Source organism: Streptomyces sp. NBC_00572 (genome assembly GCF_026341815.1).
GTDB lineage: Bacteria > Actinomycetota > Actinomycetes > Streptomycetales > Streptomycetaceae > Streptomyces.
Window position 1 is genome coordinate 6,835,518 of the sequence record NZ_JAPENX010000001.1, and the last position, 55,986, is coordinate 6,891,503.

At 72.4% G+C, this 55,986-nt stretch carries 54 protein-coding genes and 1 riboswitch (1 of these 55 cut by a window edge); of the genes, 27 read left to right on the forward strand and 27 right to left on the reverse strand.

All coding sequences use genetic code 11. The features are described 5' to 3' along the window. Nucleotides 1-354 precede the first annotated feature (354 nt). Complete coding sequence (locus OG514_RS30795; protein WP_266900299.1) at nucleotides 355-603, reverse strand: AI-2E family transporter; 249 nt, start codon at nucleotides 601-603, stop codon at nucleotides 355-357. Between the two features lie 97 nt (nucleotides 604-700). Further along, nucleotides 701-1,438, reverse strand: a complete 738-nt coding sequence (locus OG514_RS30800; protein ID WP_266900301.1) for an AI-2E family transporter — start codon at nucleotides 1,436-1,438, stop codon at nucleotides 701-703. A gap of 365 nt (nucleotides 1,439-1,803) precedes the next feature. Between OG514_RS30800 and OG514_RS30805 the strand changes: the two genes are divergently transcribed. The 3 genes from OG514_RS30805 to OG514_RS30815 all read left to right on the forward strand — a co-directional run bounded on the left by OG514_RS30805 (nucleotide 1,804) and on the right by OG514_RS30815 (nucleotide 5,062). Next, nucleotides 1,804-2,232 carry a hypothetical protein gene (locus OG514_RS30805; RefSeq protein WP_266900303.1) on the forward strand — a complete coding sequence of 143 codons (429 nt, stop codon included), beginning with the start codon at nucleotides 1,804-1,806 and terminating at the stop codon, nucleotides 2,230-2,232. Nucleotides 2,233-2,437: 205 nt separating this feature from the next. Next, entirely contained in the window at nucleotides 2,438-3,985 is a 1,548-nt protein-coding gene (locus OG514_RS30810; protein WP_266900305.1) for a DUF1254 domain-containing protein, read from the forward strand. A gap of 123 nt (nucleotides 3,986-4,108) precedes the next feature. Then, on the forward strand, nucleotides 4,109-5,062 hold the full coding sequence (locus OG514_RS30815) for a hypothetical protein (RefSeq protein ID WP_266900307.1): 954 nt from the start codon (nucleotides 4,109-4,111) through the stop codon (nucleotides 5,060-5,062). A 323-nt stretch (nucleotides 5,063-5,385) separates the two neighbouring features. Here the strand turns inward: OG514_RS30815 and OG514_RS30820 are convergent, their stop codons facing one another. Continuing rightward, entirely contained in the window at nucleotides 5,386-5,628 is a 243-nt protein-coding gene (locus tag OG514_RS30820) for a hypothetical protein (protein ID WP_266900309.1), read from the reverse strand. Between the two features lie 173 nt (nucleotides 5,629-5,801). On the opposite strand from OG514_RS30820, the gene OG514_RS30825 reads away from it, so the two are divergent. From OG514_RS30825 to OG514_RS30835, 3 genes are all read left to right on the forward strand, one after another. Further along, nucleotides 5,802-6,374, forward strand: a complete 573-nt coding sequence (locus OG514_RS30825; RefSeq protein ID WP_266900311.1) for a hypothetical protein — start codon at nucleotides 5,802-5,804, stop codon at nucleotides 6,372-6,374. 198 nt (nucleotides 6,375-6,572) lie between these two features. Next, nucleotides 6,573-7,334, forward strand: a complete 762-nt coding sequence (locus tag OG514_RS30830) for a hypothetical protein (RefSeq protein WP_266900313.1) — start codon at nucleotides 6,573-6,575, stop codon at nucleotides 7,332-7,334. Nucleotides 7,335-7,339: 5 nt separating this feature from the next. Next, nucleotides 7,340-7,582 carry an integrase gene (locus tag OG514_RS30835; protein WP_266900315.1) on the forward strand — a complete coding sequence of 81 codons (243 nt, stop codon included), beginning with the start codon at nucleotides 7,340-7,342 and terminating at the stop codon, nucleotides 7,580-7,582. 162 nt (nucleotides 7,583-7,744) lie between these two features. Here OG514_RS30835 and OG514_RS30840 read toward each other — a convergent pair whose 3' ends face one another. Together OG514_RS30840 and OG514_RS30845 are read right to left on the reverse strand one after the other, a co-directional pair. Next, entirely contained in the window at nucleotides 7,745-9,268 is a 1,524-nt protein-coding gene (locus OG514_RS30840) for an aldehyde dehydrogenase family protein (RefSeq protein ID WP_266900317.1), read from the reverse strand. 44 nt (nucleotides 9,269-9,312) lie between these two features. Continuing rightward, nucleotides 9,313-10,734, reverse strand: a complete 1,422-nt coding sequence (locus OG514_RS30845) for a GAF domain-containing protein (RefSeq protein ID WP_266901020.1) — start codon at nucleotides 10,732-10,734, stop codon at nucleotides 9,313-9,315. A 92-nt stretch (nucleotides 10,735-10,826) separates the two neighbouring features. After that, nucleotides 10,827-10,935: riboswitch (ZMP/ZTP riboswitch) on the forward strand. A gap of 28 nt (nucleotides 10,936-10,963) precedes the next feature. On the opposite strand from OG514_RS30845, the gene OG514_RS30850 reads away from it, so the two are divergent. Beyond that, entirely contained in the window at nucleotides 10,964-11,818 is an 855-nt protein-coding gene (locus tag OG514_RS30850) for a bifunctional 5,10-methylenetetrahydrofolate dehydrogenase/5,10-methenyltetrahydrofolate cyclohydrolase (protein WP_266900320.1), read from the forward strand. Nucleotides 11,819-11,953: 135 nt separating this feature from the next. Continuing rightward, on the forward strand, nucleotides 11,954-12,880 hold the full coding sequence (locus tag OG514_RS30855) for a hypothetical protein (protein ID WP_266900322.1): 927 nt from the start codon (nucleotides 11,954-11,956) through the stop codon (nucleotides 12,878-12,880). Here the strand turns inward: OG514_RS30855 and OG514_RS30860 are convergent. After that, nucleotides 12,861-14,276 (reverse strand): SWF or SNF family helicase, encoded by a 1,416-nt coding sequence (locus OG514_RS30860; protein WP_266900324.1) that lies wholly within the window; start codon nucleotides 14,274-14,276, stop codon nucleotides 12,861-12,863. The genes OG514_RS30855 and OG514_RS30860 overlap by 20 nt on opposite strands. Continuing rightward, a complete protein-coding gene (locus OG514_RS30865) occupies nucleotides 14,273-17,269 on the reverse strand; it encodes a DEAD/DEAH box helicase (RefSeq protein WP_266900326.1) in 2,997 nt (998 codons plus the stop codon). Before OG514_RS30865 ends, OG514_RS30860 begins: the two co-directional genes overlap by 4 nt. Before the next feature lie 302 nt (nucleotides 17,270-17,571). Between OG514_RS30865 and OG514_RS30870 the strand changes: the two genes are divergently transcribed. Beyond that, the gene (locus OG514_RS30870; protein WP_266900327.1) at nucleotides 17,572-18,663 is read left to right on the forward strand and encodes an acyl-CoA desaturase; all 1,092 of its coding nucleotides are present in this window, start codon (nucleotides 17,572-17,574) and stop codon (nucleotides 18,661-18,663) included. A gap of 87 nt (nucleotides 18,664-18,750) precedes the next feature. Continuing rightward, complete coding sequence (locus tag OG514_RS30875) at nucleotides 18,751-19,296, forward strand: MOSC domain-containing protein (protein ID WP_266900328.1); 546 nt, start codon at nucleotides 18,751-18,753, stop codon at nucleotides 19,294-19,296. 31 nt (nucleotides 19,297-19,327) lie between these two features. On the opposite strand, the gene OG514_RS30880 is transcribed toward OG514_RS30875, so the two are convergent. The 5 genes from OG514_RS30880 to OG514_RS30900 all read right to left on the reverse strand — a co-directional run bounded on the left by OG514_RS30880 (nucleotide 19,328) and on the right by OG514_RS30900 (nucleotide 25,541). Next, the gene (locus OG514_RS30880) at nucleotides 19,328-20,704 is read right to left on the reverse strand and encodes a tannase/feruloyl esterase family alpha/beta hydrolase (RefSeq protein WP_266900329.1); all 1,377 of its coding nucleotides are present in this window, start codon (nucleotides 20,702-20,704) and stop codon (nucleotides 19,328-19,330) included. A gap of 151 nt (nucleotides 20,705-20,855) precedes the next feature. Further along, nucleotides 20,856-21,992 (reverse strand): hypothetical protein, encoded by a 1,137-nt coding sequence (locus OG514_RS30885; RefSeq protein ID WP_266900331.1) that lies wholly within the window; start codon nucleotides 21,990-21,992, stop codon nucleotides 20,856-20,858. Nucleotides 21,993-22,131: 139 nt separating this feature from the next. Further along, nucleotides 22,132-22,467, reverse strand: a complete 336-nt coding sequence (locus OG514_RS30890) for a hypothetical protein (protein WP_266900333.1) — start codon at nucleotides 22,465-22,467, stop codon at nucleotides 22,132-22,134. A gap of 86 nt (nucleotides 22,468-22,553) precedes the next feature. Continuing rightward, complete coding sequence (locus tag OG514_RS30895; protein WP_266901021.1) at nucleotides 22,554-24,695, reverse strand: bifunctional serine/threonine-protein kinase/glutamate ABC transporter substrate-binding protein; 2,142 nt, start codon at nucleotides 24,693-24,695, stop codon at nucleotides 22,554-22,556. A gap of 237 nt (nucleotides 24,696-24,932) precedes the next feature. Continuing rightward, on the reverse strand, nucleotides 24,933-25,541 hold the full coding sequence (locus OG514_RS30900; RefSeq protein WP_266900335.1) for a class I SAM-dependent methyltransferase: 609 nt from the start codon (nucleotides 25,539-25,541) through the stop codon (nucleotides 24,933-24,935). 177 nt (nucleotides 25,542-25,718) lie between these two features. Between OG514_RS30900 and OG514_RS30905 the strand changes: the two genes are divergently transcribed. The 5 genes from OG514_RS30905 (at nucleotide 25,719) to OG514_RS30925 (ending at nucleotide 31,128) form a co-directional block, all read left to right on the forward strand. Beyond that, nucleotides 25,719-26,552, forward strand: coding sequence for an MHYT domain-containing protein (locus OG514_RS30905; protein ID WP_266900337.1), 834 nt, complete (start codon nucleotides 25,719-25,721; stop codon nucleotides 26,550-26,552). A gap of 72 nt (nucleotides 26,553-26,624) precedes the next feature. Continuing rightward, nucleotides 26,625-29,669, forward strand: coding sequence for a nitrate- and nitrite sensing domain-containing protein (locus OG514_RS30910; RefSeq protein WP_266900339.1), 3,045 nt, complete (start codon nucleotides 26,625-26,627; stop codon nucleotides 29,667-29,669). Further along, nucleotides 29,666-30,100: a roadblock/LC7 domain-containing protein gene (locus OG514_RS30915; protein WP_030316903.1), complete on the forward strand. Its 435-nt coding sequence runs from the start codon at nucleotides 29,666-29,668 to the stop codon at nucleotides 30,098-30,100. The genes OG514_RS30910 and OG514_RS30915 overlap by 4 nt, the downstream gene beginning before the upstream one ends. Nucleotides 30,101-30,113: 13 nt before the next feature. Further along, nucleotides 30,114-30,530, forward strand: a complete 417-nt coding sequence (locus tag OG514_RS30920) for a DUF742 domain-containing protein (RefSeq protein WP_266900343.1) — start codon at nucleotides 30,114-30,116, stop codon at nucleotides 30,528-30,530. Beyond that, entirely contained in the window at nucleotides 30,511-31,128 is a 618-nt protein-coding gene (locus tag OG514_RS30925; protein ID WP_055603501.1) for an ATP/GTP-binding protein, read from the forward strand. The genes OG514_RS30920 and OG514_RS30925 overlap by 20 nt, the downstream gene beginning before the upstream one ends. Nucleotides 31,129-31,158: 30 nt before the next feature. On the opposite strand, the gene OG514_RS30930 is transcribed toward OG514_RS30925, so the two are convergent. Continuing rightward, entirely contained in the window at nucleotides 31,159-31,584 is a 426-nt protein-coding gene (locus tag OG514_RS30930) for a PPOX class F420-dependent oxidoreductase (protein ID WP_266900347.1), read from the reverse strand. Between the two features lie 151 nt (nucleotides 31,585-31,735). Here OG514_RS30930 and OG514_RS30935 point away from each other — a divergent pair, with 151 nt between their 5' ends. The 7 genes from OG514_RS30935 (at nucleotide 31,736) to OG514_RS30965 (ending at nucleotide 38,197) form a co-directional block, all read left to right on the forward strand. Further along, complete coding sequence (locus OG514_RS30935) at nucleotides 31,736-32,149, forward strand: roadblock/LC7 domain-containing protein (RefSeq protein WP_266900349.1); 414 nt, start codon at nucleotides 31,736-31,738, stop codon at nucleotides 32,147-32,149. 202 nt (nucleotides 32,150-32,351) lie between these two features. After that, complete coding sequence (locus OG514_RS30940) at nucleotides 32,352-33,581, forward strand: DUF6397 family protein (protein WP_266900351.1); 1,230 nt, start codon at nucleotides 32,352-32,354, stop codon at nucleotides 33,579-33,581. 45 nt (nucleotides 33,582-33,626) lie between these two features. After that, the gene (locus OG514_RS30945) at nucleotides 33,627-35,174 is read left to right on the forward strand and encodes an ATP-dependent DNA ligase (protein ID WP_266900353.1); all 1,548 of its coding nucleotides are present in this window, start codon (nucleotides 33,627-33,629) and stop codon (nucleotides 35,172-35,174) included. 117 nt (nucleotides 35,175-35,291) lie between these two features. Beyond that, complete coding sequence (locus tag OG514_RS30950) at nucleotides 35,292-35,669, forward strand: hypothetical protein (protein ID WP_266900355.1); 378 nt, start codon at nucleotides 35,292-35,294, stop codon at nucleotides 35,667-35,669. Nucleotides 35,670-35,943: 274 nt separating this feature from the next. Further along, on the forward strand, nucleotides 35,944-36,729 hold the full coding sequence (locus OG514_RS30955; protein WP_266900357.1) for a polysaccharide deacetylase family protein: 786 nt from the start codon (nucleotides 35,944-35,946) through the stop codon (nucleotides 36,727-36,729). A gap of 377 nt (nucleotides 36,730-37,106) precedes the next feature. Further along, a complete protein-coding gene (locus tag OG514_RS30960) occupies nucleotides 37,107-37,829 on the forward strand; it encodes a hypothetical protein (protein ID WP_266900359.1) in 723 nt (240 codons plus the stop codon). After that, nucleotides 37,826-38,197 (forward strand): peptidase inhibitor family I36 protein, encoded by a 372-nt coding sequence (locus tag OG514_RS30965; protein WP_266900361.1) that lies wholly within the window; start codon nucleotides 37,826-37,828, stop codon nucleotides 38,195-38,197. Before OG514_RS30960 ends, OG514_RS30965 begins: the two co-directional genes overlap by 4 nt. Nucleotides 38,198-38,305: 108 nt before the next feature. Here OG514_RS30965 and OG514_RS30970 read toward each other — a convergent pair whose 3' ends face one another. The 5 genes from OG514_RS30970 to OG514_RS30990 all read right to left on the reverse strand — a co-directional run bounded on the left by OG514_RS30970 (nucleotide 38,306) and on the right by OG514_RS30990 (nucleotide 42,357). After that, nucleotides 38,306-39,070: a rod shape-determining protein gene (locus OG514_RS30970; RefSeq protein WP_266900363.1), complete on the reverse strand. Its 765-nt coding sequence runs from the start codon at nucleotides 39,068-39,070 to the stop codon at nucleotides 38,306-38,308. 121 nt (nucleotides 39,071-39,191) lie between these two features. Then, complete coding sequence (locus tag OG514_RS30975; protein ID WP_266900365.1) at nucleotides 39,192-40,379, reverse strand: globin domain-containing protein; 1,188 nt, start codon at nucleotides 40,377-40,379, stop codon at nucleotides 39,192-39,194. A 70-nt stretch (nucleotides 40,380-40,449) separates the two neighbouring features. Continuing rightward, nucleotides 40,450-40,893 carry an Rrf2 family transcriptional regulator gene (locus tag OG514_RS30980; protein ID WP_266900367.1) on the reverse strand — a complete coding sequence of 148 codons (444 nt, stop codon included), beginning with the start codon at nucleotides 40,891-40,893 and terminating at the stop codon, nucleotides 40,450-40,452. A gap of 98 nt (nucleotides 40,894-40,991) precedes the next feature. After that, complete coding sequence (locus OG514_RS30985) at nucleotides 40,992-41,918, reverse strand: hypothetical protein (RefSeq protein ID WP_266900369.1); 927 nt, start codon at nucleotides 41,916-41,918, stop codon at nucleotides 40,992-40,994. A gap of 37 nt (nucleotides 41,919-41,955) precedes the next feature. Continuing rightward, nucleotides 41,956-42,357 (reverse strand): SHOCT domain-containing protein, encoded by a 402-nt coding sequence (locus OG514_RS30990; protein ID WP_266900371.1) that lies wholly within the window; start codon nucleotides 42,355-42,357, stop codon nucleotides 41,956-41,958. Between the two features lie 512 nt (nucleotides 42,358-42,869). Here OG514_RS30990 and OG514_RS30995 point away from each other — a divergent pair. Continuing rightward, complete coding sequence (locus tag OG514_RS30995) at nucleotides 42,870-42,968, forward strand: SHOCT domain-containing protein (RefSeq protein ID WP_266900373.1); 99 nt, start codon at nucleotides 42,870-42,872, stop codon at nucleotides 42,966-42,968. Between the two features lie 36 nt (nucleotides 42,969-43,004). Here OG514_RS30995 and OG514_RS31000 read toward each other — a convergent pair whose 3' ends face one another. After that, nucleotides 43,005-43,454, reverse strand: a complete 450-nt coding sequence (locus OG514_RS31000; protein WP_266900375.1) for a peroxiredoxin — start codon at nucleotides 43,452-43,454, stop codon at nucleotides 43,005-43,007. 142 nt (nucleotides 43,455-43,596) lie between these two features. Further along, entirely contained in the window at nucleotides 43,597-44,199 is a 603-nt protein-coding gene (locus OG514_RS31005; RefSeq protein ID WP_266900377.1) for a PadR family transcriptional regulator, read from the reverse strand. 145 nt (nucleotides 44,200-44,344) lie between these two features. On the opposite strand from OG514_RS31005, the gene OG514_RS31010 reads away from it, so the two are divergent. Together OG514_RS31010 and OG514_RS31015 are read left to right on the forward strand one after the other, a co-directional pair. Next, nucleotides 44,345-44,830, forward strand: coding sequence for an SRPBCC family protein (locus OG514_RS31010; protein WP_266900379.1), 486 nt, complete (start codon nucleotides 44,345-44,347; stop codon nucleotides 44,828-44,830). A gap of 234 nt (nucleotides 44,831-45,064) precedes the next feature. Next, nucleotides 45,065-46,417: an Ig-like domain-containing protein gene (locus OG514_RS31015; protein WP_266900381.1), complete on the forward strand. Its 1,353-nt coding sequence runs from the start codon at nucleotides 45,065-45,067 to the stop codon at nucleotides 46,415-46,417. A 12-nt stretch (nucleotides 46,418-46,429) separates the two neighbouring features. Here the strand turns inward: OG514_RS31015 and OG514_RS31020 are convergent, their stop codons facing one another. Together OG514_RS31020 and OG514_RS31025 are read right to left on the reverse strand one after the other, a co-directional pair. Beyond that, entirely contained in the window at nucleotides 46,430-46,627 is a 198-nt protein-coding gene (locus tag OG514_RS31020; RefSeq protein WP_266900383.1) for a hypothetical protein, read from the reverse strand. A gap of 488 nt (nucleotides 46,628-47,115) precedes the next feature. Further along, complete coding sequence (locus OG514_RS31025; protein ID WP_266900385.1) at nucleotides 47,116-48,744, reverse strand: PHB depolymerase family esterase; 1,629 nt, start codon at nucleotides 48,742-48,744, stop codon at nucleotides 47,116-47,118. A 169-nt stretch (nucleotides 48,745-48,913) separates the two neighbouring features. Between OG514_RS31025 and OG514_RS31030 the strand changes: the two genes are divergently transcribed. Continuing rightward, nucleotides 48,914-49,432 (forward strand): tetratricopeptide repeat protein, encoded by a 519-nt coding sequence (locus tag OG514_RS31030; protein WP_266900387.1) that lies wholly within the window; start codon nucleotides 48,914-48,916, stop codon nucleotides 49,430-49,432. Between the two features lie 97 nt (nucleotides 49,433-49,529). Here the strand turns inward: OG514_RS31030 and OG514_RS31035 are convergent, their stop codons facing one another. Further along, nucleotides 49,530-49,847, reverse strand: coding sequence for a cupin (locus OG514_RS31035; protein WP_187624761.1), 318 nt, complete (start codon nucleotides 49,845-49,847; stop codon nucleotides 49,530-49,532). After that, complete coding sequence (locus tag OG514_RS31040) at nucleotides 49,844-51,115, reverse strand: MFS transporter (protein ID WP_266900392.1); 1,272 nt, start codon at nucleotides 51,113-51,115, stop codon at nucleotides 49,844-49,846. Before OG514_RS31040 ends, OG514_RS31035 begins: the two co-directional genes overlap by 4 nt. A 129-nt stretch (nucleotides 51,116-51,244) precedes the next feature. Between OG514_RS31040 and OG514_RS31045 the strand changes: the two genes are divergently transcribed. After that, a complete protein-coding gene (locus OG514_RS31045) occupies nucleotides 51,245-52,135 on the forward strand; it encodes a LysR family transcriptional regulator (protein ID WP_266900394.1) in 891 nt (296 codons plus the stop codon). Nucleotides 52,136-52,146: 11 nt separating this feature from the next. On the opposite strand, the gene OG514_RS31050 is transcribed toward OG514_RS31045, so the two are convergent. From OG514_RS31050 to OG514_RS31060, 3 genes are all read right to left on the reverse strand, one after another. Then, entirely contained in the window at nucleotides 52,147-53,442 is a 1,296-nt protein-coding gene (locus tag OG514_RS31050; RefSeq protein WP_266900396.1) for a M20 family metallopeptidase, read from the reverse strand. Nucleotides 53,443-53,563: 121 nt separating this feature from the next. Beyond that, nucleotides 53,564-54,808, reverse strand: coding sequence for a VWA-like domain-containing protein (locus OG514_RS31055; RefSeq protein ID WP_266901022.1), 1,245 nt, complete (start codon nucleotides 54,806-54,808; stop codon nucleotides 53,564-53,566). Nucleotides 54,809-54,858: 50 nt separating this feature from the next. Further along, nucleotides 54,859-55,986: the 3' portion of a MoxR family ATPase gene (locus OG514_RS31060; protein ID WP_266900398.1), read on the reverse strand. Its footprint extends 99 nt past the window's final position; 1,128 of the gene's 1,227 nt are visible here — the last part of the coding sequence; the start codon falls outside the window, past its right edge; its stop codon occupies nucleotides 54,859-54,861.

Sequence of the window (55,986 nt, forward strand, 5' to 3'; positions counted from 1 at the left end):
CCGGCTCGACGACGGCGGCGACGGGGTGTGAGGAGCGACGTCGGACGGCTCGGGCTCGGGCGGCGTACTCATGACACTCCCGGGACGGCTGCGGTGAAACTGCCTTTTGCCGTCATTAGGCACTCAAGGTTGCGGCTACCGCACTCTGGGTTGGTCTTCTGGGGTGTGAGCCAGCCCCGGGAGACTGGCGAACACCACTACGTGCTTCGGGTGACCGCGTCCTGGCGCTGCGATCGGCTTTCCGAAGGGGAGGTGAACTGCCTCGCTCCGCTACTTCACTCGACGGCGGCAGTCTGTGGGTAGCCACGACCTGCTCAGCCGTATCCGCCGTCCGGGGGCTCACCAGCACCCAGTTCAGCCGGCTGCCGTACGATTCGCGCTCTCGTCTGCCCGGATTGCGCCGGCCCGCACGCGCAGTTCCTCGACGATGCCGACACCCCCTAGCACGCCGGCGACGCTGGCACCGGCGGCGACGGACATCATCACAGTGGCCGGGTGCAGGGAGACCGTGCGGCTCTGGATGAACGGCTGCACGAAGTTCCCCTCGATCGCTTGTACCCACGACCACGAGGAGCGCCCACAGTGCCGTGGAGGTTCCTCCATCGGCCAGGGCGACCAGCACGGCCACCAGGCCGGACAGGAAAGCTCCCACAAAGGGCATGTAGGCACCCAGGAACACGAGGGCGCCCAGACCGGCGGCTCAGGGCACGCCGAGGATCACCAGCCCGGTGAAGATGAGCAGGGCGTCGATCACCGCGATGAGCATGGTGCCGCGCATGTAGCCGCTCAGCGAGGCATAGGCCTGCCGTCCGCATGCCACCGCAGTCTCGGCCTGGCCGCCGGGGACCAGGCGGCGGGCGAATGCCTCGGTGCGGTTGCCGTCGCGCAGGAAGAGGAAGAGGAAGAGGAAGACCAGAGCGAGGGCGAGGACCAGGCCCGCGAGGACCTGCGTCGCCAGACTCAGGCCTGACACCACCCCCGACGCCACCGAGCGGCCGATGGCTGTGCCCGCGTCGGACATGCCGTCGACCGCGCTCTGCATCCGCTCACCCACCGAACCGAAGCGGTCGGCAAGTTCGTCCCCCGCTTCGGCGAGACCGCGGGCGATCTTCCCAGCACTCTCCGAGAGCGATTGGACGACGCCGACAAGCGCGGCGCATACCAGGATGACCAGACCTGCACAGGTGAGCCCGGCGGCAAGCGTGCGCGAGGTCCCGTGCTTCATCAGCCATGGCATCAAAGGCTGGAGCAACGCCGTCCCCAGCAGGGCGAGGATGAACGGCACCGTGGCTGCACGAAGCCCCACGACGACGAACACGATGAATGTCGCCACCCCGAGCGCCAGCAGCACGGTCGCCGACCAGGCCGCGACCTTGCGGGTGGTGGGCGACAGGCCCGTGAACAAGCGGTCGCCGCCACTGTCGCGGACCTGAGCCATCTCGCACCCACCCATTGATACCGGACCCGCCGGCCAGCAGGTTCGGGCCCAGTACAGCCGCGACCTGCCGCTCTGTCGTGCTGCCTCGCCCGAAGCTCCCCTCTCGCAGTAACCCGCTATTCAGGATTCCGCGCGGGCCAAGGTGACGGCTGTCCCGTCGTGGCGCCCTGTCCGGCCCGTGGCCGGCAGTCCACAGCGGCGGTCAGCAAGGCACGACCGCAGCGGCTGACGATGCCTGCCCAAGCCGGTGACCTCTTACCGCCCCGAATGGCATGCACTCGGGTGCGGATGTCCCCTGGTCATGTCTAGGTGGACTTGTCATCCCCGTAGCGACCCAGTCGCGCCGCCATGTTCGAGGAGCTCCCGTGAAGCGTTACCTCCTGACCGTTGCGCTCTGCGCCACTGCGGTGTTCGGACTCGCCGCATGCTCCGACGACGACAGTTCGGCGTCGGATGATGCGACCAAGGCTGCCGGCGAGCTCTGCACCGACCTCTCCGAACTGAAGGGCGACAACGCCAAGCTGAAGGCACTGGATCCGAGCTCCGCGACCAAGGAGCAGGTCGAAGACGCGGTTGACGCCGTTCGTGACGACTGGGACAGCGTCAAGGAGAACGCGGCCACCATGAGGGAAGCCGAGCGGACGGCTGTCCAGGAAGCTGCCGACGACCTGAAGAAGTCCTACGACGACCTGCCGGACGACACCACAGGGCGGGATGCTCGTACCCAACTCCAGCCGCAGATTCAGAAGCTCGAGGAGACCGTGACGGCAGCTGCGACCAGCCTCAACTGCTGACCGGACAAGCCTCGGCGTGCCAGTGCTGCGGCGGACCCGGGCGGTGATCACCGCCTCAGGCTGCAGCGTTCGTTCAACCCACGCACGCCGTCACGCACCGGCTGTGCCCTCGGCAGGTCGCAACGGATCGCAACGGAGCCCTGGCCCGCCGCCTGGTGCAGCTGATGCGCATGCGGCGTGTCCATGAGGCGGGCAGCATGGTGGTATGAGTGGATTCGCAGAGATTCCCGCGTCGGTGACGACGCCCGACGCGGTGGAGACAAGGATCGGCCCGCTGCGGTTCGCGGACGGGATCCCGGATGCCGCCACGTGCGAGAGGGTGTTCGACCACCTGGATCTGACGCACGGCGTGAACGCGTATCTCGCGGGTCTGCCGGGGGTTTCGGTCCGGGCGATCCGGCAGGGCTTCCTGGACGCGGGCGTGGCCGACAACACGGTGCTGCTGTACTCGGGCCTGATGGACAGCGCGTCACTGTTCCTCACCGGTAACGCCGACACCGTGTACTTCCTGAGTTTCCTCGACCTGACGGACGGGCCGGTAACGGTCCAGGTGCCGCCGGGCTGCCTGGGCACGATCAATGACATGTGGTTCCGCTGGGTGATCGACTTCGGGTTGCCCGGCCCGGACCGCGGTGCCGGTGGTACGTACGTGTTGCTGCCACCTGGTTACGACGGTCCGGAGCCGGAGGGCGGGCTGTTCGTCCGACGCTGTTCCACCTGGCAGGCCATCGTGCTGGGGCGGGCGTTCCTGGAGGGTGGTGACCCGGCGCCGACGGTCGCGCGGATCAAGGAGACACTGCGTATCGCCCCGTACACGCCCGGCGGTTACGGCACCAGCATCGGGTCGTTCCTCCAGGGCAAGGCGCCGCTCGCGCCGCTCGCCTCCGTCGAACCTCCAGCCTTCATCGAGGGCACCGGCCTGGTGATCAACACGCTCCCGCCGAACGACTACTCCTTCTACGAGGTGCTCAACACGCTCGTCCAGGAGCAGCCCGCCGACTCCGGAGATCTGGAGGCGGGCGGCGCGTTCCGCGCGATCGGCATCGCCAAGGGTCAGGAGTTCAAGCCCGACACCCGGATGCGGGGTCTCCTGGAAGAGGCTGTGGCGATCGGCAACGCGAGCGGCCGCACGGTCGGCCTGCGTGCCCGACAGCAGGAGGGCTTCGCCTACTACGAGGACTCCGCCTGGTTCAACCCGCTGTTCATCGGTGGCTTCGACTGGACATCCCCGCCGCCAGAGATCACCCCGGACGGAGTCCAGCTCCATGACCCCACTTCCGGCCGGGCGTTGAACTCCCGTACCGCTTTCTACTACATCGCCACCGGCGACTCGCCCGCGATGTGCATGCGCCTGACAGGCGTCGGCTCCCAGTACCTGATGGTCGCGGCCGATTCCGTCGGCGTGCCGCTCGACGGTGCCCGCCACTACCGGCTGACGCTGCCGGCGGGGATCCCTGCGGGCCGGTTCTGGTCCTTCACCCTGTACGACAACCAGACCCGGTCCATGCTGCAGACCCCGCAGCGGTACCCCTGGGCTGGGAGCCAGACCTACCCCGCCCCCGCGGCCACGGCGAACCCGGACGGCACCACCACCCTCCACCTCGCCCCCGAGCGCCCCGCCGACGCGGCCGAGGGCACCTGGATCCAGACCACCCCGGGCAAGGGCTGGTTCGCCATCCTGCGCCTGTACAGCCCCGAGCAGCCCTTTTTCGACAAGACATGGCGACCGAGCGAGGTCGAACCCGCCGACTGACACGACCGCAGTGGAGTGAACAGCGGCGCAGCGGACTGCGATGCGCTCTCACGGGGAACGTGGCGGGCGCCGGGCGGCCACCTCGAAGGAGCACCCTGACAGCTGGCCAAGGAGCATCGCACGATGACGGAATACCACGAGAACGCCCGGCGGTTGCGCAACGCGGTGGAGCCGGTGGCAGCAGGGGTGTATTTCGCCCCGGAGGCGCACGCGGCGTACGAGGCACTCGGCTTCGACCCGAGCCCGGTTGCCCAGGACGGTGTGGCCCGGCCGGAGATGAAGGCCTACTTCACCAGCCGCGGCGCGTGCATGGGGCAGGTGCCGGGAGAGGTCGTGGCCGCCGCGTTCGGCTGCTTCAACCCGAAGGCCGTAGTGCCCGGCGTTCATACGGGCTGGCAGATCACCGACCGGGAGGCAATCATCGAGGCACGGCAGCAGGGCGCGACGGCGATGCTGCAGCGTGTCCTGAGTGAGCAGCCCGAGGGCCTCGCCCGGGTCACCGACCTGCTGCGGCGGGCCGCCGACGCGGCACCGTGGCCCGCCCGGGGCATCTACTCGGGGCTGCGCTCGCTCGGTTTCCCCGGCGGGCCCATGGGTGACCTGTGGCGGGCGGCGGACCTGGTGCGCGAGCATCGCGGTGACAGCCATGTCATCTCCTGGGCGGTCGGCGGTGTCGACGCCGTGGAGATCCTCCTGCTGACCGAACAATGGTGGGGGCTTCCGGCCCGCGCCTACACACCCAGCCGTGGATGGACCGAATCCGACATGGACGCCGGCTTCGACAGGCTCAGGGAACGCGGGCTGATGACCGCCGACGAGAAGCTCACCGACGCGGGTCGGGCATTCCGCGAAGAGATCGAGGTCCGGACCGACGAGCTCGAACGGCCGCTACTGGCCGCGCTCGGCGACGACCTGGACGAGCTGTTGGAGCACCTCGACGCCTGGTCCGAGGCGATCATCGAGGCCGGTTCCTATCCGCAGAGGATCTCCGGCGTGTACAACGTCGGAGGCGGCCCCCACTTCGGCTCGGGGCTGACCATCGACACCGCTGCCGAGATCTTCGGCAACGCCAACTGACCGGGTTTCGCATGATCACGATCCTCCCGAGTGGTAAGGCCTGCAACGATGGGCCGTGTCGCCACGCGGCGGTGGCAGGAACCGGTGACTGATGCGGTGGACGCCCGGCGTGCCGGCGGTGCATTTGACTCACTGAGCCGTTTGCAACCTGCTCCAAGGCGCAACGCGGTCGCCGCAAGCGCAGGGCTCGACTGCAGCGGCTGAGCGCCGTACTTGGCTGCTGCGGCCAAGTGCGGCGATCAGAGGCGGCTCAGGCCGTGGCGGCGGCTCGTGACGCGCGGCGTCGGCCGGTCCCGCTGTCTGTCGTGCCTAGGTCAGGCCCGCTAAAGGTGGTCGAGCAGCCAGGAGCCATGCTCGCTGCTGATGAGCCGGCCTCCGGGGTCGACAGCGCCGGTGGTGTTCTCGTGGAAGTCGTCGGCGGTCAGCTTGCTCGCGAAGTTGCCGTTGACCAGCTTCAGCAACCTGGGCCTCTGCGGCCACTGGCCCAGCCTCTCCAACGCCTCGCTCTCTTCTTGGGAGGGCGCCGTTCCGTTGCAGGAGAAGTACGTATCGGTCTGGTGCTGCATCCTGTCTGTCTTCGAGGCGGTTGTCGCCTGGTGCGGCCGCTTCTCGCCCTCGAGTCCGGCTGCACCATCGCTCAATACGTGTTGGTATGGAGTGGTAGGCCCGCCCCGAGCATGGTCGTGCCCGGTAGTCAGGTCTTGATCCGGTCACTCATCCATCCGCGGAGGAGACACACATGGCCTCCGACCCCGATTCGGTCGCGGAATATGGGCAAGAATCGGTGGTCATCGCCAGCTTCGATGGACACCGTGACGCCGAACGCATGCTGGCATCGCTCGGGCGAGGCTTTCGCAAGAAGGCACGCAAGGGCGGAACGACTGCTGCCGTCATCGGAGCCAACACCGACGGGTCACTGAAGCTGACGCAGTCTCGCGTGACGACAGCCAACGACTTCGCCTACACCCTGATGTCTGTCTCGCTCGCATGGATGGTCGGACTCATGGGAATCCGGTCGATGTTGAAAGGGGCCAAGGGCGAGGCCCACGCCGCGCACGTGCGTCAAGGACACCTACGGGCGGATGCGCACCAAGCCCACGAGATCCTCGCCGAAGCCGGCCCGAACGCGGTAATCACGCTGGTCCGTTGCAAGGATCGAGACACGCGGCAAATGGTCGCGGCAGCAGCCGCCGACCGTGCAAGACGAAGCTGGGACGGCTCGCTCACAGATTTTCTCGCCGCCCTCGATCCCGGAAGCACTCACGACTGGGTGCGCGCTGCCCTCGGTGAGCCCACCAGTACGAACCGCTAAGGCTTGTCCCGAAATGATCTTCAGAGGTGGGCGCTGTCTCCTTTGAGGCGGCAGACCCGGAGGACAGCCCGAGTCCGTTTGAGAGGAGCGCTGTCGTGACGTTCGTGGAGAAGCACAGGCTTGGAAGCGATGGGTCGGAGCGTACGGCTCGAAGATCTCCTGGGAGGGGGAGATCTTCGGTGTAGCATGTGTGAGGCGTTGGCCGAAACGTATCCCGAGTACGCCGGCCAGGCGACGGCGGCCGCGACGATGGAGTGGCTCAATGTCCATCTCGCCGAGGACTACGGCCACGCGATCGGCGTGAGCATCAGTCTGGAGCAGGCGGAGAAGCCGGGCCGGGAAGGCGCGGAGTTTGTCCGCAAGCATTCGTTCGAAGAGGTGGCCAAGATGGTGGCCAAGGAGACCCCGGCAGCCGACAAGCTGTACGAGGAACTCGGCCGCCACGCCAGCACCCCCGAGATGAAGGCCTTCGCTGACGCCTTGATGGTGCACGAGCCCGCGCTCCGTGACTGGGTCAAGTCCGAGGTCGATGGAAACTCCGACGGGGCCGAAAAGATCTTCGCTTATCTCGAACGCCACGGGATCAGCAGAAAGGAAGCGGTGACCCCACGGCGAGACAGAGAAAGCTACCGCGGGGATACGCAACACCTGGTGCTCGCGTTCTTCCCCGACGAGGACCTCGCCGACGAGGCAGCGATGGTGCTGAAGGACTGGGAGCAGGCCAGCGAGCACATGAAGGTCGACGGGGTCGGCCTACTCGTCAAGGACAAGAACGGCGAGATCAAGGAACACAAGCTCGGCCCGTGCCCATCCCGCCCCAGTTCGTACGCATCCTCCGCGCACACATCGAACGCTTCGGCGTGGCGCCGGACGGCCGGCTGTTCCGGAACCGGGCCGGCAACTACGTGGACCCAGCGGCCTATGGCACGACATGGGCGCGGGCGCGGAAGTACGTGCTGACACGAATGGAGCTCGCCTCCGGGCTGGCCAAGCGGCCCTACGATCTCAGGCACGCCGGCATCTCGTTCTGGTTGTACTCCGGTGTGGACGCGGCCGAATGCGCTCGCCGCGCGGGTCAGAGCATCGAGGCTCTCTTCCGTCACCACGCCAAGTTCCTGGATGGCGTGCGGGAGCAGGCCAACCGCCTCATCGAGCAGTCCATGGAGGAGTGGGACCGCGTCAGCCGAGGTGAGGCCCCTGCGGGCTGAGCCGGAGTTTTGGTCCGTGACTGGTCCGAAGGGGCTGGTCAGGATCGGGACACCGGTGGGATGAAGTGGGAGTTTCGATGCAAACACGACCCCGTGATATGCGGGGTGAGCGAGAGGCGCCTGACTGGTAAAAGCCCAGGTCAGGCGCCTCTTTGTGTGCCTCTAGAAGAAGCCGAGCTTCTTCGGCGAGTACGAGACCAGCAGATTCTTCGTCTGCTGGTAGTGGTCCAGCATCATGCGGTGGGTCTCGCGGCCGATGCCCGACTGCTTGTAGCCGCCGAAGGCCGCGTGGGCCGGGTACGCGTGGTAGCAGTTGGTCCAGACGCGGCCCGCCTGGATGGCGCGGCCCGCGCGGTAGGCGGTGTTCGTGTCGCGGGTCCAGACGCCGGCGCCGAGGCCGTACAGGGTGTCGTTGGCCGTGCTGATCGCGTCGTCGAAGTCGGTGAAGGAGGTCACCGCCACCACCGGGCCGAAGATCTCCTCCTGGAAGATCCTCATGCGGTTGTCGCCCTCGAAGACGGTCGGCTCGACGTAGTACCCGCCCGCCAGTTCGCCGCCGTGCTCGACGATGTGACCACCCGTCAGAATCCTCGCGCCCTCCTTCTGCCCGATCTCCAGGTACGAGGCGATCTTGCGGAGCTGCTCGGCCGAGGCCTGGGCGCCGATCATCGTGTCCGTGTCCAGGGGGTGGCCCGGGACGATCTTCTCCGTACGGGCTACCGCCGCCTCGACGAACTCGCCGTAGTGGCCGCGCTGGACGAGCGCGCGCGAGGGGCAGGTACAGACCTCGCCCTGGTTGAGGGCGAACATCGTGAAGCCTTCGAGCGCCTTGTCGCGGAAGTCGTCGTCCGCCGCCCACACGTCGTCGAAGAAGATGTTCGGCGACTTGCCGCCCAGCTCCAGCGTCACCGGCTTCAGGTTCTCGGAGGCGTATCCCATGATCAGCCGACCGGTCGACGTCTCGCCGGTGAAGGCGATCTTGGCGACGCGCGGTGAGGACGCGAGCGGCTTGCCGGCTTCCTCGCCGAAGCCGTTGACGACGTTCAGGACGCCCGGCGGCAGCAGGTCCGCGACCAGGCTCAGCCAGAAGTGCACCGAGGCCGGGGTCTGTTCGGCCGGCTTGAGGATCACCGCGTTGCCCGCGGCGAGCGCCGGTGCCAGCTTCCAGACCGCCATCAGGATCGGGAAGTTCCACGGGATGATCTGCGCGACGACGCCCAGCGGCTCGTGGAAGTGGTACGCGACGGTGTCGTCGTCGATCTCGCTCAGCGCACCCTCCTGGGCCCGCAGCGCCCCCGCGAAGTAGCGGAAGTGGTCGATCGCGAGCGGGATGTCGGCGGCCAGCGTCTCCCGGACCGGCTTGCCGTTGTCCCAGCTCTCCGCGACCGCGAGCGCCTCCAGATTGCTCTCCATCCGGTCCGCGATCCTCAGCAGGACGGCCGCGCGCTCCGCCGGAGCCGTCCGCCCCCACGCGGGGGCCGCCGCGTGCGCCGCGTCGAGGGCGCGTTCCACGTCCTCGGCCGTGCCGCGCGCGACCTCCGTGAAGGGGCGTCCGTCGACCGGGCTCGGGTTCTCGAAGTAGCGACCGAGCGCCGGGGCGACGTACGCGCCTCCGATCCAGTGGTCGTAGCGGGCCTCGTACGACATGATCGCGCCCTCGGTACCGGGTGCGGCGTAACGGGTCATGGGCATGGCCTCCCTGGGACGCGCCGGCCGTCCCTGACCGGCGCTCACCGGCGAGTGTGCGGACCCGGACGTTGCAAGACCGTTGCACCGGCGGACAGTTCCGCCTCCAACGCGTCCAGGCGTGCCCGTACGGGCGGGAGCCGGGACGCCGGAACCGCCGCGCACAGCGCGCGCCAGACGACCCGATCGTCCTCGCCCCACACGCTGTACGCCCAGTCGGCGAGCAGCCCCGGATCGCCCCTGTCCACGAGCGCCGCCCGCAGCCGGTCCGCGAGCCGCTCCCGCAGCCGTACGACCCCGGGGGCGGACGAGGAGGGCAACAGCGGACCCGCGTACTCCCCGGCCGCCGCCGCCACGGCCCCCGAGGCGAGCCGCCGGTCCACCGCCGCGAAGTCCGCGTCCACCACACCCGCAAGGCGGTACGGGCGCGACCGCAGCAGATCCGGACCCAGCAGCGCCCGCAGCCGGGACAACTCCGCCCGCAGGGTCACCGGAGTGACCGACTCGTCCTCGTAGAGCAGCATGAGGAGCTCCTCGCCGCCCACTCCCTCCGGGCGGTGCGCGAGCAGCACCAGGATCTCGCTGTGGCGGCGGCTCAGCCGGATCCGCCGGCCGCCGGTCGAGAGCAGCGCCTCGTCGCGTCCCAGCGCCGCGAGGCTGAGCTTGCCCGCGTCCGGGACCGGCCCGAGAAGCGCCAGTTGCGACTCGGCCGCCCGCGCCACCGCCTGGACGAAGCCGAGACTGTGCGGGTGTGCGAGCCGCCGCCCGCCCGTGATGTCGACCGCGCCGAGCACCCGCCCGCTGCGCGGATCGTGCACGGGCGCGGCGGCGCACGTCCACGCCCGCACCGGGTGCCGGAAGTGTTCGGCTGCGACCACCTGCACCGGGCGGTCGACGGCGAGGGCGGTCCCGGGCGCGTTCGTCCCGGCCGCCGCCTCCGACCAGCGCGCCCCGGCCACGAAGTTCATTCCCAGCGCCTTGCGCAGTGTCGCCGGGTGACCCTCGACCCACAGCATCCGCCCGGCGGCGTCGCAGACCGCGAGCAGATGCTCCCCGTCCGTCGCGTACGCCCCCATCAGCTCCCGGATCACCGGCATCGCCGCCGCCAGCGGATGGCCCTCTCGGTACGCGGCGAGCTCGTCCTCGTCCAGCTCCACCCGGGCCGCGCCGTCCGGGCTCACGCGCGCGCGTGCGGAACGCCGCCACGACGCGGCGACCAGCGGCCGGACCTGCCCGGAGGCGGGGGGCTCGGGTGAGTCGTCGGATGCCCCAGCGGGTTCGGAGCACGCATCAGCGGGCCCGGAGGACGGTTCGCCGGGGGCGGATGGTGCCTCCCCGAGGCCGGCGAGCGCCTCCCGGGGGCCGGGGTCCCCTCTGTGTGAATCCGCCGTCTTCGCCCGCCCGGCCACCCACGTATCGCTCAACTCGGCCTCCTCGTCGAGGTCGTCCCGGCCCGTCGGGCTCATCGTGATGCTCGGGGACGCCGTCGACAAGCGGCCGGGCACCCGGTCATGCGCACCCTGTCCGGGACCGGCCCCCGACCGCTCACGTACAGTAGGGCTCGGGCCGTGACTGGCGCTTGAGGTGGATCACCACCGGGGAGCGGCCCGGCGGGAGCGTGCTCCACCGGCGCGACCGTACCGATGCCGTGCGCCTGGGCGAATCACCGGTCAGAGACGACGCCCAGGAGTTGCCATGTCCACCAGCACCGCCGCCCTCATGGACGGCACGGCCCTCGCCCGCCGTACGGTCGAGGAGACCGCCGCCCGCGCCGCCGAGATCACCCGCCGCACCGGCGTCACCCCGTGTCTCGCGACCGTCCTGGTCGGCGCGGACCCGGCCTCCGTGACGTACGTGAAGATGAAGCAGAACCGCTGCGCGAAGGTCGGAATCCGCTCCAAGCACGTCGAGCTCCCCGCCTCCACGACGACCGAGGAACTCGTCGCCGCGATCACCGCGCTCTCCGAGGATCCCGAGGTCCACGGCATCCTCCTCCAGCACCCCGTCGGCCCGCACATCGACGAGCGCGCCGCCTTCGAGGCCATCGCCCCGGAGAAGGACGTCGACGGCGTCACCATGGCCTCCTTCGCCGCCATGGGATTCGGCCTGCCCGGCTTCGTCTCCTGCACGCCCGGCGGCATCATGCGCCTCCTCGACGCCTACGACGTCGAACTCCGGGGCAAGCGCGCCGTCGTCGTCGGCCGCAGCGCCATCCTCGGCAAGCCGGCCGGGCTGCTCCTCCTCGGCCGCGACGCCACCGTCACCTACTGCCACTCCCGCACCGAGGACCTCTCCTCCGTGGTCCGCGAGGCCGATGTCCTCGTGGCCGCCGTCGGCAAGCCGAACTTCATCAAGGGTGCGGACATCAAGCCCGGCGCCGTCGTCGTCGACGCCGGCTACAACCCGGGCAACGTCGGCGACGTCGACTTCGCCTCGGCCGCCGAGCGCGCCTCCCTCATCACCCCGGTCCCCGGCGGTGTCGGCCCCATGACCATCGCCGTGCTCCTCGCCCAGACGGTCGAGGGCGCCGAGCGTCAGCTCGGCCTGTAGGGGCGGTTCGTGACGGGGCGGCGGAAGGAGCGGCGGGCGGGAGCGCGGTCGGCGATGGTCACGTTTCTGCACAGGCCCCGCTCGGCGTTCCTAAAGGGGTGGCAGCGGAGCCGTCGAGCGGCGAACCTTGACCTTGTGCCACACCCGTCGCCCGCCGCCCCGCCGCCGGACCGCCGGCCGGGCGAACCCGACCCGCCCGGCCAGTCCGACCCGTTCGCCGGTTCGGACCGGTCGCCCCGCCTCGTCCGGCTCGGCGCGCCCCGCCCCGGACCGGCCGCCCGCCGTGCCCATCGGTTCGGCGTGCCGCTCGTCCCGCTGCTGGTGGCTGCGCTCGTCGCGACCGCTTTCCTGGCCGCTCGGGGCGGAACCGAGCAGGGCCTCTCCACGGCCGGAGGGCCGGGCGGTGACGCGGTCGGCGTGCCGTCGCCCGTCGTCACCGGCGACGGTCGGCCCGAGACCACCCCGCCAGGTGGCGCCTCGGCCGACACGCGCAGGGGTGACACCGGGGCAGCCGGCACCCGCACCGCCGACACGCCGACCGCCGGAACGCCGACCGGAGACGTGACCTCGGGCGGCACGCCGAGCCGTAGCGAGTCCCCCCGCCGGTCGGCTCCCCCCGGGGAGGCCACGTCCGCGTCGCCGTCCGGCGCCGAGAGCACCACCACCCGGCCCCGGCCGACCGGCTCCGCGGCGGGCGGCGGTGGCTCCTCCCGGCCCGTCTCCTTCGAGGAGCTGCGTGCCGGTGACTGCTTCGACGTCGACCGCGACGCGCCGGGCACCGCCGTCCGGCGCTCCTGCGACACGCCGCACAACGCCGAACTCGTCGCCCGGCTCCGTCTCACCGGTCTCCACGCGACGGACACGGCGATCCGCGAGGCGGCCACGCTGCTGTGCCGCGAACCGTTGCGCCGCAAGGCCGCTCGGCAACCGCTCGGCACGCGCTGGACCACCTTCGTCCAGTACCCGTACCGGACGAGCTACCTCCTCGGTTCGGACACCGTCGCCTGCAGCCTCGTCGCGCCCTCCGCCGGCGGCGGCACGCTCAGCCACCCGCTCCACTAGGACCGGCGGCGAAGGCCGTCGCGAGGGCCGTCGCCGGATCGCGGTCCGGCGGACCGGCGGGGGACCACCGCGCACCGGACTTGAGGTACGGCCACCAGTGCCCCTCCTCGCCGAGCCGCAGCTGGGCCTCCGCGCCCACCACCGTCCACCGCCCGCCGCCCGCCCGCCGCAGCACCGGCCGGTCGTCGTCCTCCCAGGCCTCCGCGAGTCTGGCCGCCGCCCAGGCGAGTGCCTCGGCGTCCGGCGTCCACTCCTCCTCCAGTACGGCGAGGGCGGCGGCGCCCCCGAACCGCCACGCGCGCGTGGCCAGGTCCATCTCCGCCCGCGTCCGGCCCGAGCCGGAGACGAGGCGCGCCGCGATCCACGGCGCGGGGGAGTCCGTGGCCAGCCGCACCGCGTCCTGAGCGACCGTCAGCGGAGCCGCTGGCGCCGTGGATACGCCGCCCCCAGCGCCCGTTCCCCCACCACGAGGCCCCCCACCGTTCGCGATGCCGGTTCGCGAACCGACGCTGACCGGCGCGCCGCCCGGCGCCCCGGCGTCGAGCACCTCGACCAGCATCCGGTACGCGCGGCCCGCCGCGTCCGACGCGAGGAACTCCAGCGCCGCCGGGTCGACCCCGGGCTCCGGATCCGTCTCCGTGTCCAAGGACGGTGACCTGCCCGGCGCGGCCGGAGCGACCGGAGGCGCGGGCAGCGGCGGCAGGAGGAACCCTGCCGCGTAGGCCTCCTCGGCCGACACGCCGGGCATCCCTCCGGCGCCCCCGGCGTCGTCCGTGTCCGGCGTGTCGTCCGCTCCCCGCCCGCCGCGCGCGGCCCGTGACGTGCTGCGCGCCTGCAGTTGGTCCAGCAGGGTCCGCTCGCCGCGCCCCCGCATGAGCAGCAGGACGAAGGGATCCTCGTCGAGCAGCCGAGCCACCTGGTAGCAGAGCGCCGCCGTGTGCGGACAGTGGTCCCAGGCCTCGCAGCCGCACTCCGGGTCGAGGTCGCCGATTCCCGGCAGCAGATCGAGTCCGGCCGCCGCCGCGTCCTCGACCAGGTGCGGCGGCATCTCGCGGTCGAGGAGCGCGGCGATGTGCCCCGCGCTGTCCACGGCGAGGTCCAGGAGCCGCTCCCACTCCTCCTCGGAGAACTCGCGCACCAGGACGTCACTGCGGTACGCGGTGCCGTCGCGGTCCTTGACCACCGCGGTGATGCGCCCGGGCCGTACGGACACGGCGCCCACCGCCCCCGCGCGCGCGTGCCGCCGTCCCGCCTTGAGCTGCTGGCCGTCGAGCGCGGTGTCCTCCAGGGCCTTCAGCCACGCCAGGCCCCACCAGGTTCTGGCGAAGGCCGTACCCTGCGAGGGCGGCAGCGCCGCGAACGTCCGCTCCTCGCCCCCGTGTCCGTACTCGCTCATCGTCCGTCCCCCCGCAGTCGTACGAGCTCCGCCAGCTCGGCATCGGTCAGTTCGGTCAGCTCCGACGGGGTGTCCCCGCCCGTCCCGAGGACGGTGTCCGCCAGCTCGCGCTTGCGGTCGAGCATGGTGGCGATCCGGTCCTCGATCGTGCCCTCGGCGATCAGTCGGTGGACCTGCACCGGGCGGTCCTGCCCGATCCGGTAGGCCCGGTCGGTGGCCTGCGCCTCCACGGCCGGGTTCCACCAGCGGTCGTAGTGCACGACGTGTTCCGCCCGCGTGAGGTTGAGCCCCGTACCGGCGGCCTTCAGGGAGAGGAGGAAGACCGGAACCTCGCCGGCCTGGAAACGGGCGACCATCGCCTCGCGCTCGACGACCGGTGTCCCGCCGTGCAGGAACTGCGTCCGTACGCCCCGCGCCGCGAGGTGCGCCTCCAGGAGCCTGGCCATCCCCACGTACTGGGTGAAGACCAGCGTGCACGCCCCCTCGGCGAGGATCGTGTCCAGCAGCTCGTCGAGCAGCTCCAACTTGCCCGAACGGCCCTCGATCCTCGGCCGGTCCTCCTTGAGGTACTGCGCCGGGTGGTTGCAGATCTGCTTGAGACCGGTCAGCAGCTTCACGACCAGGCCGCGCCGCGCCATGCCGTCGGCCTCGGAGATCGCCGCCAGGGTCTCCCGTACGACCGCCTCGTAGAGCCCGGCCTGTTCCGGCGTCAGGGAGACGGCCCGGTCGGTCTCCGTCTTCGGCGGCAGCTCGGGTGCGATACCGGGGTCCGACTTGCGGCGGCGCAGCAGGAACGGGCGGACCAGCGCGGCGAGTCGCGCGGCGGCGGCCGGATCCCGGCCGCCCTCGACGGCGGCGGCGAACCGCGTCCGGAACGCGCCCAGGCTGCCGAGCAGCCCCGGCGTGGTCCAGTCGAGGATCGCCCACAGCTCGGACAGGTTGTTCTCCACCGGTGTGCCGGACAGCGCCACGCGGGCGCGTGCTCCGATGGTCCGCAGCTGCCTGGCCGTCGCCGAGTACGGGTTCTTGACGTGCTGAGCCTCGTCCGCGACGACGAGTCCCCAGCTCCGGGCGGCGAGCCGCGCCGCGTCGAGCCGCATGGTGCCGTACGTGGTGAGCACGAAACCGCCGTCGGCGAGGTCCTCCAGATCACGGGTGGCGCCGTGGAAGCGGCGCACCGGCGTGCCCGGCGCGAACTTCTCGATCTCCCGCTGCCAGTTGCCCATGAGGGAGGTCGGACAGACGACGAGGGTGGGTCCAGCGGACGCCGGGTCGGACTGCCGGTGCAGATGCAGCGCGATGACGGTGATGGTCTTGCCGAGCCCCATGTCGTCCGCGAGACAGCCGCCGAGGCCGAGAGAGGTCATCCGGTGCAGCCAGTCGAGCCCGCGCAGCTGGTAGTCCCGCAGGGTCGCCGTGAGCGCCGGGGGCTGGGAGACCTCCGGGCGGCCGCCCTCGGGTTCGGCGAGCCGCTCCCGCAGCCGCTCCAGCCACCCGGTCGCCGCCACCTCCACGGGCCGGCCGTCGATCTCGGTGGTACCGGTGAGGACGGCCGAGAGGGCGTCCACCGGGGTCACCGTGCGGTCCTGCTGCGCCCGGGCACTGCGCACTTCGTCGGGGTCGACGAGAACCCAGCGGTCCCGCAGGCGCACCAGGGGCCGCCCGGCCTCCGCGAGCCGGTCGAGTTCGGCGCGGGTCAGCTCCTGATCACCCACGGCGAAGCGCCAGTTGAAGCCGAGCAGGGCGTCGGCGGAGAGGAAGGAGGGGAGCACGGAGGAGGAACGAGCGTCCTCGGCCTCCTCGTCGGAGCCGAACCCCTCCTCGCGGGAGGTGAGCCCTTCGGCGGAGCCCTTGTCGCCGAAGAGGTCCTGCGCTGCGTGCTTCTCCCCGCCGACCGGGCCGATCACCGCACTCGCCGTGAGCCGGTCGGCGAGTTCGCGCGGCCAGTGGACCTGGACGCCCGTCGCGGCGAGGTCGCGGCCCGCCGCGCCGAGCAGCTCCGCGACCTCCTCGTCGACGAGTTCGACGGTGTCGGGTACCGCCGCCGTCAGGAGCGGGGTCAGCGGGGGCCAGGCACGGGCGGCGCGCCGGAGCGCGAGGAGTGCGTCCATACGGGCCCGGGGGCCGAACGCGGCCGCCGGCCGGCCGGAGCCCGCCCACACCTCCGCCGCGTCCGCGACCAGGGTCGGATCGGCGACGGCGTGCAGCTGCAGCACGGCCCGGAAGTCCGGCGCCTTGTCCGACTCGGCGCTGAATCCCGGCAGTTCGAGCCGGAGCGAGAGCCGGACACCCGCGTCGTGCACCGCCGCCACATCGGCCGCCCACGCCCGCTGCTCGGGAACCGTCTGCGGCTCGTCGGCGGCGAAAGCCGGCCCGCCGGCGGCGAGCTGAGCCGCCGGGGTACGGGGCAGGCTGTCCGCGACGGCATCGGTGAAGGCGCGCAGCAGGGCTTCGGGCTGGGGGAGGAGCAGCGGCTCCTCCGGTGAGAGCGGCACGGCGTGCGCCTCGGGCGGCATCGACGCGGCGAGCGTGCGCAGTTCGGCAAGCTCGCCGGGGCCGAGCGGACCGGCCCGCCACGCGTCCACGTCGCCGGGGGCGAGACCCGGCAGGAGCAGGCCGCGTGCGACGAGGTCGAGGGCGAGGAGCGAGGCGGCACCCCAGAAGGCGCTCGCGGGGGCGGCGTTGTCGGAGAAACGGGCGGGGGCGAGGAGCGGCAGGGCGTCCCGTACGGAGAGGGAGTACGCGGGGACGGTCACCGGCCGGAGGCTCTCCCCGTCCACGACCGTGAGCCCGAGTGCGCTGCCGCTGCCGAGGTCGGTCGTGGTGGCGTCCAGGTCCGGCAGCGTGTCGTCGCCGTCCGGTGACCAGAAGGCGATCCGGCCCGCGCGGGGCGGATCGGCGGGGAGGAAGACGGCGGAGTGGCGGGTGAGTTCGCGGGAGGGTTCCTGGGCGGGTTCGCGGGCGGGATCATCGGGTCCGTGCGACAGCGACAACGCATTCCTCAAATTTGACTACCTGGAGTCCGAGCGGCCGAGGGTACCTCACGGCACCGCCTCGACGTCGTACGTCCCTCGCGTGATCCCCGCCACAGCCGCAGCGGGGTGGGGATCGCCCTACCCCCGGCCCCCGGCGCACCCCCCGCCGGGCTCGGGTGGTGACGCCATGGCCCCGGGCGATCACCGATCCGTACGTTCTCGGTAGCACCCAAGGACCGTCAGCGACCGTCAACGCCCCTCAGCGATCGCCATCGACCGAGTCGCCGCCGCACCCCGACCGACAGAAACCGGAGCCCGCCATGTCCCAGGCCACCGTCCTGCCCCCGGCAGCCGCCGCTCCCACGGCGGCGCCCGCCCGTGCCAGGGGCGGCAGCGAGTTCACCCCGCTCCTGCGGACGGTCAGGTCACAGGGCCTCCTCGAACACCGCCCCGGCTGGTACGCCCGCGGAATCGCCGTCAATCTCCTCGGCATGGCCGCCGTCGTGGCAGGACTCGCCCTGATCGGCCCCTCCTGGTGGGCACTGCTGCTCGCCGTACCCCTCGCGCTGCTGTCCGCCCGGGCCGCGTTCGTCGGACACGACGCCGGCCACGCCCAGATCACCGCGAACCGCAAGGTCAGTCGGATCGTCCAGCTCGTCCACGCCAACCTCCTCCTCGGCATGAGCAGGGAGTGGTGGAACGACAAGCACAACCGCCACCACGCCCACCCCAACCACCTCGACAAGGACCCGGACGTCGCAGCGGACATCCTCGTCTTCGCCGAGCACCAGACGGCCGGCCGCACGGGGCTGCGCGGTTTCCTCACCCGCCACCAGGCGTGGCTGTTCTTCCCGCTGACGACCCTGGAGGGCATCGCACTCAAGGTGTACGGGGTCCAGGCCCTGCTGGCCGAGGACGGGCCCTGCCGCACCCGCCGCGAGCGGCTCGCCGAAGGCGCGCTGCTCCTCGCCCACTTCGCCGGCTACGCGGCCCTGCTCCTCGCCTTCCTCACCCCGGCCCAGGCGCTGGTCTTCGCCCTCCTCCACCAGATGCTGCTCGGCGTACACCTGGGCATGGCCTTCGCCCCCAATCACAAGGGCATGGAGCGTCCCGACGAGCACGCGGACGGCGACAGCTGGGGCCATCTGCGACGCCAGGTGCTCACCTCGCGCAACATCCGGGGCGGCGCCCTGACCGACTGGTTCCTCGGTGGCCTCAACTACCAGGTCGAGCACCACCTCTTCCCGAGCATGCCGCGCCCCAACCTGCGCCTCGCCCAGCCCGCTGTCCGGGCCCACTGCGCGGCCCTGGGCGTCCCGTACACGGAGACCGGTTTCGTGGACTCGTACCGTCAGGCCCTCGGCCATCTGCACGAGGTGGGCGCGCCGCTGCGGTCCGAGTGGGCCGAGTAGGGTCGGAGCAGGTCACACCTGGTGTGATCATCGGTTCGGCGGTCGGTGCTCCGGCCTCCGGAGATCGGAGAAGGGGAGCTCCTCGTCATGAGCGGCGGCACGGTCACCACGGTCAGCAGCAACGGCACGTACTCGTTCACCAAGCCCAACAGGGAGGGCATCACCCTCCTCGCCGGACTCGGCGTGGAGGGCGACGTCCACGCGGGCGTGACGGTCAAGCACCGCTCCCGCGTCGCCCAGGACCCGACCCAGCCCAATCTGCGGCAGGTCCACCTCATCCACGCGGAGCTGTTCGACGACGTGGCCGGTGCCGGCCACGAGGTCGCCCCCGGTGACCTCGGCGAGAACGTCACCACCCGGGGGATCGACCTCCTCGGCCTGCCCACCGGCACCCGCCTGCACCTCGGCGCGGACGCCGTCGTCGAGGTCACCGGACTGCGCAACCCGTGCGCCCAGATCGACAACTTCCAGCACGGACTGCTCAAGCAGGTGCTCGGCCGCGACGAGAACGGTGACGTCGTGCGCAAGGCCGGGATCATGGGCATCGTCCTGACCGGCGGGGAGGTGCGGCCCGGCGACCCGATCCGCGCCGAGCTGCCGGAGGGCCCGCACCGCCCGCTGGAAAGGGTCTGACCGAGCCCTGTGGGCCCGCCAGGGCCCCGGCTCACTCCTCCAGAGCGCAGGAGTCGACCACGTCACCGCTCGCGGGCCTCGCGATGGTGCGGTCCGCCGGCGGGGCCTTACTCTCCTCGACCCACCGGGTCAGCGCGTCGAACACGGAGCGGTAGCACGGCAGGATCGGACGCAGACGGTCCGGATACGTGTCGTACAGGCCGTCGGTGTGCGTCCCGTCCTGCACCGTGTAGTACCGGTGCAGCCCGCCCCGGCCCCGGGCGTCGATCATCCCCGCGTACACATCCGAGTCCGTGGCGATGGGCAGCAGGGTGTCCAGGTCGCCGTGGAGCGTGATGAGCGGCCTGCCGATCCGACCGGTGAGCGCGACCTTCGCCACCGCGCGGTGGACGGACGCCGGGCGGGAGGCGTAGTCGTACGAGGCGTCCGAGGCGCAGGGCGCGAAGATCTGCTCCACGGTCCCGCCGGCGGTGGAGCCGGGGCAGGCCGGATCGTACGAGGGATCGAACTCGGCCCGGAAGATCTTCTGCGTCAGCCCCCAGTACGCCTTCTCGTGGTACGGCCACAGGAAGCGCGAGCCGGGCGCGAAGCCCGCCCCGATCAGATCATCGTCGGTGGCCTGTCCGAGCGACCGGGCCACCGTCACCGGCAGGCTCGTCAGGAGGTTGGGGCCGCCCGCGGTCCACAGCACGCCCTCCCAGTCGACCCCGCCGTCGTACAGCTCGGGCCGGTTCTCCAACTGCCAGCGCGTCAGATAGCCGCCGTTGGAGATGCCCGTCATGTACGTGCGCTCCGGGGCCCGGCCGTAACGCTGCCGCACGGCCTTCTTGGCGGCCCGCGTCAGCTCGGTCACCCGGCGGTTCCACTCGGCGACCGCGTCGCCCGGACCTCGTCCGTCGGTGAAGAAGTCCGGTCCCGTGTTGCCCTTGTCGGTGGCGGCGTAGGCGAAACCCCTGGCCAGAACCTGGTCGGAGATGAGCGCGTCCGTGGAGTACTGCCGCCGGGTGCCCGGCGCGCCGGTGACGACGAGCCCGCCGTTCCAGTGGTCGGGCAGCCGGATGACGAACTGCGCGTCGTGCGCCCAGCCATGGGTGGCGTTGAGGCGCGAGTCGTCGGGGAAGTAGCCGTCGATCTGGACCCCGGGCACGCCCGAGGGGTTACGGGTCCCCCGGGCGGCGAGCCCGGCCTGGTCCGCCGTGTCGGTGTACTGCGTGCCCGCGAGCCCGGCGGTCGTCAGATCGGCCAGGCAGGCGGACTGCTGGTGCTCGGCGCCGGGAACGTGCAGCCGGTCCTGCCGCGCGCAGTGCGCGGTGGCCCGCCCCTCCGCCCCGGCGGAACTCGCGGGGGCCAGGACTGTGACGGCGGTCAGCAGCGCGGTGAGCAGGGGGACGCCTGGGAACAGGCGCATGGTGGGCCTCCGAGGGGACGGCGGGAAGGGGTGCGGCGCCACATCCTGCGGCGCACCCCGACCCCCGGGCCATGGTCCCGGACCACACCTCGGGCCGTCGTTCCGTGTGGAGCGGCGTGACACCCCCCAGGGGATGTCACGCCGAGGCCGCTCAGGAGGGGCGTATGGCGATCGCGTCGAGTCCTTCGAGGATCGCCGGCAGCCGCGGTCCCCGGGCCACCGGCAGCACCTCGCCCGGCAGCTCGTCGAGCAGGACGAAGGCCATGTCGTCCGTCCGGGCCACCAGCGACCAGCCGGGGCCGTCCGCCCGCAGCGTCCGCACGCCCTCGTCCGTACCGGCGTCGGACCGCACGCGCCCGACCGGCGGCGGCTCCTCCAGGTAGCGGAGCGCCTGGTCCAGGGCCCTACGGACTCCGGCGTACGGGTCGGAGGCGGCGTCGGGAGACGGGTCGGAGACGGCGTCGGTGTCGGCGGTCGGTTCGGGGGCGACGTCGGGGGAAGGTTCGGGTGCGACGACCGCGGACGCCGCCTTGGAGCGGGAGGCCGGTTCGAACCAGGCAGACGTCCTGGACGGGGCGGGAGTCTTGGCTGCGACCGCGCTCTTGGACGCGGCGTCGGTCTCGGGGGAAGAGGCCGACTCGGGCGAAGGTGCCGCTTCGGAGGAGGCCACCGTGTCGGGTGAGGCGCTGCTCTTGGGCGAGGCCACCGTGTCGGGTGAGGCGCTGCTCTTGGGCGAGGCCGCCGTGTCGGGTGAGGCGCCCGTCCGTTCCCCGGCCGGAGCGCCGTCCTCCACCTGACTCCGCCAGTCCGCCCACTGGAGCGCCACCTCGTCGGCGCCGAGGCGTCGCTGGGCAGGTCCCCAGGCGTCGCCGGAGGGCGGGGTCAGCGGGGCGGGATCGCCCTCTTCCGGCTCCGGGTCGTGCGGGGCCGGTACGCCGGGGGCGCGGGCGACCAGGTCGAGAGGCCAGCCCGGCAGCCCGGCCACCACCGAGCGTTCGTCGGGGGAGAGGTCGTAGGCCATACCGCAGTCCCAGGAGGAGATGGCCACCGCGACGAGCGACACGTCGTCGACGACGACCGTCCAGCGCGCGCCGAGCCCGTCCTGGCCGAACACGAGCCCGTACCCGTCCACGTACGGCTCAAGACCCAGCGCCGCGCAGGCAGCCGGGTAGTCGTCACCGAGCACGCTCGGAAAACGCGCGGGCGTCAGCAGTGCCGCGGTCAGCACAAACAGCGCGTCGGCATCGCCGGCGGCCTCGGCCTCGGCGATCGGGTCCGTCCCAGCCACGCATGCCTCCCCATCTGGTTGTCGGCGCACCTTAACCAGTGAGTAGGGAGGCCTGTCCATAGCTTGGCGCCGTGACCTGCATCGCCGACGGATGCGAAGCCGCCGACCGCGATCGTGCCCCTGCTGTGGGCGGCGGGCCCTACGCGTCACCCGCCGGTGGCCTCGCCGGGTCCGCCCGCAGTCCGAGCAGCGAGCGGGCCACGGTGCTCGGCGACTGGTTCCGTTCCCGGGCGAGGGTGAGGAGGGCCCGGCAGGCCAGTTCGTTGACCCCGAACGACAGCATGCCGGGGGAGACCCGGCTGGCCGCCTCCTCCGCCCGCGCCGGGTCGTCCTCGGCGCACGCGGCCACGTACTCGGCCGCCGCCTCGAACAGGTTGTGCCCCTGCCGGGGGCGCGGTGGTGCAGGCGCGGCTGCCTCGGGTGCCCGCCGGGCGGAGGGAAGGAGTCTGCGCAGTCTTTCGGGTACCCGTGCCACGCCCCACCGCCTTTCCCGGGCACGACTGCCCGGCACAACCACGGTAGTCAGTGAAGTGCCGGGAAAGAAGGGTGCGTTGGCTGCGACTAGGAGGGTCCTCCGGTGGAGGACCACTGCTGGACGGGCGGCGTGGCCGTCCGCAGGAGCGGGAGGTTCTTCTCGACGGCCTTCTTCCAGGCACCGTCGTCGACCATCTTCTGGAGCACCCGCTGGATGACGCGATCGCGGTCGCCGCCCTCCGGAACACCGATGGCATAGGGCTCGTCGGTGATGCGGAAGCCGGCGAGCCTGAAACGGCCCTTGTACGCGTTCTGCTGGGCGTAACCGGCGAGCAGCGTGTCGTCGGTGGTGACGGCGTCGACGGCACCCGAGGCGAGGTCGCTGATACAGCGCGCGTAACTGTCGTGGGTCACGACCTGCGCCTGAGGGGCGAGGTTCGTCCGGATCAGGAGCGCGGTGCTGGAGCCCGTGGCCGTGCAGACCTTCAGGCCGTTGAGATCGGTCCGGCTCTTGACGGAGGTGTTGTCCGCGGCGAGCAGGACGTCCTGATGGGCCATGAAGTAGGGGCCGACGAAGTCGACCTTCTTGTCCCGTAGGGAAGTCATCGTGTACGTGGCCACGACGAGGTCGACGTCGCCCCCGGAGAGGAGGGACTCGCGGGTGGAACTTCGCACCTCCTTCCACCGGATGTCGGAGGGGCGGTAGCCGAGTCCCGAGGCGATGTAGGTCGCCACGTCCACGTCCAGGCCCGCGTACGTGCCGTCCGGGTTCTTGAAGCCGAGACCGGGCTGGTCGAACTTGATCCCGATGGTGAGTGCGTCGGCGCCGCTGGACGGGTTCGCCGCAGACGCACCCGTGGACGGCGATGAAGACGACGAGGACGCGGAGGGACCGCCCTGGCTGCTGGGCTTGCCCGCGGTTCGGTTCCCCTCGCCGTCGGACTTCTCCCCGCCGAGGGGAAGGAGGTTCCAGACCAGCACACCGCTCAGCACGACGGCGGCCCCGGCCGCCCCGGCGTAGGCCCCGCGGCGCCGTTTCCGGGTCGCGGGCGGCTGGGTCGGCGGTGCAGGCGGTGTAGCCGTGGCGGACGGTGTCGAGGCGGGGGCCGGGGGTGCGAGGGGGAAGACCGTGGCGGTGTCGGCAGCGGCGACGTCGATGCCGAGGCCGGACGGTGGGACCGATGGGGCGGCCGTCGATCCCCGTGCGCCGACGCCCTGGGGGAGTGCGGTGGGCGGCGCCGAGCCCTGTGCGCCCGAGCCGGGTGGGATCTCCGCCGGCGGCGTCGGCCCCTGTGTCCCAGCCGAACCGGCGCCCGCCGGTACCGCGTCCCTCGGCTCGGCGTCGACGCGGTGTCCACCACCCCCGGCCGAAGCCGAAGTCTCGGCTTCAAGCGGAGCTTGAGCTTCTGCTGCCGTCTCCGTTTCGACTTCGGCCAGCATCCGGTCAAGCGCTTCGCCGTCGGGACGCGCCGCCGGGTCCCGTACCAGCACGCCCGTGAGGACCCGCGTCAGCGGTCCCGCACGCCGAGGCGGCGGCACGTCCTCGCCGAGGACGGCCGCGAGCGTGGCGAGCGTGTTGGTCCGGCGCAGCGGATGGTGGCCTTCGACCGCGACGTACAGCGTCATCGCCAGCGACCAGAGGTCGGCGGGCGGCCCGCCCTCCTCGCCGGCGACGCGCTCGGGCGCCATGTACTCGGGCGTGCCGATGATCGAGCCGGCGGCGGTGAGGGCGGTGGCCCCGTGGATCGCCGCGATGCCGAAGTCGGTGAGCACGGGCTGTCCGTCGGGCCGCAGCAGGATGTTCGCGGGCTTGATGTCCCGGTGCTGGATGCCTGCCGCGTGGGCGGCCCGCAGTCCCGCCAGGATCCCGCGTCCCAGAGGGGCCGCCTCGCCGGCGGTGAGGTCGCCCCGGTCCAGCCGGTCCTGGAGCGAGCCGCCGGCGACCAGTTCCATGACCAGCCACGGGTAGGTGCCTTCGCCGCCGTCGACGATGTGATGGATGGTCACCACCTGGGGGTGCGCCACGCGGGCGAGTGCCCGGGCCTCCCGCAGAACCCGGATGCGGAGCTCCCGGGCGCCCTCGGGGTCGTACTCGGCCAGCGCCGGGTCGGGCGGGCGGACCTCCTTGAGGGCCACCTCACGGTGGAGTGCCAGGTCCCGTGCTCTCCACACGGTCCCCATGCCGCCCCCGCCGAGCCGCGCCACCAGCTCGAACCGATCGTCGACCACCCGTGCCACCCGCAGCCCCCTCACCCCGATACGGCCACCCGGTGGGATGTGATGCGTCCCGCGGCCTCAGACCGTCGACCCCGCCCCGACTCTGCCACATCCGTGCGGGGGATCCAGCCTGGTCCGCGACCGCGACCGCGACCGTGTGCCCGTGCCCGTACCCGTACCCGTACCCGTCCCCGTCCCCGTCCGTGTCCGAGCCGCAACCGCGGCCGCGACCCGGACGGGTTTCCCGGATCAACCCTCGCGGACGGCCATGGCCAGATATCGCGTGTCCTCGTCGACGTAACTGACGAGCCGCCAGCCCGCTTCGGCGAGTACGAGGCGAAGCCGGGGCTCGGCGCGCAGGTCGTCCGGGGTGATCTGCCGGCCGTGCCGGGCCGCGAGCGCGGCCCGGCCGATCGGGTGGAAGAGGGCGAGCCGGCCGCCGGGGCGTACGGCCCGGGCGAGTTCACGGAGGTCGGTCACGGGTTCCGCGAGGTGCGAGATGAGCCCCGCGCCGAAGACGGCGTCGAGGGCGCCGTCTCCCACCGGCAGGCGTCCGACGTCGGCGAGCAGCAGCGTCGCGGTCCCGTCCGTGCCGCCGCGCCCGGCGGAGACGGCCCGTTCGAGCATCTCGGGGGTGAGATCGGCGCCGAGTACGGTTCCGGAGGGGCCGACGGCGGCGCGGAGCGGCGGCAGTGCACGCCCGGTCCCGCAGCCGGCGTCGAGCACCGCGTCGCCCGGGCGCAGTCCGAGCTCGTTCACCGCGGCCGCGTACGCGGGGCCGTCGTCGGGGAACCGGCTGTCCCAGTCGGCGGCGCGAGCGCCGAAGAACTCTCGGACGTGTGTGGGGTCATCGCTCATGCGCTCATGATTCCGTACCCGGAGAGGTGAACGTTCTGTGTGAACATTTTGTGTGCATGTTCTGTGTGCACGTTCGAGCCCGGTGCGATCGTTCGGGATCATCTCTCTGTCATATTCCATCAGCTTTCGAAATGCGCCCCTGGTGCGCCCCCTGATGCGCACTAGCGTCCGGGAGCCATGGGACACCTGGACCACGCCACCTTCGGCTGGCTGACACCTGCACTGTCGTACGCGATGGCCTGCGTCGGCGCCGCCCTCGGGCTGCGCTGCACCGTGCGAGCGCTCGACGCGACCGGCCGCTCGCGGCGGAACTGGCTGCTCACGGCGGCCTCCGCGATCGGCACCGGCATCTGGACGATGCACTTCGTGGCGATGCTCGGCTTCGGCGTGACCGGCACCGACATCCGCTACGACGTTCCGCTGACCATTCTCAGCCTGGTCATCGCGATGGCCGTTGTCGGCCTCGGCGTGTTCGCCGTCGGCTACGGACGCGACCGGGTCCGCTCGCTCCTGATCGGCGGGCTCACCACGGGCATCGGCGTGGCGAGCATGCACTACATGGGCATGGCGGCCCTCCGGCTCCACGGCGAGGTCCGGTTCGACCCCCTGCTCGTCGGCCTCTCCGTGCTCATCGCCGTCGTCGCCGCCACCGCGGCCCTCTGGGCGGCCCTCAACATCCACTCGCCCGCCGCCGTGGCCGTCGCCTCGCTCGTGATGGGCGCGGCCGTCAGCAGCATGCACTACACGGGCATGTTCGCGGTGCGGGTGGACGTGGCCCCCTCCTCCGCGACCCTCTCGGGGGCCACGGTCATGCAGTTCATCTTCCCGCTCGCCGTCGGCCTCGGCTCGTACCTCTTCATCACCGCCGCCTTCGTCGCCCTTTCCCCCACGGCCAGGGAACGGGCCGCGTACGCCTCCGCCGGGCGCCTCACCGAGCCGGACGAGCGCGCGGTGGACGTCGCACCTCCCGGCTTCCGCACCGCCCGGGCCGCCCGTACGCCCATGAACTGACCCTCCCCCGTGCTCCAACCCGCTCACGGGACCCACCGCACCAGAGACCGTCGCAGCCGGAACGAGGAGGCCATGCGAACTCCCCGCAGGACCAACGACGCCGAGGCGTCGGCGCCGCCGTCGGCGGCCGCGCGCGGGCGGCGCGCACACGCCGGGCCGCCCGCCGACGAGCCGGGGGAGCCCACCCCCGAGGCCTTCCCGACCACCGCACGCATGGCCGCCACCCACGCGCCGTCCGCTCCTCCCGCCGCCGAGGCGGGTCCCCTCCGCCCGCCGCGTGGCGGCCTGCGCCCGCGTACCGTCCGCGCCAAGATCGTCTCGCTCCTGATGGTCCCGGTCGTCTCGCTCCTCGCGCTGTGGGGATTCGCCACCGTCACCACGGCCCAGGACGTCGCCCGGCTCCGTCAGCTCCAGCGCGTCGACGCCGAGATCCGTGAGCCCGTCACGGCCGCCGTCGCCGCCCTGCAGGCCGAACGGCGCGCCGCCGTACGGCAGATCGCGGCACCCGGCGCCACCCGGGCCGCCGAGCTCAAGGACCGGATTCGCCGCACGGACGAGGCCGTCGACCGGCTCCGTCTGAACGACACGCACACCGTCGGCGACGCCGGGGACCTGCCCGGGGACGTCGGGGAGCGGGTGACCGTGTTCGTCGGCAAGGTCGCGGGCCTCGCCAGGCTTCGTACTGCCGCCGCCGACGGACGGGCCGACGGGAACCAGGTGTACGAGGAGTACACGGCGGCGGTCTCCGCCGCCTTCGCTGTCGGCGGTGCCCTCACCGGCATCCAGGACACCCGACAGGGATCCGACGCGCGCGTACTCCTGGAATTCGGCCGGGCCGGCGAGATGCTGTCCCGCGAGGACGCCCTCCTTGCCGCCGCCCACCTCGACGGCCGGTTCACCGCGGACCGGCTCCGCGCCTTCGCCGGCGCCGTCGAGACCCGGCGTACCCTCACCGCCTCGGCCACCGCCGACCTGCCCGCCGCCGAACGCGCCGCGTGGGCCCGGCTCGCCGCCGGCACAGACCACACCAGGCTCACCCGGGCGGAGGACCGGATCCTCTCGGCCGAGCCCGGCCGCCCCGCCGCCCAAGCGGTCACCTCCGCGGACTGGGACGACACCCTCGCCGCCGTACGGAGCGGCCTCACCGCGATCGAGACCGACGCGCGCACCGCCGCGGCCCACCGCGCCGACCCCTTCGCGGGTGGTGTGCTCACCGCGGGCGGCGCGGCGGTCGTTCTCGGCCTCGCGGCCGTCGCCGCCTCACTCGTCATCTCCGTACGGATCGGCCGCGGCCTCGTCGTCGAACTCGTCAGCCTCCGCAACACCGCCCTCGGCATCGCACGCGGCAAACTCCCCGCCGCCATGCGCCGGCTGCGCGCCGGAGAGGAGATCGACGTCCAGGCCGAGGCCCCGCCGGGACCCGTCTCCCAGGACGAGATCGGTCAGGTCGGCGAGGCCCTCACCACCGTCCACCGCGCGGCCCTCTCCGCCGCCGTCGAACGCGCCGAACTCGCCAGCGGCATCTCCGGCGTCTTCGTCAACCTCGCCCGTCGCAGCCAGGTCCTCGTCCACCGCCAGCTCAACCTCCTCGACAGCATGGAGCGGCGAGCCGACGACCCCAACGAACTCGGCGACCTCTTCCGGCTCGACCACCTCACCACCCGGATGCGCCGCCACGCCGAGAGCCTGATCATCCTCTCGGGTGCCGCCCCCGGCCGCGCCTGGCGGATGCCCGTTCCCCTCACCAACGTCGTCCGTGCCGCCGTCTCCGAAATCGAGGACTACGCGCGCGTGGAGGTGCGCCGGCTCCCCGAGACGGCCGTGGTCGGCGGCGCCGTCGCCGACCTCACCCACCTCCTCGCCGAACTCATCGAGAACGCCGCCCAGTTCTCCCCGCCCCACACCAAGGTCCGCGTCAGCGGCGAACCCGTCGGAAACGGCTACGCCCTGGAGATCGAGGACCGCGGACTCGGCATGGGCAAGGACACCCTCGCCGACGCCAACGCCCGCATCGCCCAGTCCGAGGCCCTCGACCTCTTCGACAGCGACCGCCTCGGCCTCTTCGTGGTCAGCCGGCTTTCCTCCCGCCACGACATCAAGGTCCAGCTGCGCACCTCCCCGTACGGCGGCACCACGGCCGTCGTGCTGCTTCCGACCGACCTCCTCCAGGGCGCACTGCCACCCGGCCGCGGCACCCCGGCGACCGGCGACGGACCCGACACGCCCCACGCGGGAACGCCCCAGGTGCGCGATCCTCGGATACCGGCCGCCGGCGGGGGAGAGCCGGGCGCGGACCATCGGCAGAGCCGCGACGAGCACGCGACGGGCGACCGGTTCGGCCCCGACGGCTTCAGCGCGGACCGCCTCGGCGCCGACCGGCGCACGGACGACGGGCGCGCCGCACGTGAGCGTGAGGAGGCGCATCGCGCCGAGGCCCGCCGCTTCGGCCGCCCCCAGGTGTCCCGCGCCCCGGCGCAGGCCGGTCCGCCCGCCCCCGCCATCAGTGGAGGCGCCCCCGCCGGGCCCGTTCCGGCACCCCGCCGGACCGCTCCGCAGCCGCCGACCGGCGCGCGGCCGGGAGCCCTGCCCAAGGAGGTGGGTGGCGCACGGCCGCCGCTCCCGCCGCAGGCCGCACCCTCCTCCCGGCCGCAGCCCCTGCCGCGTCCGACCGCCGTCCCCGCGCTCGCGCCGTCGCCGCAGTCCGGGCCTCCGCCCGCCGGGGTCACCGAACTGCGCCGCCGCGGTCCCTCCGTACCGCCGACGGCACGGGAACAGCAGCCCGGCACGCCCGCGGGCCACGCGGGCCACGCGGGCCCTGCCGGACGCGGCGGCGCCCTGGAGGGCGAACTGCCCCGTCGCGTACGGCAGGCGAGCCTCGTCCCGCAACTGCGCGAGGCGCCCGCCGCGGCACCCGTCTTCGTGCCGGCCGCGCCGGAAACGGACGCCCGCACCCCGGAGGTGGTACGTGACCGGATGACGGCCTACCGGGACGGCTGGCAGCGCGGCGGCGGCGCGGCCCCGGGCAGCAGACGTCCCCTCGGCACCGGCACCGGACAGGCTCCGGGCCACGGCACGACCCCCCTCGACGACCCCCGCCCCGAAGGAGACCAGGCATGATCGACCACGAGAGGATCTCTCACCACCGGTCCGGCGAGCTCGACTGGCTCCTCGACGACCTCGTCATGCGGGTCCGGGAAGTCCGCCACACCGTCGTGCTCTCCAACGACGGACTCGCCGTCGGGGCCTCCAACGGACTCAGCCGTGAGGACGCCGAGCATCTGGCCGCCATCGCCTCCGGCTTCAACAGCCTCGCCAAGGGCGCGGGTCGCCAGTTCCACACGGGCGGCGTCCGTCAGACCATGGTCGAGATGGACGACGGCTTCCTCTTCGTCGCCGCTGCGGGGGACGGCTCCTGCCTCGCCGTCCTCAGCTCGGTGAGCGCCGACATCGGCCTCATCGCCTACGAGATGGCCCGCCTCGTCAAGCGCGTCGGCGAGCACCTGCACACCCCGCCGCGGCTCACGGTGACCCCGCCGGCCGCCGGCTGACCCGGAGACAGCCATGAACGAGGACAGCACCGGCGGCGGCTCGCCCGCGCCGGGCAGTCAGTGGTACGACGCCGACGCCGGACCGCTCGTACGCCCGTACGCGATGACGGGTGGCCGGACCAAGCCCGGGCCCAGCAACGTACGGTTCGACCTCATCGCCCTCGTCGTCGTGGACGACGACCCGCCCGGTCCGGCCGAGGAGTCCCTCCTCGGACCCGAGCACCGGTCCCTGCTCGCCCTGTGCCGGGCCGAGACGCAGTCGGTGGCCGAACTCTCCGCCGACGCGGACCTGCCCGTCGGCGTCGTCCGGGTCCTCCTCGGCGACCTCCTGGAATCGGGCTTCGTACGCGTCAGCCGGCCCGTACCCCCCGCACAGCTCCCCGACGAAAGAATCCTGAGGGAAGTAATCGATGGCCTACGAGCGCTCTGAGAGCACCGGCGCGGACGACGGCGCGGACACCACCGCCCTCGCCCTGAAGATCCTGGTCGCCGGTGGATTCGGCGTGGGCAAGACCACCCTCGTCGGCGCGGTCAGCGAGATCCGGCCGCTCCGCACGGAGGAACAGCTCAGCCGTGCGGGGGAGTCGGTCGACGACACCGGGGGAGTGGACCAGAAGACCACCACGACCGTCGCCATGGACTTCGGCCGCATCACGATCCGCTCCGGGCTCTCCCTCTACCTCTTCGGGACACCCGGCCAGGACCGGTTCTGGTTCCTGTGGGACGAGCTGTCACAGGGCGCCCTGGGGGCCGTCGTCCTCGCCGACACACGGCGACTCGAGGACTGCTTCCCGGCGGTCGACTACTTCGAGCACCGGAAGATCCCGTTCGTCGTCGCCGTCAACTGCTTCACGGGCGCGCGTACGTACGGAGCGGCCGACGTGTCCCGCGCGCTCGACCTGGACCGGGGCACGCCCGTCGTGCTGTGCGACGCGCGCGACCGCGACTCCGGGAAGGAGGTGCTCATCCGCCTGGTCGAGTACGCCGGACGGATGCACACCGCCCGGCTCCTCGACACGGTCGGCTGAGCCCGGTCCGCGACCCGGGCCGGACACCTCCTAGTCGGCCACGCCGGCCTGGGCGACCACCTTGTGGATGCGTACCCGGACGAGGAGTTCGCCCGGGACCGCGTTGCGCTCCCCGAACTCGTCCGCCCGGTCCTCGCCCATGTAGCGGGCGCCGATGCGACCGGCCCAGTGCCGCAACTCCTCCAGGTCCTCGCTGAGTTCGGCGCGTCCGCTGAGCGAGACGAAGGCGAAGGGCGGGGTGTCGTCGTCGACGCACAGGGAGACGCGTCCGTCGCGGGCGAGGTTGCGTCCCTTCACCGTGTCCTTGCCCGTGTTGAACACGAACTCGTCCCCGTCGAGCAGGAACCAGACCGGTACGACGTGCGGACTGCCGTCGTCGCGCACGGTCGCAAGCTTGCCGGTACGGGTTCCCTCGGACACGAAGGTCCGCCACTGAGCGTCGGTCATCCTCGTCATGCCCCCATCCTGCGGCACGCGCGGGCGTGGTGCAGTGCTTGCCCTGTTCACGACAGTGCGTAAGGCTTGCGGCGATACGGCGGACCACTGCGGCCCCGAGACGACGGGAATCCCGGTCGACGGGACGCACCACCCAGGGGGAGGACCACTGATGGCGTTGGACAAGGGACTGGACTGGCTTCTCGACGACCTGACTCAGCGGGTCGGATTCATACGGCACGCGCTCGTGCTGTCGAACGACGGCCTGGTGACGGGTGCGAGCAGTGGACTCGCACGTGAGGACGCCGAGCACCTGGCAGCCGTCTCGTCAGGCCTGCACAGCCTGGCCCGGGGCTCGGGCCGGCACTTCAGGGCGGGCAGGGCACGGCAGACGATGGTCGAGTTCGACGAGGCGCTGCTCTTCGTGACGGCGGCGGGCGAGGGCAGCTGCCTGTGCGTCCTGAGCGCGGCGGAAGCGGATGTCGGCCAGGTGGCGTACGAGATGACGCTGCTGGTCAACCGCGTCGGCGAGCACCTCGGTGTGGCAGCCCGGCAGCCGGGGCTCCCGGGCGGCGGCGTGCTCTGACGCTCCGGCTGTCGACGCATCCGTCTGCCTGTCTGCCTGTCTGCCTGTCCGCCTGTACGTCGGCCTGTCGTGCTGAGGTGTTGTCCACAGGCGGTTGTCCACAGGTCGTGCGAGGTTCGTCACTCTGCGTTACGTTCTCGGTGGTGGGTCGGAGCGATCCGCGACACGGAGAGAACACGGACGTACGGGGGAGGGCCACGGGATGACGGTGGACGAAGGGGCGCGCACGGTGACACCGGGACGGGCCGCGCAGGAACTGGAACTGGGGCGCGACGAGTTCCGGCTCGCGGTCCAGCTCGGCCTGGTGAGGACGGTGCCGGTGGGAGAGGGCGGACGACGGCGGGTCGAGCGGTGCGAGCTCGACCGCCTCAGGGCCGCGCCCGACTTTCCCGCCGGCCTGCGGGAACGGGTGCACGCGATCGGCACCGGGGAGGCCGCGGCGCTCCTGGAGATCACGCAGGAGCGCTTCACCCGGCTGGCCCGGGCGGGCTACCTCAGTCCCGTCCGGTTCTCCCTGAACCGCTACCGGGCGGTGGTGTGGACGTATCTCGCGGAAGAGGTCGCCGAGTTCGGCCTCACCTGCCCCGCGCTGCTCACCGGGCGACTGCCCATGGAACTGCGCGAGCGCCTCGCCGCGCACGAGGACCTGCGGCCGAGGAACTGGCGGGCGAGGCGGCTCGGCGTGCTGCTCCGCGCCACGGAGGACCCTTGGGCGCGGGCCGCCGCCATCGCCTCGCTGCTCGACCCGGTCCAGGTGGCCGAGGTCGTCGACGACCCGTACGAGCGCACCCACCTAGACCGGCTGCGTCCGCCGCCGCCTCCGGGAATGCCGCTGCAGGCAGCGGCGCGGGACATCGCCGAGCGGCTCACACGGGCCGACGACCCGGACGAGATCCTCTGGCACCGGATGAGCCTGGCTCTGGCCCTGGACGAGGCGCGCGCCGAGCAGCCCGCGCCGTATCCCGGGGATTCGGGATGGGTCGGGGGATGGTCCGGCGTGAGGGTCCCCGGGCCGCCGGCTCGACCGCCGGTGCTGACCATGGCCCCCGTACCGTCCGTGCCGACCGTCCCACGCGTGCCTTCCGAGCGGCACGCGCAGGTGGTGCCGCTCGGGGCCGCGGTGTCGTGGGGTCGGCAGGCGGTTCCGCCGCCGCCTCGGCCCGCGACGCCACCGGCGGTGCCGACACCGCTATCGCTTCCTCTTGTTCCGGAGGTGCCGACACCGCCTTCGGTGCCGACACCGCCTTCGGTTCCGACACCACCGTCGCTGCCGCTGCCGGTGCCGGTGTCGGTGCCGGTGAGGCGGTCGGCGGTGACCGATCATCCACCGGGCCGTTCGGCCCGCACCAGGCTGCTTGACCGGCTGCGACGCAGGAGGGTGGCCGACGGCGGACGGTCCGCCGGACGGCGGCGCCCGGTGTCCTGGCCCTGACGGTGTCGGCGTGCGGCGTGGGCGGGGTGTGGGGAGGATGGGCCCATGCTGCTCGCCCGTGTCGCGGAGGTGTCCCGGGAGGTCGCTGCGGCCTCCGCGCGCTCGCGCAAGATCGGTCTGCTCGCCGGGCTGTTCGTGGAGGCCGAGCCCGAGGAGAGTCCCCTCGTCATCGCGTACCTCTCAGGCCGGCTTCCGCAGGGACGGATCGGGGTCGGCTGGAGCGTCCTCAAGGAGGTGGCTCCGCCCGCGGTGCCTCCCGCCGAGCGGCCGGGCCTCACGCTCGGGCGGGTCGACGAGGCGATGACGGAGCTCGCGGCGGTTTCCGGAGCGGGCGCTCGCGCCGAGCGGACCCGGCTGCTCCACGACCTGTTCGCCGCAGCCACCGACGACGAACAACATCTCCTGTTGCGGCTGCTCACCGGGGAGGTGCGCCAGGGAGCCCTCGACGCCATCGCCCTGGAAGGCGTCGCCCAGGCCGCCACCGTGCCCGCCGCGGAGCTGCGGCGGGCCGTGATGCTCGAAGGCTCGCTGCCCCCGGTCGCGCAGGCGGTGCTCGCCGAGGGCGCGACCGCGCTCGGCCGGTTCACCCTGCGGGTCGGCAACCCCGTACAGCCCATGTTGGCGCACACCGCCGGCTCCGTCACCGAGGCGATCACCGCCCTCGGGCCCTGTGTCGTCGAGGAGAAACTCGACGGCATCCGCATCCAGGTCCACCGGCGCGGCGACGACGTCCACGTCCACACCCGGTCGCTCGACGAGATCACCGACCGGCTTCCCGAAGTGGTCGCGACCGCCCGCGCCGTGCGGGCCGACGCGTTCATCCTGGACGGCGAGGTGATCGCGCTCGACCCCGGCACCGGACGGCCGGTGTCCTTCCAGGCCATCGCCTCCCGGGTCGGCTCACGCGCCGACGTGGCCGGCGCGCACGCCACCCTTCCCCTCGCACCCGTGTTCTTCGACGTCCTCGCGGTCGGCGGCGAGGGCTTGATCGACCGGCCGGGGCGTGACCGGCACGAGGTCCTCGCCCGGCTGCTCCCCGAGTCCCATCGGGTCCGGCGCCTCGTCGTGACCGATCCCGCCGACCCCGCGCAGGTCGAGGCGGCCGAGCGGTTCTACGCCGACACGCTGTCCCGTGGGCACGAAGGCGTCCTGGTCAAGGCGTTGGACGCGCCGTACGTGGCCGGCCGCAGGGGGCGCACATGGCTGAAGGTGAAGCCCGTCCACACCGTCGACCTCGTCGTCCTCGCCGTGGAGCGGGGCCACGGGCGCAGGACCGGGCTCCTCTCCAACCTGCATCTCGGCGCGCGCACCGCGGACGGCGGCTTCGCCATGCTCGGCAAGACCTTCAAGGGACTCACCGACGACATGCTGCGCTGGCAGACCGAGCGGCTCGGGGAACTCGCCGTGGAGGACGACGGGTTCACCGTACGGGTGCGGCCCGAACTCGTCGTCGAGATCGCCTACGACGGACTGCAGAGATCGACGCGCTACCCGGCGGGTGTCACCCTCCGCTTCGCCCGCGTCCTGCGCCACCGTCCCGACAAGTCCGCCGCCGAGGCCGACACCGTCGAGGGGATCGTCGGGCGACGATGAGCGGACGACGACGGACCTCGCGGGACGGCGCTCCGCGAGGGATGCTGGAGACGTGGCACGACGAGCGCCGGTACGACGTGCGTGGGGTGCCACCAGCGACCGGCGGGCCGCGAGGAGATGAGCGACGTGTACGACTTGCACATCGACACCGACGTGACCGTGCAGCTCAATGACTGCAGCCGGGAAGACGCGCAGGCCGTCTTCGGCGTCCTCGACGGTGTCTACCAGCTGGAGGACATGGAGACCCCGAGCCCCCAGGCGACCACGGGACCTTCCCCCACCGTCTGGACGGCCACCTTCGACACGGCCGGCGGACGCCACCAGGAGGTACGGCCCACCCATCTGACCTCTCCGGTCGGCGCCACGCTCAGCGGCGGCTACCACGCCGTCGACGAGGTCGAGAAGGTGCTGGCCGTCGGCTTCGACATCCAATCCCTGCAGTCCGTCTCCGGTGACCAGGAGACCGAGGCCCGACTGCTGCTCGCCTCCCGCTGAGCCGGAGGCGTGAACTCCCCGGACGGAGCGGACGGGCGCCGTCCGGGGTTCACGTGTGCCCGCCTGCCCGTAAGACCCGCCCGCCCGTAAGACCTACCTGCCTGAAAGGCCCACCTGTCTGAAGGCCCAGCTGTCTGAGCCCCGCCGTCTGGAAGACCCCGCCCGCATCCCCGGTATACACCGTGTGTAGAGTGCTTCGTCGGCCGTGAGTGCTGCCCTGACCAGGCGGTTTCCGGCCGAACCGAAGACATTTCCGGGGAAAGCGGGTTCCACCATGTTCCGATTCAGGCTGGGCCGACGCGGAGGGAAGGCCACAGTCCTGCTGGCCGCGGCGTCGCTGATGCTGACGCTCGGCGGCTGCGGAGTCGACACCGTCACTCCGCAGGACGCCCGAGGGGAGGGCGGGACGGACGACAAGGCGGGCGCCACGGCTCGTCGCGTCGACTGCGACAAGGTCAAGTGCATCGCGCTCACCTTCGACGCGGGCCCGGGCAAGGACACCCCCCGGCTCCTCGACACCCTCAAGGAGAAGCAGGTCCCCGCGACCTTCTTCCTGCTCGGCAGCAAGCACGTCGACCGCTACCCGAAGGTGGTCAAGCGAATAGCCGACGAGGGTCACGAGGTCGCCAACCACACCTGGACCCATCGGATCCTCACCGATCTCGACGAGGCGGAGGTCCGCGACGAGCTGTCCCGCACCCAGGACGCCGTCGAGAAGATCACCGGCCGCAAGCCCACCCTGATGCGCCCGCCGCAGGGTCGCACCGACGGGGCGGTGTCCGACGTCAGCCGGGAACTCGGGCTCGCCCAGATCCTGTGGAGCGTCACCGCCAAGGACTACTCCACCACCGACTCCGCCCTCATACGGCAGCGCGTGCTGGAGCAGGCGCACGAGGACGGGATCATCCTGCTCCACGACATCTACGACGGCACGGTTCCGGCCGTTCCCTCCATCATCGACGAGCTCAAGCGGCGCGGCTTCACCTTCGTGACCGTGCCGGAGCTCCTCGCCCCCGGGAAGGCCGAGCCGGGCTCCGTCTACCGCCCCGAGAAGGACTGACGAGACCTGTCGAAAACGGGTGAGGTGACTCACATCGCCCACACGGGAATGCTTGGAACATTCGGGGATGGTTTACCGTTCCTACGTATGTGACTGCGAAGGGGCCCGGTCCCCAAGGTCCCCCCCTGAGGTGACCGCCTTTCGCGTCACGGCGATCGGCCCCGGTTGGAATCCCCCGTCCAACCGGGGCTCTGTCGTTCTCGGTCACTCTTCCGCACGGCACAGCGACGGCGCCCGAGAGGCGCGCACCCCGGCGCGTTCGACCCGTTCGAGTGAGCTCCGGCATGGTGGCTCCGCACTCGGGCAGTGATCATCCCGAGTCGCCGAGTCGATCACTCGTCGGCCGCTCCCACCAGGGACGATCGAAGGGGGACCCCATGCTCTGTACCACCGCGCGCGCCCGCCGCACCCGCCGTGCCTTCCTGGCCGCGGCCGCCGCACTTCTGCTGTCCGGCTGCACCGCCGTCGGGCCCGGAGCGTCCGTGTCCCCCGGCGTTCCCTCCGGCAAGGCGGCTCAGGACGCGCTCCTCACGGCCGCCGAGCACCGGCTCGTCGTGGACTGCCTCAACGGCCAGGGACTCTCGCTGACGTCCAGGCCCCGCGCCCCGGACGAGGAGCGGACGCTCCAGGCGGCGCTCTTCGGCGCCGGTCCCCGGGAACTCTCCGTCACCCTCGCCACGGGCGCCACCGTCACCGCCCACGAGGACGGCTGCCTCGCCGGTGCCAGACAGCGGCTCTATGGCGACCAGCGCAGCTGGTTCCGGGCCCAGGTCGTCGTCGACAACCTCCGGGCCGAGGCCCAGGCCCGGATGCGCGCCGACCCCACCCATCGCGCGGCACTCGCCCGATGGACCCGGTGCGTGACCCCACCGGGCAGCCCCCGCCCCGACCGTCCCGATCCGGCGGTCGCCACCCGCTGCTCCCGCGAGAGCGGACTCGACGAGGTCCGCGCCCGGCTGGAGGCGGCCGAGCTGGTCACGGTGCGTGCCCTGCGCCGGGGCGAGCTCACCACGTACCGGCAGCTGCGCGACCGCGCACTGCGGCGGGCAGTCGAACTGCCCGCGCCCACCCACCCGCAGAAAGGCACCACCCTCTCGTGAAGCGACTTCTCGTCACCACCGCCGCGGCCCTGTTCGCCGCCACCGCCGGCCTCGGCCTCGCCACCTCCGCCGTGGCGGCCGAATGCCCCAGTGGTGAGTTCTGCGTCTGGCAGGACTCCAACTTCGGTGGCCAGCGCGCCAACTGGAGCGGCGATGACGGCTGGTGGGAGAGCTGGATCTCCGACACCGACTCCTCCTGGGCCAACCACGGCATCTCGGGACCCGGCATCAAGGACCACGTCAAGGTCTACGAGAGCGCCTGGCAGGGCGGCAGCATGACCATCTGTCTCGCCCCGGGCCAGGAGGTCGGCTACAACGGCGCGGCGAACGACCGCGGTGACTCCCACATCTGGTCCATGGGCTGCTGACCCACGGCACGCCCATCCCTCACTTCACGCGCCGCGGCCTTTCCGCCCTCCGGCCGTCGTCTGCCCTCCGCCCGTCCTTTGTGCTCCGCCGGGCCGGGTCGACCCCGCTCACCGCGCGGGGAGACGGGCGGGGTGGCGGAGGGCGGAGGCGAGCATCAGGCCGGCGCCGCGGACGACGCTGGTCGACGGGTCGTTCGCCAGGCGGATGCGGGCGCGGAGGAGGTGGGCGAGGCAGCCGGTCACGTCGAGCCGCAGCGCGCCGCCGCCGGTCACCAGGACCCCGCGGCGCAGCGCCCCGCGTACGGCGCCGGTGGGGTCGTGCCGCCACAGGTCGCTCACCATGTCTGCGGCCGTCCAGGCGACCGCGTCCGGCACGCTGCCCGACTCCGGCAGGTCGTCGACGCCCACCTCGGCCAGCCGGGCGTCCTGGACGAGGCCGTCCACGACCAGCGTGACCTCGGTCAGCTGCGCCCCGAGGTCGACCACCAGCAGCGGGCCGCCGCCGGGCGGCGCCGCGTGGGCGGCCGCGGCGCGGGCGCTGTCCACGGAGATGACCCGCGCCGGACCGAGCGCGTCCACGACCCGTCGTGCCGCCGCCCGCTCCTCGGGAGCGGCGAGTACGGGATGGGTCAGCATGACGACCGTCTCGTACCCGTCGTCGCCGGGGGCGGAGGCGGCGAGGCGCTGGAGCAGGCGGAGCTGGGAGGCCGCGTCGGTCACGCGACCGCGCCGCACCGGACCGCTCGGCACGTCCGCGAAGACGCCCGCCCCCGGAGCCCAGGCCCGGGTCCTGGAGCTGCCGATGTCGAGGGCGATCCCGCGCACGGGCCGCCCCGTGCCCCGGCCGCCGCCTGCTGATCCGAACGAGCCCATCGCTTCCGTCCATTCCCTGCGAACCCGCTGATTGCGAGGCTGATATGGCACCTCACTATGCAGTATCCGTGCCGGGAGCGCTATGGAGCTTATGGATCGAAGGGGCTTGGGTGAGACGTGGTCAGTTCTCAGCGCCCAGCCACAGGTCGGGGCCGAACACTTCGTAGTGGATGTCGGCGGCGGCGACGCCCCGGCCGACGAGTTCGCCGCGGACCGAGCGGAGGAAGGGCAGTGGCCCGCACAGGTACGCGGTGACACCGGCCGGCAGGTCCAGTGCGGTGATGTCCGCGCGGCCTGCTCCGGCTCCGGAGTCGCCCGGCTCCTCGTACCAGAGGTGCAGCGTTCCCTGCGGCAGCGAGTCCACGAGGTGCCGGAGCTCTGCGGCGTGCGCGTGGGAGGCCGGGGTGCGGTCGGCGTGGAGGACCATGACCGGCCGCGTCGATCCGGTGGCCGCCAGGTGATCGAGCATCGCCAGCATCGGGGTGCTGCCGATCCCGGCGGAGGCGAGCAGCAGCGGGCTCTCGCCCTCGGGCAGGACCAGGTCGCCGAACGGGGCGGAGACCTCCAGCGTGTCGCCCACGCGCGCGTGGGCGTGCAGCCAGGAGGAGACCTCGCCGGCCGGGTCGCCGTCCACCCGCTTGACGGTGATCCGCCACTGGGGGCGTCCGGGAGCCGCGGAGAGGCTGTACTGGCGGATCTGCCGGGCGCCGTCGGGCAGGGGGACCTGGACGCTCACGTACTGGCCCGGCCGGAACGCGGAGGTGGGGCTCCCGTCGGCGTGACGCAGGACGAAGGAGACCGTGTCGGCCGTCTCCTCGCGCCGCTCGGCGATCTCCATCGACCGCCAGACCTGGCCCTCGGCCACCCCCGCCTCCTGGTAGAGCCGCGACTCCACCGCGATCAGCGCGTTCGCCATCAGCCAGTACACCTCGTCCCAGGCCCGGGCGACCTCGGGGTTCACCGCCTCGCCGAGGATCTCGACGATCGCCGCGAAGAGGTGCTCGTGCACGGTCTTGTACTGTGCGGAAGTGACTCCGAGGGAGGCGTGCTTGTGCGCGATGCGCGACAGCATCACGTCCGGACGGGTGTCCGGCTTCTCGACCAGGGCGACGGCGAACGCGGCTATGGAGCCCGCGAGCGCCTGCCGCTGCTCACCGCCGGCCTGGTTGCCCCGGTTGAACAGGTCGCGCAGAAGCTCGGGATGGGTGGCGAAGAGACGCCCGTAGAACCGCTCGGTGATCAGGTCGAGCGCCCCGCCGACGGCGGGCAGGGTGGCACGGACGACGGGGACGGCCTGCTCGGACAGCATGAGAACTCGCAATCTGGTAGATGATCTACGTATTTAACGGTGAGCGTGAGCGCCCGAGGGCGTGCACGGCTCAGAGGGTGGGGCGAGGGCTGAGTGAGAGGAGCAGCGGTCCGGTCGGCGATTCCACCAGCTCCGCCACGGTCAGCGGATCAAGGGCGCGGTAGAAGGCCTCCTGCGCCTCTCGCAGCGCCCCGCGCAGCCGGCATGCGCTGCGCAGCGGGCAGGGGGGATCGCCCTCGCAGGCGACGACCTCCTCCTCGCCCTCCAGGGTGCGGGCCAGCCAGCCCACCGAGGAGCGCCGGCCCCGTTCCGTCAGGGCCAGCCCGCCGCCGCGGCCCCGCCGCGCCTCGACCACGCCGAGGTGCTGCAGCCGGGTGACTACCTTCGCCATGTGGGCGTAGGGCACGTCCATCGACTCCGCCACCTCGCGGGTGGTGACGGACTCCTCCGGAGCGGTGACCGCCAGGCGCATCACGGCACGGAGCGCCAGGTCGGTGAACTTCGTCAGCCTCACGCCATGACCGTATCAAAGCGGTATCCGGCATACGTATTAAGGGTCCCGGTGTGCGTCTTGAGGGTGCCGGCGCACGCATAAGGGTCCCGGTCCGCGTATCAGGAGCGTCGTTTGTGGTGCCGCCAGAGCCACCAGCCGCCCGAGACCAGGCAGCTGCTGGTGAGGACGATCCCCAGGACCGGCCACCGCCCGCCCGCGATGCGGATGTCCGTGACGACCACCAGGAAGATGGCGACCGTCGGCAACAGAATGGAACCGACCGCGCGCAGCCCCGCGCGTGCCATGACCGGGTCGAGCCGAACACCGCGCGGGGAGCGTGGGTCGGGGGAGCCGACGTAGAAGACGGTGGCGCGGTCGGTCAGCCGTGTGGTGCTGCGGTAGTACCCGGCGGCCATGTAGGGGAGCCAGACCAGTGGCGCCACCAGGCCGACCAGGAACACGGCGCCGAGGAGTGCCCACCTGCCGATACGGACCCAACGGCCCGCCCTGTCGTCCGGCGTGACAAGGCCGAGGAGCCGCGCCATCCGGGTGATCAGGTCCAGGAGTGCTGCCACGCGCCCCCGGTCGCCGCCGGTACCGGGCCGGGTACCGGCCGGGTCGAGCGCGGCCCGGGCGGTCTCGGTGTCCCCGTACACCCCTTGCAGAACGAGGAGTTCGGCAGCGCGTTGCGGGTCCGCGGAGTCCCACCCGTCGACGGCGGCGATCTCGAGCACCGTGCGCACCTGGGTGAGGAGCGCGCCGCAGAAGGCCACGGGGATGAGCAGCAGGAAGGGGCCGCCGACGAAGGCGCCCTCAGCCGTCACCGACCGTCGTCCACGGGCGACGACCAGGGTCCGGAGGGCGGCCGCGTCGGCCTCGGGGTGGGCCTCGCGGAGGCGGGCGACGGCCGGACCGGCTCCCGGGCCCAGATGGCGCAAGGCGAAGGACGCGAGCGACTCCGGAAGCCTGCCGGGTTCCGCCAGGACCTCCTTCAGGAGGGAACCGGCGAGCCCGGCGGCCGGAGCCGCCCGCGTCCTCTTCCGCACGTCCGGGTGCGCCTTCTCCTCATGCTCCTCCTGGGCCTCAGGCCAGGACCTTGGCCTTCGCCTGCTGGAACTCCTCTGGTGTGATCGCGCCCTTGTCCTTGAGCTCCGCGAGCCGGGCCAGCTCGGCGGCGGCGCTGCCGCCACCGCCCTCCTGCGTTCCGGCGGCCTCGCGGATGTAGCTCTGGAAGGCGGCCTCACTCTCCTTGGCCTGTTTGACGTCACGCTGACTCATGCTCTTGCCCCGGGCGATGACGTAGACGAGCACGCCGAGATACGGGAGGACGATGCAGAAGATCAGCCAGCCGGCCTTGGCCCAGCCGTTCAGATCGTGGTCGCGGAAGATGTCGGTGACCACCTTGAAGAGCAGGAACAGCCACATGATCCAGACGAAGAACCACAGCATGGTCCAGAAGAGGTTGAGGAGGGGGTAGTCGTCCATTCCTGCACACTCCGTTCCCACGCCGGCGGGAGAGGCCTGGCGTTTCAGTGAGTCTCACCCAGCACGCGGGCCCCCGCACGTCGTGGCCGCTCCACATGCGGGCCACCGGCCGCCGTGTTCGGATGGTGGCCGCGGACCGCGTGCGGCACCGACGACCACACGCGGAGCCGTGTATGGACGCGAGGAACGGAGCGCCATGGGGCCGGTGGAATGTGTCGTGCTCGCCTCCCCGGGGGGCGGCTGAAAGTGGCGGCGGTGTCAGCCGTCGCGGACCTGCGCAGAGCGGGCCCGGTGCGCCCTGATCGACTCGCTCGTGGTGGTCAGGTCCGTCAACGGTGAGGTGTCCACGTCCGAAGGCGAGGGACGCCTACCGCGAGGCCGTGGCCGCCGCCTCAGCAGTAAGGAGCCGACGATGTTCATGAGACGCCGTCCGCTCGGCCGGCCCGTCATCCGGCCCGCCGGGGCAGCAGCCCCTGGCCGCCGCCGCGCCACCGGCGCCCAGCGCGCCATCGGTGACCGACCAGCTCGTCCGGCTGGGCGAACTCGCCCAGCAAGGACTGCTCACCCCCGAGGAGTTCGCGGCTGCCAAGGCCAAGATCCTCGGCGCCTGAAGGAACCTCGGCCGTTCCGAGGAGGGACGGTCGTGTTCAGGGACGGCGCAGGGCCGCGAGCGCACGGTCGGCGTGGGCGCTCATGCGCAGTTCGCTGCGCACGACCTCACGTATCCGCCGGTCCTGCCCGATCACGAACGTGACCCGCTTGGTCGGCGCGAGCGAGAATCCGCGCTTCACGCCGAACCGTTCGCGTACGGCACCGTCCGGGTCGGACAGCAGGGGGTAGCCGAGCGAGTGCCGCTCGGCGAACTCCTGCTGCCGTTCCACCGGGTCCGTGCTGATCCCGACGGGCAGCGCGCCGACGGCGCGGAACTCGGCCGCGAGATCACGGAAGTGGCAGGCCTCGGCGGTGCAGCCGGGGGTGAGTGCCGCAGGGTAGAAGAAGAGGACGACCGGACCCTCGGCCAGCAGGCCGGTCAGGGAGCGCGAGGCGCCCGTCTCGTCCGGAAGGCTGAAGTCCTCGACGAGGTCACCGACGTTCATTTGAGGCCCGTCCTCGATCCGTACGTGGTCCGCCACCGGCGCGTCCGGTGGCCGGCGGGTGACGTTACCCCAGAGTAGAACTCGCCGTCACCCCTCCTGGCACCCGTCACCCTCCCGGTAATCGCCATCACTCCAGGGACTGTCAGCCCTGGTGTGCCGCGGCGGCGCCGGCCTCCGCCTTCCCGCCGCGTGCCGTGGCGCGCCGGTCGAGCACTGCGAGGGCCCGCTCGCCCCAGCGCAGGTTCTCCTCCTCGAAGAACCGGCCGCGCATCAGCGTGAGGTACGGGCCGACCCGCTCCGCCTCGTCGAGGTACTTCTCCTCGTCCCGCCCGGCGAGCATCCACTCCCGCAGCCGGTCGTAGCGCGCCAGCTTCGCCCGAGCCGTCTCCATCCGCTGGGCCACGAACCCACGGACGGCCGCCGTGTCGCCCTCGTCGCAGGCCTGGACCTGGACCATCAGTTCGTCCCGCACGGCGCTGGGGCGCGGCGGTGTCGACGTGTACGCGGTCAGATCCAGCATTCCGGGCTCCGTCAGGCTGAACATCCGCTTGTTGGGGCGGCGTTCCTGCTCCACCACGCGCGCCGTGATCAGGCCGGCCTCGGCGAGCTTGTCCAGCTCGCGGTAGAGCTGCTGCGGGGTGGCGGCCCAGAAGTTGGCGACGGACACGTCGAAGATCTTGGCCAGGTCGTATCCGGATGCCTCGCCCTCCAGGAGAGCTGCGAGGACGGCGTGCTTGAGCGACATCAGGACACGCTAGCAGCACGTTGAATAGTTTCCTCCGCACCTATTCAACCGGCGATCCGGGCCGGACGGGGGCCCTACGCTGGCACGTCCGTCCGGCGCCTGCCTAGGCTGGAGGGAGGGGACGGCAGATCCGAGGGGCAGCGCGATGGACAGCCATACGTTTGTCTACACCACCTATATTCGGACCACCCCCGACGAGCTCTGGAAGGCGCTCACCGACCCGGCCTTCACCCGCCGGTACTGGGGCGTGGCCTTCGAGAGCGAGTGGACCCCCGGTGCCCCCATGGTCTGGGACGAGGAAGGGCGTCGGACCGAAGACCCCGAGCAGGTCGTCCTGGAGGCCGAGCCCGGTCGCCTCCTCTCGTACACCTGGCATACCTTCACACCCGCCTGGGCGGAGGCCGTACGTCTTGAGCAGGACGTCTACGAGCGCCTCGCCCGGGAGCCCCGCTCCAAGGCGACCTTCGTGATCGAACCCTCCGGCGACATGGTCAAACTCACGGTCACCCACGGCGACCTGGCCTCCGACGGCCTGATGAAGGGCATGATCGGCGAGGGCTGGCCCGCGCTGATCTCCAGTCTCAAGTCCCTTCTGGAGACGGGTGAGGAGCTGCCGGAGCCGCCCCGCTGACTCCCGGTCCGTATCGGCCCGCTCACCCCACCTCCACGTCCACCCCCACTCCCGCCGCCGCACTCGGCCCGCAGCCGCCCCGCTTGGCCCATTCGAGTCGTCTCGACCGCCACTCCGCCGCCACGCCCAGTCTTTTGATCATCTTTTTCTCCTTTCATCCGCTTTGATGCTGCGGTCGGCACCACCTGCCGGCGTCATCGTCATCGTCGTCGGAAAGGGGAGGGTGTGTCGGACGTGTCGTCCCGCAGATACGTACGGGGGTGGGGAGCGCTCCCCCTGGCCGTCGGAGCCGTCCTCGTCAGTACGGCTGCCCAGTCGCCCGCCGGGCCGGACGCGAGAACCACCTCGGCCCCGGAACCCACCGCCGTCGTCTCGCTGGACGGCTGCCCGGTCGCCGGCGCCGGCCTGTGCTCCGCACCACGCCACACCGTCGTGCTCAGCGGCACGCGAGTCCTCACCGGTCACCCGTTCACGCTCGGCACCCAGGCGTCCGGGCCCGTGGAACTCGCGCTGCGCACGCCCGGAGTGCTCGCCGACGTCACCGTCACCGACCAGCGAGGCCGTCGTGTCGCCGGGACGCCGAGCGTCGACGGCACACGGTGGACGAGTGTCGCGCCGCTGCCGGCGGGAGCCCGGTACGCCGCCCGTCTCGTCGTCGAGCGGGCCGGGGCCGAAGGGTCCGCCCGCCACCGCGCCCGCCTGGACTTCCGTACGGCCGCCGCCCCCGCCGGGGAACGGCTCACCGTCACCTTCGGCCCGGACGACGGCGGCACGTACGGCGTTGGGCAGCCGGTCACCGCCGAACTCAGCCACCCCGTACCGGCGGACGACCCCGACGCCCGCCGGGCCGTCGAGCGCGCCCTCCAGGTGCGGGCCGAACCCCGTGCCGAAGGCGCCTGGTACTGGGTCGACTCCGACACCCTCCACTACCGCCCCCGCAGCTACTGGCCCAGCCACGCCACGGTCCGGGTGCGCAGCGGCCTCGACGGGGCCCGGGTCGCGGGCGGCCTCTACGGCGGCCGCTCACGGCCCGTCACCTTCACCACCGGGGCCCGGATCGAAGCCGTCACCGACGTCGCCGCCCTTCGGATGACCGTGTACCGCGACGGACTGCCGCTGCGCACCTTCCCGGTCACCACCGGCAAGGCCGGATATCGCACCCGGGGCGGCACCAAGGTCGTCCTCGGCAAGGAGCCGCTCGTCCGGATGCGCGGGGACTCCATCGGCATCGCCCGCGGCAGCGACGACTACTTCGACCTCAAGGTCCGTTGGGCCACCCGGGTGACCTGGAGCGGCGAGTACCTGCACGCCGCTCCTTGGTCGCTCGACGCCCAGGGCAGCGAGAACGTCAGCCACGGCTGCACCGGCATGAGCCCTGAGGACGCAGCCTGGCTGTTCGGCACCGTCCGCGAAGGGGACCTCGTCCGGGTGATCAACGGATACGGCGCACCCATGACCCCCTTCGACAACGGCTTCGGCGACTGGAACCTGAGCTGGCCCGAGTGGCGCCGGGGGAGCGCCTTCGACCCGAGCGCCACCCGCCCCCGTCCCGGAACGGGCGCGGTCGCCCTTCGCCCCGCATTGTGAACCCGGGGCGTCTCAACGGCCCGCCGCCGACTCCGCCGCGCCCGCCGCCGGGTCCGGCGCGGTGGGGGCCGCCGCAGGCGCGGGCTCGCTGATGCTCAACCGGGAGCGCCACTGGAGCCCGGCGCCCACCAGGACGCCCAGGGCGATCGCCGCCACGGTGATCACCGTGCTCACCAGGTTGTCCAGGCCGCCGCCGGTGTCGCCCTCCACGATGATCTCCGAGATCCACCTGGTCGCGCCGCAGGTCGGGCCCTTCGACCGGGGCGAAGTCCAGTTCGCCGCCCCGGCCGTCGGGGCCGCCGCCGACCCGGACGAAGAGCCCCGTGGGCGCCACGAAGGACCGCACGCGCATCCCGTAGCGAGCGGCCACGTCGTGCAGCACCCGCTCCACCTCGGACGTCTGCTCCGCGGCCCGGAGCAGAGCGGCGCCGAGCTCGCAGAGCAGCGCGGCCAGGTCCCGCGGCCGCTCCGGGCCCGCGTCCTCCGCCTCCGGCAGGGTGAGGGTGTCCCTGCCGCGCCGCCGTGCCCGCAGGGTGGCCGCCGTGCGGGCGAGGGCACGCACATCGGCATGGGGCAAAAGGCGCATTCGGAAAAAGTGGCAGCGCGGTGGGACGCGTACCCGGCAGCGTTCCACGCACCTGCCGCGCCCCGGCCTCCGAACTGCCCGGCCGGCGAAGCAGCCGGGCAGACGTGCCCGACTACCGGTACTCGACCGTCAGTGTCACCGGCGCCGCCTGGTTCACGAAGAGATACGCGGTGGCGGTCGGCGCCGACGCGAACCCGAGCCGGAACTGTGTGACCCCGCCCCGGTTCAGCGCCGCGAGCGCCTCCACCGACAGGTCCGTCGACACCGCGCTCCCGGATGAGAACGCGTCGATCCGCGCCGCGCCCGCCACCGACGCCGCCGCCGACCAGTCACCGGGCTCGACCGCGCACCCGCCGAAGCAGCCCGTGCGCAGGTCCACCAGGAGCCGGTTGCCCGTCGGCGAGGCCCAGGGATCGCCCGAGCCGCTGGACCGGGTGACGGTCAGCCAGGCCCGGGTGATCTCCTTGCCGGCCGGAATCCGCGAGGTGTCGAAGGAGACGACCGACCGGTTCACCTTGCCGTCCGTGCCCCGGCCGAGCGCCAGCCCGTACACGTCCTCCAGCGTGCCGACCGCCGCCCCGGAACCGTCCGCGGCCGCCTTCACGTACCCGTCCTCGGCGTCCGTGCTCGACAGGACCGTCCGATCGCCGGTGGGCGGCGGAGTCCCCGTGCCGCGCAGCGCCCGCACCATGCCCATGATCGCCTCGATCTGCTTCCCGCCGTGCCGGGCGTAGGCCGTGTCACCGAGGTAGCCCCACCAGTTCCAGCAGCCGTTCGGGTTCTCCAGGGTCGCGGTCGGTGCCGCCTGCGGATACAGCACGATCATGTCGTTGGTGTCGGCGTACTCGTTCAGGTACGCGTTCTCGACGAACCGGGTCCCGAACCCCTGGTACGCGTACCCCTGCTTGCAGCCGTGCAGTGCCACGAGCAGCTTGCAGCGCGCTCCCTGCGCACAGGACGCCGGGACGTACGCGAAGCCCTCGGCGCCCATCGAGAGCGCGGCCGCCGAGCCGCCCGGCGCGTACGTGTTCTGGTCGAAGCGGATCAGTGAGCCGCCCGTGCCGGAACCCGGCGCGGCGACCGACCCGAAGAGATGCCCGAGCAGCGCCCCTTCCGCGTCGATTCCGCAGTTGTTGAGGAACGGAGTCTGCGTCACCGTGCAGGAGTTGGGGCCGAGCGGAGTGATCCAGGCGTGTCCCGCCGCCGTCGACCGGTTGTACTGGACCCGCGCGCCGAAGCGGCCGTAGTAGTCGGCGAGCGCGTCCGCCACCGGCCGCTTCACCGTCGAGTCACCCGAGCCGCTGAACACGTACACCGGGTCACCGGACAGGTTCTCCACCGGGTCGACCTGGCCCTGCGCGGACCGGTCGCGGGTGGCCTGCTCCAGGGCGGCGAGCTGAAGGTTCTGCGTCGTGTCCATGCAGGCGTTGAGCGCTGTCGCGAGCAGGCCGCGCGCGCAGTCGTACGGCCCCGAGGCGAAGGCCGCCGAGCCCTCGAACGTACCCGAGTACGCGACGTGCAGCTGGGTGGCCATGTAGCCGCCGGACGACACACCCGCGCTGAACACGGAGCCGATGTCGTACCCCTGGAGCGTGCCGGGTACGGGCGGGGGAGCGGCGGCCCCGGCGGGGACCGCGGTGGGAAACAGGGTCGCGGCGACGCCCAGCAGCAGCGCCGCGAACCGGCGTGGCCTGCGGCGACGGGCGGGACGGGGTGAAGAGGTGGGGCGGGGTGAACGCATGGGATCTCCCGGATGGCTTGTTCCTGACGGAGGTTCGGCCGGGAGGCTATGGGCGTTCCTGGGCCCTCCTCCATGGGCGAGGACGCCACAATCCGGCCCGCCCGGTATGGCGGCCCGTCACCTGGCAGCCGTCGTGGGGGCGCCGGGCGCGAGCTGCGAGGATGCCGCCATGGAAGATCACCAGGAGAAGAACGGCGCGCTGGCCGAGGCGGTCGCGCTGCGCGAACAGGGCCGGAGGGAAGAGGCGCGCGAGCGGCTCGTCGCCCTCGCCGCACAGCACCCGGACGACGCGGAGATCGCGTACCAGACGGCCTGGGCGCACGATGTCCTCGGTCTGGAGGCGGAGGCCGTGCCGTACTACGAACGCGCCCTCGCGGGCGGCGGGCCCGCCGGCGCCGGGCTCTCCACGGAGGACCGGCGCGGGGCGCTGCTCGGCCTCGGCAGCACCTACCGGATCCTCGGCCGTCACGAAGAGGCCGTCACCCTCCTGACCGCCGCCGCCGAGGAGTTCCCGGAGGACGGCTCCCTGCGGACCTTCCTCGCGATGGCCCTCTACAACACCGGCCGCCACCACGAGTCGACCCGCCTGCTGCTCCGGCTGCTCGCCGCCACCAGCGAGGACCCGTCCGTACGGGAGTACCGTCGGGCCATCGAGCACTATGCCGAGGACCTCGACGCGATCGAGTGAGGCGAGGCGAGGGCGGACCGCTTACCGTCCGCCGTTCACCGGCGGTGTGGGTTCACCGCCGTCGTCCGCTCCGAGGTCCGTCGGTCGATCGCCCCTGTCAGTCGTTCACCGCCGTCAGGAGCACCACCGCGTCGTCCAGGGCGGTGATCCCGTGTCGTTCCCTGAGCATCCGCAGCGTGCCGGTCGACAGCTCCTCCGCCCGGCCCGCCATCGTCAGGTTCACCCGGCCCCGCAGCACCTGGAGGCTCGCCGCCGGAGGCGCGTTGTGCTCGTCCAGGGACGTGCCCGCCGTCAGGGCGATGACGGACTGCCGGAGTACCCCGTCGTGCATGATCAGATGGGCGCTGCGCCCGTGCGGCGCGGTGCGGGCCGCGGCCATGTGCTCGTCGGCGAGGGCGGTGAGGTCCAGCTTCATGACTCTCCCTGCGGGATGCGCGGGCGGATATTCCCAGCCTCCCGTGTGACGTCCGGGACGCAACTCGGGGCCGCCTGTCCGGAACGCACCGCCACGATCCCGCCGGCGGCGACGAACACGCCGGCGGCGAGCAGTGCCGAGGACCAGCCGTGCTCCGCGTACAGCCAGGATCCGGCGAGCGAGCCGAGCGCCCCGCCGCCGAAGGTGGCCAGCATGAAGACCGTGTTGACCCGCGCCGCCACTGCCCGGCCGATCCCGAAGATCCTCGCCTGGTTGGCCACCTGACAGGAGCTGACCCCCACCACCAGCAGATTCGCCCCGGCGACCAGGCCTACGGAGGAGTACGGCACCAGGCCGGCCACACCGAGCCCGAGCCCGGTGAGCCCCAGCCCGCCGGCGCTCACCAAGGGAGCCCCGTACCGGTCGGTGAGCGGCCCGGCCGTCGCCGAGAGCAGCGCGGCGGGCAGGGTCAGCACCCCGAAGAGCCCGGCGGCCCCCGGCCCGTACCCGAGCGGCGGCGCCGCCAGATGGAAGGCGAGCACCGCCCAGAAGACGCTGAAGGCGGCGAAGACGCAGGCCCCGAGCAGCGCCGAGACGCGCAGCTCGCGGTGGACCGCCAGGAGCTTGGGCAGTCCCGCCAGCAACCCGGCGTACGAGGTGTGCCCGCGCGCCCCCAGCCGTTCGGGCAGCCGGCGCGGCAGGACGCACAGCAGGGCCCCCGTCGCCACGGCGGCCACGACGTAGGCCGTCCGCCAGCTGCCGCTCACGTCGGTGACCGCGCCCGAGACCGTACGCGACAGGGTCGAGCCGAGCGTGAGCCCGAGACCGACGAGGCCCACGACCCGGCCCTGCCGACCGGGGCCCGCGAGCACGGCCGCCACCGGGGTGAGGATCTGCGGCAGCACCGTCGTGGTCGACAGCGCGAGCGTCGCGACCGTCAGCGTGACCACTCCGGGCGCCGACGCCGCGACGAGCAGTGCGGCGGTGGTGAGGGCGAGCAGTACCGAGGTCAGGCGGCGGAGCCGCGCGGTGTCGGCCAGCGGGACGAGGAGCAGGATGCCGAGCGCGTACCCGATCTGGGCCGCCGAGGCGATCAGCCCCGCCGTCCGCTCCGAGACGTCGAGACCCCGAGCGACAGCGGCGAGGAGCGGCTGAGGGAAGTAGATGTTGGCGACGGTGACGGCGCCCGCGACGGCGAAGAGGAGGACGTTCACGGGCCGGGCGGGTGCGGGGGAATCGTCGGGGGCGGCGGGGCGGAACGGGTCCACGAAGTCTCTTCCGTACGGGGGAGGGGGCCGCCTCCAGGCTCCTCGCCACCGCCCCGGCGCAACAAGCTGTCATCATGAAACCGGCGTTGAGCCACACTCAACGATCAGAGCAGTCACACAGGGGGCCCGGTGCTCGAACGGTACGAGCTGGAAACGTTCCTCACGCTCGCCGAGGAGCTCCACTTCGGGCGCACCGGCGAGCGTCTCGGCGTGTCCACCGGCCGCGTCAGCCAGACCGTGAAGAAACTGGAGCGCCGCATCGGCACCCCGCTCTTCGCCCGCACCAGCCGTAGTGTCGCCCTCACCCCGGTCGGCCTGCGCCTGTACGAGGACCTCCTGCCCGCCCACCGGCAGATCCGCACCGCCCTGGAGCGCGCCACCGAGGCCGGACGAGGAATCCACGGGAGACTGCGGGCCGGCTTCGGCACGCCCTGGGGCGCCGAGCTGCTCATGACCGCCGCCGACGCCCTCCTCGCCCGCCACCCCGGCTGCGAGATCACCGTCCATGAGGTTCCCCTGGACGGCGGCGTCCGGCCCCTCTTGGACGGCGAGCTCGACATCCAGCTCGCCGCCTTCCCCGTGCGCGAGCCGGAGCTGACCACCGGCCCCGTCGTCGTCCGCGACGACCGCGTCCTGCTGCTGCCCGCGGCCCATCCGCTGGCCGACCGCCCGTCCCTCGGCCTCGAGGACTTGGCCGACCTGCCCCTGATCACCACCGGGGGTGCCCATCCGCGCCACTGGCTCGACCACCACTACCCCCGGCGCGCCCCGTCCGGAGCCGCCGTCCCCCGGGGCCCGGTCGCGGCCACCTGGCAGGAGGTCCTCTCCCATGTGACGGCCGGCCGGGGCGTCACTCCGGGTGCGGCCCGTGGCGCCCGCTACCACCCCCGGCCCGGCATCGCCTACGTCCCCCTGCGGGACGCCCCACCCCTCGAATACGGCCTGATCTGGCCCACCGCCGCCGACTCCGCCCTGCTCAGGGCGTTCGTCGCGGCGGTCGGCACCGTAGGGGAGGCGTGACCTCCGACCGTTCAGCCGCCGTCCCGGGGGACGAGGGTCCCCGTCAGATGGTCGTACGCCACGTGCGCGTGGAGCCGGACGGCGGTGACGAGGGTGTCGTCGTCCGCGTAGAAGTGCGGGTTGTGATTGGTCACCAGACCGCGTCCGCCGGGCACGGGCACCGGCCGTCCGGAAGCGTCCACGGTCGCGTCCTGGACACCGAGCATCACGTACAGACCGCCGAACCGGCCGACGAACTCGGAGACGTCGTCGTACCCGAGCGTCGCCCCGGTCTCGACCACGCGTTCCTCGCCCACCACACGACGGAAGGTCGGAAGGCCCGCCTCCACCCACCGCCCGCTGTTGTGCACGGGCGGCACCGACTGCAGGTATTCCACCGTGGCCGTCGCCCCGAAGGCCGCCGCCGAGTGCTCGGCGAGCGTCGTCAGGCGCGCCTGGACCCGCGCCATGTCGGACTCCACGGCACAGCGGACCGTGCCCCACAGCGTCACCGTCTGCCCGACGATGTTGAAGCGGCCGACGTCCTCGACGTGCCCGATGGACACCGTGACCGGGTCGAAGGCCGAGACCTGCCGGTACAGCTGGCCGATGCCCGTCAGGACCGCCCCGACCGCCGGCATCGGGTCGATACCCTCCCAGGGCGTGGAGCCGTGGGTCTGTTTGCCGGTGACGACGATACGGACGAGGGTGGAGGCGCCGTACTGATTGCCGATGCGGTAGCCCACGTACCCCTTCGGATGCGGTGTCACATGCAGCCCGAAGACCATCGTCGGCACCGGGTCGGTGAACGCGCCCGCCTCGACCATCGCCCGCGCCCCGCCCTCCTCGGTCACCGGAGGGCCCTCCTCGGCGGGCTGGAAGACGAAGAGCACGGTGCCCGGCAGCCGGTCGCGCACCCCGGCCAGGACCGTCGCCGCACCGAGCAGTGCCGCCGTGTGGCAGTCGTGGCCGCAGGCGTGCGAGACGGGGAACGGGCCGCCCGGGTAATCGGCGTCGACCACCTCGGAGGCGAAGTCCGTCCCGCACAGGTCCTGGACCGGCAGCGCGTCCATGTCCGCGCGCAGCGCCACGACCCGCTCACCCGCGGCACGGCCGTGCAGGACGCCCACGACCCCGTGCCCGGCGATGCCCGTACGGACCTCGTCGAGGCCGAGGGCGTCGAGGTGGTCCGCCACGAGGCGGGCCGTGTTCACCTCGCGGTTGGACAGCTCCGGATGCCGGTGCAGATGGTGCCGCCAGGCGACCACCCGGTCCGCCACTTCGGCCGCCCGCTTGTCCAGTTCCTCGTGGATCGCCTCGCTGCCCAACGGGACTCCCTGTAGTTCCGGCCGATGCCGATGCCGACCGGCCCTGGTCATGGGGTACGTGCTCCATCAGGCTGCCATCCGGAGCGGCACCCGTCACCGTCCGGCGCGCTCTCACGACCGTCTACCCGATCGTCACCACGCGTGCCCAGTCGGGCGGTGTGTCCGGTTCGTAGTCGGGATCGTTCTCGATCCACGAACCGCCGCGCGTACCGTCCCGGGGGAACAGGCCCACCACCGTCCGGCACGGCGGCCGGTCGTCCGGCCAGGGCGTCTGGCCGTCCGTCAGGACCACGATGACGTCGGGCCGGGGCGCCGTCCGCAGCGCCCGGGAGAAACCCGTACGAAGATCCGTACCGCCGCCACCCACCAACGGGATGCCCTCGGCCCGGCACAACGGATGCACGGTGCGGGCCGCCGCATCGCAGGACATCACCGTCACCAGGTCGCGTCGCCCGCCCACGGCCCGGGAGATCGCGGCCACCTCCAGGAGCGCGCCTCCCAGCTCCGCGTCGCTCACCGACCCGGACGTGTCCACGATCACCGTGACCCGGGGCGGTCTCCGCCGGAGGCTCGGCAGCACCGCACCGGGCACCCCCGCCGAACGCCGCGAAGGCCGGCCGTACGAGTAGTCCTCACCCGCGCCGGAGGCGGAGGCCGCCGAACGGACCGCCGCCCCCAGCAACTCCCGCCACGGCTGCGGCGGATGGAAGGCCTCCTCCGCCCACCGCTTCCACCCCTTCGGCGTGCTCCCCGGTCGGCCCTTGACAGCCTGCGCCACCCGGAACCGGACCGCGTCCTGCTGCTGAGCGCTGAGGCCGTGCGCGCCGTCGGACCCCAGATCCCACTCCCGGTCCAGCCCGTCGGCACCGCTGCCGCAGTCCAGCCAGGCGAGATGCTGCATGCCGGAGCCGAGGCCGATCCGGCGCAGGTAGTCCTCCATCAACTCGCCGGACGTGAGCCCGAGGGAGTCCGGAGTCACCGCGCCCTCGGGCATGACCAGTCCGTCCCCGAACACGTCGTCGTTGATCTCGCAGTCCGCCGCGATGTTCATCAGCAGCCTGGCGCCCGGGCCGGTCAGACCGCGCTCCCGGGCGACCCGGTCACCGCGCCCGTGGTGGTCGCGCAGGAGGTGCGACACCTCGTGGACCCACACCCCGGCCAGTTCCTCCACCGGTGTCCGGTTCACGAAGACCGGCGACACGTAGCACCGCCAGTGCCGGTCGACGGCCATCGTCGGCACCCGCCGTGACTCGACGACGTGCAGGGCGAACAGGGCGGTCGCCAGGTAGGGCCGGGTCCGGACGGCGAGCAGCCGGGCGGCGAAGAGCTTGTCGAGGTCGAGGTCCCCGGCTGTCTTCGCGCTCACGGTGTCACCGGCTGCGTTCGCGCTCACGGTGTCACCGGCTGCCTTCGTGCTCACCGTGCCACCGGAGCGTTCGCGACAAGGGCCGCCGCCTCGTCCGCGCGCCGGGACATCGTGATCGCCCCCGCGAGCCGTTCGATGGTGGGTGGCACGTCCCACTCCGTACGGCGGAGGGCAGCGAGCGTGGTCGCCGGGACGACGACCAGATCCGGCGCGCCGGTCTCCACCGCCCTGGCGAGCAGCGCCCAGGCCGCATCCCAGCGGGACTTCTCTGGGCGCGCCCCGACCGCGGCCACGACGCCGTCGAGCGCGGCCTGGCGCAGATCACCCCGCTCCGGCAGCTCGGCCCCGGCCGGGTCGGCGAGCAGCTCCTCGGGGTCCGGGAGGTCCATCCGGTCCAGGCTCGCAAGCAGTTCGAGCCCCGGCCCGTCCCCGACGGTGCCCCTGACCAGGAGCGAGATCACCTCGCGGGAGGATCCGGCGGCGGTGGCGAAGGCGATGAGGCGCAGGCTCATCTCCCAGCTGCGGGGCGAAGGCCAGGCGCCACCCCGCCGGGTCTCCCCGCTGGGCAGCCGGTGGACGAGCGTGGGCCGGGTGGCGAGGAGTCCGCACACCGCGCGCCGGGCGTAGCCCACGGCGTGCGGCAGGCGCTCCGGGTCGAGCACGGGCAGTGTCGCGCGCGGCCAGGTGCCGCCCAGGCCGCGGACGACGACGTCGTGGTCGTGGGTCCACTGGAGGTGCACGAAACGGTTGGCCAGCGGCGGACTCAGCTCCCAGCCGTCGGCGGCCGAGGCCCGCGGGTTGGCGGCGGCCACGATCCGCACCCCGGCCGGCAGCCGCAGGGCGCCGACCCGCCGCTCCAGGACGAGACGGAGCAGAGCCGCCTGCACCGCCGGTGGGGCGGTGGACAGTTCGTCGAGGAACAGCAGACCGCGGCCGGCCCTCACGAGCCGCACCGCCCAGTCCGGCGGGGCCATCGGGACGCCCTGCTCGGCGGGATCGTCCCCGATCACGGGCAGTCCCGAGAAGTCGGACGGCTCGTGCACGCTGGCGATCACCGTCGTCAGCGGGAGGTCCAGGGATTCGGCGAGCTGCGTCAACGCGGCCGTCTTGCCGATCCCCGGCTCACCCCACAGGAGTACGGGCAGGTCGGCGGCGACCGCGAGGGTCAGGGCCTCCAA

Bases quoted from the DNA above. Each gene is read 5' to 3' on its own strand.
- OG514_RS30920 (WP_266900343.1), top strand. From the start codon at position 30,114: ATGAACGAGGACAGCACCGGCGGCGGCTCGCCCGCGCCGGGCAGTCAG.
- OG514_RS30905 (WP_266900337.1), top strand. From the start codon at position 25,719: ATGGGACACCTGGACCACGCCACCTTCGGCTGGCTGACACCTGCACTG.
- OG514_RS30940 (WP_266900351.1), top strand. From the start codon at position 32,352: ATGACGGTGGACGAAGGGGCGCGCACGGTGACACCGGGACGGGCCGCG.
- OG514_RS30820 (WP_266900309.1), bottom strand. From the start codon at position 5,628: ATGCAGCACCAGACCGATACGTACTTCTCCTGCAACGGAACGGCGCCC.
- OG514_RS30990 (WP_266900371.1), bottom strand. From the start codon at position 42,357: ATGGACGACTACCCCCTCCTCAACCTCTTCTGGACCATGCTGTGGTTC.
- OG514_RS30970 (WP_266900363.1), bottom strand. From the start codon at position 39,070: ATGGGCTCGTTCGGATCAGCAGGCGGCGGCCGGGGCACGGGGCGGCCC.
- OG514_RS30840 (WP_266900317.1), bottom strand. From the start codon at position 9,268: ATGACCCGTTACGCCGCACCCGGTACCGAGGGCGCGATCATGTCGTAC.
- OG514_RS30835 (WP_266900315.1), top strand. From the start codon at position 7,340: ATGGAGCTCGCCTCCGGGCTGGCCAAGCGGCCCTACGATCTCAGGCAC.
- OG514_RS30910 (WP_266900339.1), top strand. From the start codon at position 26,625: ATGCGAACTCCCCGCAGGACCAACGACGCCGAGGCGTCGGCGCCGCCG.
- OG514_RS30800 (WP_266900301.1), bottom strand. From the start codon at position 1,438: ATGGCTCAGGTCCGCGACAGTGGCGGCGACCGCTTGTTCACGGGCCTG.
- OG514_RS30900 (WP_266900335.1), bottom strand. From the start codon at position 25,541: ATGAGCGATGACCCCACACACGTCCGAGAGTTCTTCGGCGCTCGCGCC.
- OG514_RS31010 (WP_266900379.1), top strand. From the start codon at position 44,345: ATGGACAGCCATACGTTTGTCTACACCACCTATATTCGGACCACCCCC.
- OG514_RS31000 (WP_266900375.1), bottom strand. From the start codon at position 43,454: ATGAACGTCGGTGACCTCGTCGAGGACTTCAGCCTTCCGGACGAGACG.
- OG514_RS30825 (WP_266900311.1), top strand. From the start codon at position 5,802: ATGGCCTCCGACCCCGATTCGGTCGCGGAATATGGGCAAGAATCGGTG.
- OG514_RS30870 (WP_266900327.1), top strand. From the start codon at position 17,572: ATGTCCCAGGCCACCGTCCTGCCCCCGGCAGCCGCCGCTCCCACGGCG.
- OG514_RS30795 (WP_266900299.1), bottom strand. From the start codon at position 603: ATGGAGGAACCTCCACGGCACTGTGGGCGCTCCTCGTGGTCGTGGGTA.
- OG514_RS30915 (WP_030316903.1), top strand. From the start codon at position 29,666: ATGATCGACCACGAGAGGATCTCTCACCACCGGTCCGGCGAGCTCGAC.
- OG514_RS30950 (WP_266900355.1), top strand. From the start codon at position 35,292: ATGAGCGACGTGTACGACTTGCACATCGACACCGACGTGACCGTGCAG.
- OG514_RS30845 (WP_266901020.1), bottom strand. From the start codon at position 10,734: ATGAGCCCGACGGGCCGGGACGACCTCGACGAGGAGGCCGAGTTGAGC.
- OG514_RS30925 (WP_055603501.1), top strand. From the start codon at position 30,511: ATGGCCTACGAGCGCTCTGAGAGCACCGGCGCGGACGACGGCGCGGAC.
- OG514_RS30975 (WP_266900365.1), bottom strand. From the start codon at position 40,379: ATGCTGTCCGAGCAGGCCGTCCCCGTCGTCCGTGCCACCCTGCCCGCC.
- OG514_RS30810 (WP_266900305.1), top strand. From the start codon at position 2,438: ATGAGTGGATTCGCAGAGATTCCCGCGTCGGTGACGACGCCCGACGCG.
- OG514_RS30955 (WP_266900357.1), top strand. From the start codon at position 35,944: ATGTTCCGATTCAGGCTGGGCCGACGCGGAGGGAAGGCCACAGTCCTG.
- OG514_RS30850 (WP_266900320.1), top strand. From the start codon at position 10,964: ATGTCCACCAGCACCGCCGCCCTCATGGACGGCACGGCCCTCGCCCGC.
- OG514_RS31025 (WP_266900385.1), bottom strand. From the start codon at position 48,744: ATGCGTTCACCCCGCCCCACCTCTTCACCCCGTCCCGCCCGTCGCCGC.
- OG514_RS30860 (WP_266900324.1), bottom strand. From the start codon at position 14,276: ATGAGCGAGTACGGACACGGGGGCGAGGAGCGGACGTTCGCGGCGCTG.
- OG514_RS30935 (WP_266900349.1), top strand. From the start codon at position 31,736: ATGGCGTTGGACAAGGGACTGGACTGGCTTCTCGACGACCTGACTCAG.
- OG514_RS31035 (WP_187624761.1), bottom strand. From the start codon at position 49,847: ATGAAGCTGGACCTCACCGCCCTCGCCGACGAGCACATGGCCGCGGCC.
- OG514_RS30930 (WP_266900347.1), bottom strand. From the start codon at position 31,584: ATGACGAGGATGACCGACGCTCAGTGGCGGACCTTCGTGTCCGAGGGA.
- OG514_RS31005 (WP_266900377.1), bottom strand. From the start codon at position 44,199: ATGTCGCTCAAGCACGCCGTCCTCGCAGCTCTCCTGGAGGGCGAGGCA.
- OG514_RS30875 (WP_266900328.1), top strand. From the start codon at position 18,751: ATGAGCGGCGGCACGGTCACCACGGTCAGCAGCAACGGCACGTACTCG.
- OG514_RS31030 (WP_266900387.1), top strand. From the start codon at position 48,914: ATGGAAGATCACCAGGAGAAGAACGGCGCGCTGGCCGAGGCGGTCGCG.
- OG514_RS30815 (WP_266900307.1), top strand. From the start codon at position 4,109: ATGACGGAATACCACGAGAACGCCCGGCGGTTGCGCAACGCGGTGGAG.
- OG514_RS30880 (WP_266900329.1), bottom strand. From the start codon at position 20,704: ATGCGCCTGTTCCCAGGCGTCCCCCTGCTCACCGCGCTGCTGACCGCC.
- OG514_RS30960 (WP_266900359.1), top strand. From the start codon at position 37,107: ATGCTCTGTACCACCGCGCGCGCCCGCCGCACCCGCCGTGCCTTCCTG.
- OG514_RS30945 (WP_266900353.1), top strand. From the start codon at position 33,627: ATGCTGCTCGCCCGTGTCGCGGAGGTGTCCCGGGAGGTCGCTGCGGCC.